This window comes from Dictyobacter formicarum (assembly GCF_016587435.1).
In genome coordinates this window covers 461,370-515,888 of sequence record NZ_BNJJ01000004.1, presented here as the reverse complement: position 1 = coordinate 515,888, position 54,519 = coordinate 461,370, and the positions used below count along the sequence as shown (strand labels likewise).

The following is a 54,519-nucleotide window of genomic DNA, read 5'->3' as shown; positions in this document are numbered from 1 at the left end:
CGAAGCTCGCACAATGCGGCAACTATTCCATCAAGGTACCTGGCTACAAACCTGCTATCAATGCCAATGCTGGCTTTGATATAGAAGACACACTACCGTAAGATGTTGTGTTCAGCTACTCATCACCCATGAGTGGAGTCAGGAGGTCTCAATGGCGGCGATCTCATCGTCAGAGAACGTCACAGTACGCAAAATGCTTCCGATTCTGAGTGCCAGTACCGTTGGCACGGCTATTGAATGGTATGATTTCTTCTTGTATGGATTTTTCTCGGCAACCATCTTCAACAAGCTATTTTTCCCGCTCCTCGATCCGGTTACCGGTGTCCTGGCATCCTTTACCACCTATTACATCGGCTTTATCGCTCGACCTATTGGAGGTGCCTTCTTTGGTTGGTTTGGTGACCGCATCGGGCGCAAATCTGTGCTGGTTACCACACTGCTCTTAATGGGCATCTCAACCTGTTTGATGGGCCTGGTGCCAACGTATGCTCAAGTCGGTATCCTGGCCCCGCTCCTGATCACCATCCTGCGTTTCCTGCAAGGCGCAGGCGTGGGCGGTGAATGGGGCGGCTCGGTCTTGCTCTCGCTTGAATATGGAGATAACCGTCGTCGTGGTTTCTGGACCAGCTGGCCGCAGACAGGTGTGCCACTGGGACTGGCGCTGGCCGCGATTGTGGTCATTATTACTCGCGCACTATTCACGGGAGCTTCCTTTACCGGTCTGGGCTGGCGTATTCCTTTCTTCCTGAGTGTAGTGCTGATCCTGGTCGGACTCGTTATTCGCTTACGTATCCTGGATACTCCTGCCTTTACTAAATTGAAGGAAGAGAATAGAATCGCGCGGGCCCCATTGGTCGATGCGTTCCGACATCACTGGAAAGATATTATCCTGACGGCCCTGCTGCGTTCAGGTGAGCAGGCTCCATTCTATCTGTTCACCACCTTCGTCCTTGGCTATGGCGTAACTTCGCTCAAGATACCGCTCAACTTGCTATATGTTGGCATTATTGTAGCGGCCGTCGTCTCTTTTATCTTTATGCCCACAGCCAGTTATGTCTCGGATATCATTGGACGCAAGCGCTGGTTCATGATTGGGACGGTGCTGATGGCTCTGTTTGCGTTTCCTTTCTTCCTCTTGCTGCAAACCAAAAATCCGGTAGCGGTTGTGTTCAGTATGGCCTTCGCCATTGGCATCTGTCACGCTTCAGTCTATGGTCCGCAGGCGGCCTTCATTTCCGAACACTTTGGCACAAAATTGCGCTATAGTGGAGCCTCGCTCGGCTATCAACTGGCCTCTTTGACCGCTGGCGGTCCCGCCCCGATCATTGCGACTCTGCTGGTCGCCCAATACCATTCGTATGTGCCCCTGGCACTGTATATCATCCTGATGGCGATCATTTCGTTTTTGTCAGCCGTGGCGCTCAAAGAATACGCCAATAAGGACGCGCAACTCGATCACGATGAAGTGCGTACCCCGGCCCGCGTTACAGCATCAGACGCCTGACAATGTACTAGAGAAGTGAGCCCAGGCGCTATACTCCTGGTAGAGAGTATAGCGCCTGGGCTAAAATATCTGCAGCCGATTTTCCCAACCTCAACCACTACACGGTTGTCTTTGGCGTCGATACAGGTCCAGCGGAAGCGATAGCCTCATTTATACAGGATTGACATTAAAGTTACACAAACTGGCTATCAGTGAAGCTATTCTTCTAGCCGCTCAATCTCTACCTCCAGAGTGTTGAACGGGAGAGATTCTTCTAGCAGCCTTGGCTCAACTGGCAGGAGAGTGTGAGCAGCATCGGGACTATGGGGCGCACCTTCAGGCATATGCTCCCAGAACAAATTTCGTTGAACGGCTAGAGCCTCGGCACTCTGTCCAGCCAGCGCTAACTGAACAGGAGGATCGGTCGCAGGTATGGGGATATCGCCCCCAAATACCTCCAGGTGCTCATTTACCCTGCGTAGCGCCTTCCAGAAGGCCAGCATCTGTCGCCAGATTGGCTGGATGTCAGTTGCCAGTACACTCACCAGCAAGATGAAGAGCGGCAAGAACTTGCTCAACACCATCCATTCCCAGGCAGTGGCTCCTGGAATCATACCCAGGTTCCCTAAGTTTTGTACATCCACATGGAAAAGGTTAAGCAATACAAAGCAACTGGGCAGGCAGGTCAAAAGGACACAAAACATGGTCCGCCTGGTTTGGAACTCGGAACAGGTTACCATACAAACAGCCAGGATATAGGCCAGCGTGCTCCATTGATATTCAAACACCTGCTCATAGAAACAGAGGAAATAGGCCATATAGAACAGAACAGCCTTTGGCAAGGCAATCCTTTTAAGCGTCCCTAAAAAGACGACCACAAGCAGCACGCTATCTTGAATAGCGCGATATATAATATCTGGCCATTGCGTCATGTAGTGTAAGAGGGCGGACAAAGTAATAATTTGATTCGGACCCAGGGTTCCAGACAGGCTAAGGTTGTTGATCAGGTTATCAGTGTAGTAGTTACCAGTCCCGCGATAGAGAAAGATCAGGGTAAAAAACACAAAACAGCCGACGCCAATCAGCGCAAGCTTCCAGCGTCCTTTAAAGATCAACGTCGGGACCAACAAAATTCCGATTGGCTTCACGAGCATCCCTAGCCAGTAGAAGACACCAGCCCACACACCCGATCTTTTCTTGACCAGCAGGATCAGCAATAAAAAAAGAAAGACGTTCAGGACGAAGTGAAATTGCCAGGCAGCCAGTTCTAGATAGCTACTAAAGTTGGCCAGGATGATGAAGGCCGCAAATCCGACATACTTATGCTGGCGAAAGTTCCAGACAAAATAGGCTACCAGTAGCAGCGTCAGGATAGCCTTGAACCATAACCAGATATATGGCGACTGCTCCGGGCTAAAGAGTGCCAGCAACGAGCCCAGTGTGAGTGTGAACAGGGGATGATAGACATTGGAGTTGGCATAGTTCGGTTGAGCGTACTGCGCGCCGTCCGGCAGTGCGGCCCCGGTCAGACTTCCTCCGTGCCAGAAAGCCCAGGCTCCATTGGGCAACTGGTAAAAATCGATGCCCTTCGCTCCTTCGTGCAGCGCGGCGCCGCTAAAAAAGATATTCAACCAGCCAGTCCACACTATAGAGATCAGAAAAAGCAAGTAAACGCATAAACCCAGATAGACCAGGCCGTATGTTTTAAGCTGGTGCCGTATCTCTTCCATTTGCACTCCACCATGATATGTATTGGCAACAAAATCTCTGTTATAAACTATCGGCTCTCAGGTCAGGGTTAGTTATAGAAACCAATATAAAGCATATTATAGCTCAGTTATTTTAACAGAAGAGACAGTAAATGTACAGCCAGAAGGTAAATGGGCTACCTGTAACAGGAGGGATACTGTCATGCTCCCTCCTCTCGTTATTAGAACTGTTTCTCAGGCATATAGGCTGTGATGATAGGCATAGTGTACATGTCTGCCATTTCCAGGCTGCGCCAGGCATGTATCATGCTCAAACGCGAGCTTTCCACGCACAAATACCTGCTGGATCTTCCCTTTGACTTTTGTGCCAGCAAACGGCGTCCAGCCGCATTTCGACACTATCTTCTCATTGGTTATCTCATAGACTTGTTGTGGATCGATCAGTACGATATCCGCGTCTTTACCCACTTCCAGCGCACCTTTGTCCTTTAAACCAAAAATGCGTGCCGGATTCACGACGCAGCGTTTGATAATCTCGCCTGGTTCAACTTTACCCTCCTGGGCGGCATTGAATAGCAGGGGCAGCATCGTCTGGACGCCAGTCATGCCCGAAGGGGCTTTCTGATATGGCTGCATTTTTTCTTCTTTCGTGTGCGGAGCATGGTCTGTACCAATGGTGTCGATGACATCAAAATAGCGCCATAATGCTGCCTGGTCGCTCTTGCTGCGCAACGGAGGATTGACCTTGCCGAAGTTGCCCAGTCGCTGCTGGTCATCTTCGGTCAGGAAGAGATGCAGGGGGGTTACCTCACATGTGACGCGTACACCCTTGTTCCTGGCCTCCTGAATAAGCTCTAATTCCCGCTGCGTCGTGGTGTGGGCGATATGTAGTGCACGACCAACCTTTTCGGCGATGGCTAAAGCACGACTTAACGCGATCTGTGCGCTCAAAGGAGGTCGCGCCCGGTTATGTTCAGTGCTCCCCTGTGCGCCAAAATAGATCAGCGACTGCTCGTCCTCTGCATGCACAACGATTGGCTTATCCAATGGAAAGGTCGAGAAGTGTCGATAGATGGGCGAGAACTCCGTGACCAGCAAAGAACCAGTTGAGGAGCCCATATACAGTTTCATGGCGGCAACCTGATCGGCCACTGCGGCCGCTTCCTCGATATTAGTGTCGGTCGCCCCGAAATAAAAACCATAATCGACGACCGCCTTCTGCGCGGCCAGAGCCTTCTTCTCCTGCAGATGCTCGCGACTATTGGTTGGCGGCTGGGTATTCGGCATGTCCAGTATAGTAGTAACGCCGCCCGCCAGCGCGGCCTGCGTGCCGCTCAGGAAGTCCTCTTTGTGCGTACCACCGGGATCGCGGAAATGGACATGCGAGTCAATAAAACCTGGCAGCACCATCATTCCCTCGGCATCAATTATCTGCTCACCTGGTTCGGGCGTTAGCTGCTCGGCCAGTTCACTGATCTTCTCATCGCGCGTCCGCACATCCAGTCGCACCGGCCCATCAACCAGTATCACAACACCATTCCTGATTAACATATCTATGCTCTCCTCATTTAATATATCGCTACTCCGCATGTTTACGAACGCCAGAATCCCATGGGTATCAGATTTCATTGATTGGTGCAAAAATCGCGCCGAGCGCGATTTTTGCACCAATCAATGAAAAAGGGTGCGGGCGCGAATGCGCCCGCCCGCAAGCGGACGCTGGCGTACTTATAACAGGTCTATTCCCAAAATACTGAATTACTATTATACTGGAAACGTTAATTTACTGCGTACTCAGGTTGAAAGATAGGGAATCAATGCTATTTAAAGCCCTCATTCGTCCGGCCCTGTTTCGTGCCTCTGTCAGCGATCCTGAAATCGCCCACCACTGGTTAATGAATAGAATGGCCACGCTTTCTCACAGTCAAACCGCCCTCAAAATTATTGAGGCCGCCAATGCATATAAATCACCGGTGCTTGAACGCGATGTCTTTGGCGTCCATTTTCCTAATCCTGTCGGGCTCGCCGGTGGCTTTGATAAAAATGGCATCGCGCTCCCGGCCCTGGCCGCGCTTGGTTTTGGCTTTATTGAAGCGGGCACCGTGACCCGCTACGCCCAACCAGGCAATGCGCGACCACGTATTTTTCGGCTCTCGGAGGATAATGCCCTCATTAATCGCATGGGCTTCCCCAACGATGGTGCGGATGCTATTCACGCCCGTTTATCTACGCTGCCGAAGCCCGCGATACCGATCGGTTGGAGTATAGGTAAATCCAAGATCACGCCTCAAGAGGAAGCTATTGAAGATTACCTCTATTCGCTGCGCAAGCTGTATGCTTTTTCAGATTTCTTTACCATCAATGTCAGCTCTCCCAATACGCCTGGATTGCGCCAATTACAGGATAAAGAGCCGCTGGATCGGCTTTTGCAGGCTATCGTGCAGGAGACGGAAACCATCGCGCAAAAAACGAGCAGTCCAGCCAAAGCGGTGCTGGTAAAGATCGCTCCCGACCTGACCGAAAGCCAGCTAGATGATGTGATCGAGGTCTGTCTCAACCGCAATATACGTGGCATTATTGCGACAAATACCACCCTGGCACGTACCGATCTACGCCAAAACTCATCCGAAAGCGGCGGGCTCAGCGGCCGCCCACTACACAGACGCTCATTAGAAGTGATCCGCTACCTCAGCAGGCATCTGGAAAACAAGATCCCCATTGTAGGAGTCGGCGGTATTTTCGGACCCGACGATGCCAGACGAACCCTGGATGCCGGTGCCAGCCTGATTCAAATCTATACCAGCTTTATTTACGAAGGCCCCACCATCATCAAACGCATTAATCAACACCTTGCGCACTCTTGACGCAAAAATAGAATGACCAGCTGCTTGAGTGGAGTGCTGAGCCTCAAGGCCAGAAGCTCAAAACGTTGAGTGGTGGAATAGAGCAACAGATTCTTATAAAATCAGTCAGAAAGCGAGAACGTATGATAACATCTTCTTTTCTCATTCGACCACCCCACTCTCCAGATGAACTTACAGATCATATACAAGGATATGTTGAAGTAGCCCAGTCTTTTTCTCCTGACCCTTTACCAAAGGATACAGTGGATCGGCTGCTACGCAAACTCATTTCTCTCCCTGGCTATCGTAAAGAGCAGGTACGCAGCGCGTATCACAACGATGAACACCTTGGGGGTTACAGGATCTATGAGCGTCTGTTGCGTGTGGGAACCGCTCGGCTTGCCACTGGCTGTATCGGAGGGGTCTACACACGTGCCGAAGCTCGCAATCAAGGTGTAGCAACTGCGCTGATGCACGATGCGATTGCGTACGCGCAAGCTCATGAGTATCCCTTGCTGCTACTCGATGGCATTCCGAAATTTTATCACCGTTATGGCTACTGCGATGTGTATGACCTGTCCACATTAGAATTCGATCGTCAAGCCATCCTGGCGTTGGCGGAGAGTCCCTACTCAGTGCGTCAAGCGACACTGGAAGACGCGACAAGTTTGCTCACGCTCTATGAGCGCCATCTGGGCATCTACACCGGAAGTTTTGAAAGGTCAATTGAGCAGCAGATCCATTGGATGCAGCACATTAAGCTGGAACACCTGTTGGTGGCAACTGATCCTGCCGACCAGGTGAGAGGATATCTCTTCCTGGCTGCTACTCAAGCAAGAGGCCCTTTCTTCTTAGCCGGCACTCAGGTATGGGAACTGGCAGTTGATGATTGGCCGGCTGCTGCTGCTTTGCTTCAATACCATGTACGATCAGGAAAAGAAGAGAGCGATCAAACAGCATCAGAGATTATTCGTTATAGCATACCGCCCACGTCCCCTGTGGTGCAGTGGCTGGGTGAAAATCTGGAGGTCATTGACATTTCCACCTGGGACATGCCAGTCTTTGGTTGGGCTATGCGAGAACAGACCTTTCGTCATCAGAACGCGGGCTGGATGGCCCGTCTGGTGAACTTATCTGCTTTGGCACGAGCAATGCTGCCAGAATGGCAGGCTCGCTGGCAGCAGTCGTTAGCCCACTGGTCAGGTGATATTTCTCTGCTGATAGGCGACGAAGCGTTCACACTGCATATCGTTGGTGAGGATCTTCAGCTGTTAAATGAGCCAGGTAATACCGAGCATACCTTTATATTAACCCCACAAGCTTTTACACAGGCAATTTTTGGTTATTGTCCCATTACAAGAGCGATACAGCTACGCGAGCACCAACTGACTAGCGATCTCGTCACTGTGCTCACAATCCTCTTTCCCACCGGACGGACCTGGATACCTACTTCAGATTGGTTTTAAGATGAGGTGACCACATTCATATCGAGCATTCGAGCACAGAGAAGCAATCGGACACATGATGCGAACATATGGGGGTGCACCTGTGTGCCATTCATTCGTTCCCGGGACGCTTCGAGCGGCGCCCGAACCGCTTGGCGGCCCATTGAGCTTTCTCTATACTACGCTCAACGTAATAATACGTTTTATGATATAGAGAGGAGCTCTACATGCTTTCGCGTTTACCTTTGCGGCCAGGACTGAAGCGGCTGATCAGGATTTTCCTGTCTCTTCTGCTCATTCTGATCGTTATCATTGTCTCGGGGGTTGCGTTTATCGAGATTCAGCGCCATCGGACGGTGGCGCTGCCCGCGCCGAGCGGTCCGTTTGCCGTTGGGCGCATGGAATATGATTGGACCGATCGGTCGCGTGTCGATCCATTCGCACCTCACGCGGGGCAAAAAAGAGAGCTGGTCGTCTGGAGTTGGTATCCAGCCGCGCATACGTCGGGCTCGCAGTCCGCGCCATATCTGCCGGCGAAATGGGGGCAGGCCAACGACAACCAGATCATGCAAAGCAACGATTCCATTCAGACCCATAGCATCGATCATGCACCGCTATCCAGCAGCTCAGAACGCTATCCTGTGCTTATCTTTGAGCCGGGCATGGGTAAGATTCCCACCCAGTACACCACTTTGCTTGAGGATCTGGCCAGCCACGGCTACATCATTTTCGCCATCAACCCAACCTATAGCGCTGACGTGGTGGCCTTCCCGGATGGTCGCGTGGCGGAGGCAACCAATGCCGGAAAAGTCGAGGACGGTGCGAACCTGCAAGTGGCAGGTGATCGGATCATTCAGGTGTGGGCGCAGGACGTGATCTTTACCATGAATCAGCTTGATACGTTGAATGCGCAGCCTGGAAATATATTCAGCCAGCACCTCGATCTCACGCGGCTGGGCCTGTTTGGACATTCCTTCGGGGGTGCTACGGCCGCCCAGGTCTGCCATATGGATGCGCGCTGCAAGGCTGGCATAGACATCGATGGCGCCCTGTTCGGCAGCGTCGCGCAGTCGGGAGTCACCCAGCCGTTCATGGTCATGCAGCACGATCCAGGCGCCTGCTCCGATGCCGACTGTCGTTCGTTTCAGAACAAGGTTCATACGATCCTGCGCACGGTCCCAAAGGACTCGAGCTATGACCTCAGCGTCAAAAACACCGAGCACTTCAACTTCTCAGACTACGCCGTCTACTTCTCGCCGCTGCGCCTCTTCGGCCTGCTCGGCTCCATCGACGGCCAGCGCGGCATACAGATCACCCGCACCTATGTGCGCACCTTCTTCGATACCTATCTGAACAATAAGCCCTCTCCGCTCCTGCGGGAACCGACCAACGCCTATCCAGAGGTACAATTCTCTGCTCCTTGAGAACTCAAGTTTCAACAATTCACACATCCTGGTTCGTTCTCAGACCGCTCCACATTGCTCGATTACCTGGGGGCATGAGGCGACCAGGATGCAGATTATCTGGGAAGTACTCGACTCAAATGTTAGAAAGACGCTGCTGCCACCGCAGCGACAAAGAGCACCAGGCAAACGGGCGTGTAGACTATAAGATTGAGCTTGTAGAACAGTTCGCTCCTGGATACAGCCAGCCGTAGCACCCACACAATGCCTGCTAGACCACGCAGAAGGAACCCAACGGCAACCACCAGGATGCCAGATTGGAGCAACAAATCCGGAATGAGCAGTCCAAACATCCCCAGATGATGAACCCGAGCTAGCACGATCAGCGCGCCACAAAATAGCAGACAGGCGAGTGGAACCAGAACTGCTGGTCTGAAAGATCGCGTTTTGTTTATGTTGAGTACCGCCTGTGCCAGGGAAAGCTTATTCCGTGCAGGCCAGAGTTGACCTGTAGCCCAGTATGCATGCAGTAAACCATCTACAACAAGCACTGATGCTACGAGTATTCCTGCGAGTTCTTTTACATATTGACTCATTATTTTCTCCCTTTCCCTATGCTGCTAAAAAGCTCAAGAGCAACTGATTCACTTTTTCAGGCTGATCGTCATAAACGAGATGCCCGGCATGATCGAGCACGACAATGCTGGCCTGAGGATCCAATCGGTGCCAGCGCTGAACATAGCTGGATGAGTCCTCAATCGTATCTTGTTTGCCCCAGATGACCAAGGTTGGTGTCTTCATCTTTGGAATGAGTTGGTCGGTCACGCTCCAATGAAGGTTGCGTTCCAGCACCCACTGTGAGACCAGGTTGCGATGAAACGTCAGTTGAGGATAGAGTTCCTGAGCCATGTCTGCTGTAACCTTTGACTTATCGAACAGGAGTCCCTCTAACAACTGCTTCGCCGCATCAGCGCTTGTCGGCATAGAGAGTTTCATTGTGGCTTCGCCCCATACGGACCACTTTGCGAGTTCGTAAAACCAGGGATCGGGCAGATCTAAGCCTGCATTATCCATGCCTACATATTTGATTACCCTCTCAGGGTGCTTCTCAGTAAAGTACAGAGCCATTCCGCCGCCCCAGGAATTACCGCCAAATACTGCCCTGGAAATGTGCAGCGTATTCATAAACATCAGCAATGACCGGTCAATCGAGTCCAGCGTGTAGATGGTAGTAAAGTCGGGATTTTTTGTGGTCGGAGTTGTATACCCATCGCCCGGCGGATCGATCACATAGACCGAGTAATGTGGTGCCAGAGCGGCAACGATATTACGGAATTCATAGATCCAGGCGCCACCACCGGGCATGAATACGACTGGTTCTCCGCTCCCTTCGTGCAGATAGTGCAAACGAAAGTTACCTGCATCAATGTAGTGATCAAGGTGCTGCTCCTGGATCTGTGCCAGGTAGGCAGGTGTATGGGCGTGATCCTCCTGGGGCATGTAGACATAAGCAACAGACAACAAGACGATGAAACAAAGTGATAACAAAGTAACAAAACTATACGTTGTTCGACGTAGCCACTTGTGCTTTAACCAGAAGCGTTTCATATGATTCTCTTTTTCTCGTTATTATATATTCGCTGAACATACAGCGAATCAAACAGCCAAAAAAACAATGTTCATTGCCAGAAAAGGATGAGCTAGCTTACATTGGGACGGTCATGGCTGTCTCCAAGCAGCAGATGGACAATATGCTGCTTATATCGAGCACGGAAGTCGGGATCATGGACATTGACACCTAATGGCCTGAGGAACGTTTCCGCGTGGGCCATTGGGAACCAGCAGAGAGCGGTGAGATCAATGAGAAATTGCTCTGCATTGCCTTGCCACCCTAAATCCTCTTGCAAAGCCTGTACAGCCTCGCGCAAGAGTTGGAGTTGAGCGGGAAGAGACCCCAGATCGCGGGTTCCATGTAAGGCTTCCCACTCGGTCAAGCGAACAAAAGTCGGATGGGTCGTCAAGTCATCAAACAGGCGCTCAATGACCACGCGCAGAATCTCTTGCGCATTGACATCAGGAGCATGTGCCTGTTCATGGATAAACGTGATCAGATCTTGCGAACGCGTAAATGTCCGTTCAAGAACGGCGCGATAGAGTCCCTCCTTCGAGCCAAAAAAGTAGTTCGGCAATCCACGTGTAATTCCTGCCAGATCACAGATTTCCTGGAGGCTTGCCGCATCATACCCTTTTTCAGCAAACACTGTTTCAGCAGCGTCCAAAATCGCTTGTTTGCTGGCTGCGGCAGCTTCTGTTCTTCGGGTGCTCTTTCCCCGATCGTTCATGGTTGTCTCCTCCGCTCTCTAAATAGCACCACATATTTTAGCATGCGAATATTCATTCGCTATACGTATAGTTAATATAGCAAGAACAGAGAGGCAAAGTCAAGAGGAGAAGGATGATCTTTTTCCTCTCTGCCATCTACACTATCGGATTGGCGTGCTGAAACAGCTTATTCGGTAATTGCGATCACTCGCAGCGGGCTACCCGAGCCTTTGAGAATTTTGAGGGGGGCGGCAATCACAATCGCCCCCGTGGGTGGGAGTTGATCCAGATTGGTGAGGCTGGTAAGTCCGAAACGGCCAGATCCATGTAAGAAGGTATGCATAGGAAATGGTGGATCAAAGCCGCCGGCCTGCCCGGCATCGGTGCCAACGGTCTCAACTCCCAGCCCCAAAATATCTCGCTCATTGATTAAGAACTGGATACATTCTTGTTGCAGGCTGGGAGAATGTGCTCCGTCAGCCTGAATGTTTAAGAAGGCTTCTCGTCCCTGGCGCTGGCTCCAACCTGTATATAGCAGTACCCAGGCGCCTGCTGGGATCTGACCATGCTGGTTCTCCCACCGCAACACGTCTTCTTTCGAGAGCAAAAAATCCGGCGCTTGAGCCACTTCAGCGGTGACGTTGATCACGCAGGCAGGACCAATAAATTTGCGGGCGGGGATGGTATCAGTAGAGTTATTGGGCAGATCTTTGCCCGTAATCCAGTGAATCGGCGCATCAAAGTGCGTGCCCGTATGCTCTCCCATGTTAAGCACGTTCCAATACCATGCAGGACCTCGCTCATCATAATGCGATATCTCTGTCAGGGTTACGCCGGGAGAGGGCGCGAACATCGGTGGCAAATCAATGACTGGCGTTTCAGGTTCCAGCAATGAGGTTAAGTCTACCACTTTGAGCTGACCGGTCTGTAGTTCTTCCAGAAATTGCGCCAGGATTCGCTTCGGGGCAGTGCTCATGAGTTGCTCCTTTTTTATATGCACGACAGCTTATGACAGTATGATTGATCAGGGGTTGCTTAGCGAGAGAGAGCCATTTCCGCCAGCTTGCGCTTAAACTGAAAGCGATTTTCCAGCAGTGGCAAGTCCATCTGAAATGATTTGGGACCCACAGCCTCGACTTTAGACACGATGGTGGTCATTGCCCCAGTCGACAGCGCCTGCTGAACGGCGTCTTTCAGGCTCTCTGGTGTATCGGCCTCTTTGACCACTGGTATACCAGAAGCGCGAGCGATACCGGCCAGGTCGGTGCCGGTCGCGGTCGCCGTGGGAAATCCCCCCACCGAGAGCAGGCTCTCATTATCAAAGACGATATGCAGCAGATTAGCGGGCTTGTAGCGCGCCATAGTACTGAGGGTCCCCAGATTCATAAGCAGTGAGCCATCACCATCCATTACGATAACCTTGTGTCGGGGCATGGCCAGTGCGATCCCTAATCCCATCGAGGACGCCAGCCCCATCGCGTGCTCCAGATAGAAGAAGTTGTGGCGATGTCCCAGATTGTACAGTTCGACGGCCACCGCACCCATGATGGTGACAACGATATGTTCTTGAATGTCGGGATAAATAGTTTTTAAGGCATCCGCTCGGAGCATACTCATTCCTCCCACATCAATTCACGCGACAATAAAATAGCGACTGGATGCAGGGCTGCATGGGCCAGCGTCTGCGCATCTTTGATGCGACGATCAATGTCCACCGCATTGTTCAGATGCCAGATAGGGATGTTCAGGGAACGCAATATTGGTTCGGTCACCAGGCCACCCTGTGTTTGCCAGGCGTCCTTTTCGCCCATGTGACCTCGATAACTTATCAGCATCACCAGGGGGATTTTATACAAGAGGGCCAGCGAAACAATCGGGTTGATGGCGGCCAGGAAGCCATGATTCTGCATCAACAGGGCGCTATTCACACCGGCCAGGTGGGCGCCAGCTGAGATACCAATGGCCTCTTCTTCTTTGGCAATGCGCACCAACTGCATGTCTGGGTCTTCATCAGCCATGCGGATGAGATGCACCAGCCATGTCTCTGGCAGCGCTGAAATAATTTTCACATCACACGCTTTGAGGGCATTATAGATTAGTTTGGAATTGGAGACGGAAACAGGCAAGCTAGCCTCCTATCAATAAAAGCTAAAGTAATGCCATGACTGGCTCCAGCAACCAGCGCAATTGTGCCATTGCTTGTTTCATGTGTGGTCATCAGTCCATCCTGCTCAATTCGCTTGAAAATAGCGGTTAGCTATTGCAAGCGCCATATGAGCGAGCAATTCGATATTGAATTATCCGCTCATATAGTTTACAACTAGTATAATATATTTTCTCTACTGCTGTCGCCCTCTATTGTCACTATTGACCTGGCTGATGGATAATCTGTGACAGGGCTGTTTTCACCAGGCTGGATGGGATGGCAAAGCCAACGCCATTGGCAGGTGTATTTGACTCAGTATTGATGGCGGCCAATGTTGGAATGCCAATCAATTCACCCTGTTCATTAATCAGGGCCCCACCACTATTACCCGGATTAATGGCGGCATCGGTTTGAATCGCATTGTTGATGGTTACGTTGGTTGACTCGGTGACGCTACGGTTCAGGGCGCTGATAATACCACTGGTGACAGTTTCTGTGATGCCTAGCGGATTACCAACAGCCAGGACATTCTGTCCCACCGTCAATTTAGTTGAGTCGCCGATTGTGGCAACAACCATCTTAGTAAAAGGTTGCACATGCACCACAGCCAGGTCATCAGCGGCGGCAGTACCGACCAGTTGGGCCGCCATCGATCGTCCATCATTGAGAACAACCTTGATCGCCTGAGCGCCATCTACCACGTGGTTATTTGTAATAATATCGCCATTTTTATCAATGATCACACCTGAGCCAATCTGCTGTCCTTGCGAAGTGGTAACATCCAGTTCGACTACCGAGGGCTTGATCTTCTCAATTGCAGCTTCTTGCTGTGTCTGGGGCAACGTCGAACTGACCGTTGCGTTCGATGAGCTTGAGCTCGTCGTAGTGTGAGTGGTAGCAGTAGCAGTTGTAGCTGAACCACTACCAGCGTACTGCCAGCCAGCAAACAGGCCAAGACCGAAGATGAGCAGTAGCGCAATAGTCAGCAAGAATATCGCTCCGGTGCGTAGCCCCGAAGGCTTTTTATTCTTAGGCGGCTGCGAAACCGGCCTCTGTGGCGAGTCTCCTCCCTGCCCATAGTAGGGTCCCTGCGGTGCGCCTCCTCCCTGCTGCTCATAATAAGAAGAAGTATGATCTAATACAGCAGGCACTGGTGAAGATTCTGGTCGAGGCACATACGGTGTATGAGTTGGAGCATATTCATTTTCATCCCTAAACATAGTTCTTAACCTTCTGCTTTTTTCTCTAGCACGATTTATCATCACTTTTAGGTACACATTCTTTGTAGTTTCTCTATTCCTAAGATAGAACAGAATAATCAAATAAATTCTAGACAAATGTAAAATGAATGTAAGAAACTACTATTGCTCCATTTTGGGTGCCACTGTAGAGAATACGGAGGGAAACACCGTGCAATAGTTTCCCTCCATAGAATACAACCAAACGTTAGTCTACATCTACACGTCTACACGTTCTTATGACCCGGATTTTTTCTGTCGCTCCATTTCTCTCAGTTCGATACGGCGAATTTTTCCCGAAATGGTCTTGGGGAGTGTATCCACGAATTCAATTTCGCGTGGATATTTATACGGGGCAGTCACACGCTTGACATGCTCTTGTAATTCAGTGGCTAGCGCGGGCGTTGGCTGATAGCCTGGAGCCAGAATCACATACGCTTTCACTATCTCGCCACGCATGGCATCGGGACTGGCAATCACAGCCGACTCGGCAACAGCGGGATGCTCTTTGAGGGCACTCTCAACTTCAAAGGGTCCAATGCGATAACCGGCTGAGATAATCACGTCGTCGGCCCTGCCAACAAACCATAGGTAGCCATCTTCGTCTTTATAAGCGCGATCGCCCGTGATATACCAATCGCCACGAATACTGGCTGCGGTAGCCTCGGGATTATGCCAGTATTCCTGGAACATCCATTTGGGCCGTTCGGGCTTGATGCGTACCGCGATATCTCCTTCCTGGTTCGACGGCAATTCCTGTCCCTCGTGGTCGATAACGCTGACATCGAAACCAGGAGATGGCTTGCCCATCGAACCGGGCTTGACTGCAAGTGAAGGGAAGTTGGCGCACAGGAGCACTGTCTCGGTCTGCCCATAGCCATCGCGAATCGTCAGGCCGGTGTTTTGTTCCCACATACGTATGACTTCAGGATTCAATGGCTCGCCAGCGCCGACACAATGGCGCAAAGCTTTCGGCGCGTGTGTCTTGAGATAGGCGATCGGCTCATCCAGTACAAGCATGCGATAGACGGTTGGGGGAGCGCAGAGTGTCGAAATAGGATAAGTATGCAGCATATCCAGCGTTTCATTGGCATTGAATTTTCCACGCGCATCCTGAATAAACATAGCCGCGCCCATCACCCACGGTCCAAACAGATTGCTCCAGGCTGCTTTGGCCCATCCTGGGTCCCCAACGTTCCAATGGAGGTCATCCTCACCCAGATCTAACCAATATTTGCCAGTAATGGTATGACCAATGGGATAGCTGGCATGCGTATGGAGAACCATCTTGGGATAGCCAACAGTCCCGGATGTAAAATACACCATACAAGGATCATCGCTCCGTGTCTTGGGGCCACGATACTCAGGCTCAGCCTGTGAAATAATGGTATGGTAATCAGTCCATTCGGACTTTAAAGGAACTCCTGGCTTCTCGTCTTTCTCATCTACCAGAATCGTGTGCTTTACCGTCATACAACTATCTCGCACCTGATCAAACTTCTGGGCTCCTTCACGATCCGTGATAATCCCTTGCACATCCGCAACTTCAGTCCGATATTGAATATCTGTGGGTGTCAATAGCGTCGTACAGGGAATCACAATCGCACCAAGCTTGATCAAACCAAGCACGGTTTCCCACCACTCAGGCAGGCGTGGCAACATCACCATGACACAATCCCCCTTCTGGATATTCAGGCCAGCAAACACGTTGGCTGCACGACTGGAAAGCTCAGCAAATTGAGCAAAGGAGATCAGCCGTTCCTGCATGTTCTTACCAACCCAGAACATAGCCAGTTTGGTGGGATTTTGCGCCCATTTTCCAATCACATCCGTTGAGAAGTTGAAATATTCGGGAACATCCAAAGAGAAGTTGCGGCACTCAGCCTCATAGTCGGTCATATTAGGAATCTTAGAGGTAGCCATGAACAACGCTCCTTAATAACTATGACACCCAGCATTATACAACAGCGTAAAAATGCACTCGTTGCTTGTATGATATCATGTTCACGAACCAATCGTTATTCATCATGCCACTCATATACACAAATATAACATGTCCATCTATGACTCTGATGTGGAAAAAGCTTTTGTTGAAGGACTTGAGAAGCGTGATGATGTCAAGTTTTATCTAAAACTGCCAAGGTGGTTTATGGTGCTTGCTCCTGTCGGAAACTATAATCCTGGCTGGGCAGTTGTCATCGAAGAACGAGACGCCTATGGGCAATCAACGGATAAACCTTTGCTTTATTTGATCTGCGAGACTAAGGGTACAACACATCTTGATGACCTACGTCCTGATGAACGGCGGAAAATAGCATGTGGTTACACTAGCCGCTTAGATCGTCTATTTTCCCAGCATGCTACAATATATCGTCTATATCCTCTGATCGAGCTTTAATGGTTTCATCGTCTTTTCTATAGATAATGATGTGGGCAACCGGCCACGTGGCGGGGGCTTTGACCCCACCGTCAATAATATGGTTCTTGACGCCCGCATATACCAACAGTTCAGCTTCACGCAAACGGGCAATCGCTGCACTCATTTCAAATTCTGCCTGTATATGGCGCTTTGGTTCAATATAGTCCCATGCATCGATATAGTCGGAAGTATCTTGAAAGAAAGCGCCAATCAGCTCAGCTTCCTCACGTGATCGAGGCTCAGGGTTATCATGGTGGGCGGCGAGGGTATGGACTACCATCTCCATTAATTCCTTGCCAGTATCAATTCGTTTGAGCATAACTGGCTTATCTGCTTCTGGGTTGCGGATTTTGATTGCAGGAGGAGTAGATGAGATGCGATCTTTTACCCATTGCTCATGTTCCTGTTTCAGTTCGAGTAAACGTTGTTCAGTAAAATAGTTAGTTTGCTCATCAATCATCTTGTGGTCTGAAAGACATAACAGAAGTAGATTGGTATAACTATCTACTTCTTTGCGTGGCATCGGGCGGAAGCGTGGCCCATTTGGTTGTTCACTCACAATGTGAGCTTCTTCTCCCACTACTACATCCTTATCGCCGTCTTTTGCATCGACTGTTAAATGACTCTTGCAAAGGGTACATACACCACCAGCACGCGCCCAAAGCAATTTACGATCACGATCTGCCAAAGGCATAATTCTTACCCTTATAGGCAAACAGATAATCCCGTCGCTCAGTCTCTACCTACTGTTCAGGGACATCCTCTAGTAGTACAGTTGCAGGCACGCCCAGCGCTTTGGCGATCCGGTTAATCGTATCCGTCGTCACGATCCGGTATGGATTTTTATAAATGTCTTGTATGACATGGTAGCTGACCTGTGAAATCTGTGACAGCTTGTTCATTGACATCTTTTTCTCAGTAGCTACCTCTTTGACTCTTAGCCGCAGCACGTGTAAGCACCTCTGTCTTTTATGCGTATCATACCAGCAGAATAGACCGCTGAGAACCTATCGGATAGGTACGACCCCCTTGTATATAACATTATAGTTATATCTTTAAAGTTATAACTATAATGTTGGAAAAATCGGCTAAATTCTGGTATTATTGAGGTTGTAATCCTGACTCTGTAAACGAAGGGGGGACTGAGACCTAACATCAAAGCACCCAGTATACACGGGTTCCCGCTTCTTCTGACTCTGGCGGGAACCTTTCTTACTCGCGATGAGGTGATTTATGAACTTTGCCGTACCTTGTAGCTTCCACCTGTTTACATTTTTCTTTGGCGTGGTCTGCGCGAACTGGTACTTCAAACATCGGTATATCAACCCCTTAGAATGGCGTCTACGTCGGCTGGAGCGTGCCGTGCAACCGCCACGAACTACCGGCGCGCACCGTACCCGACAACACCACGCCCGCACCGCGCGTCTCTGGAGGCTACGCAAAACGTCCGCCGTACCGCACGTTAGGAGTAAACCTCATGACCGACCTTGAATTGCCGTTTGACATTACCGACCCAGATATGAAGCGCGGGTTTGAAAACGGCCAAGACCGCCGCTACGAAGATACGCGGCCGATCACAGATTATGGTTTTGTTGACTTCATAGAAGAATTCCTGCATCTCGGCGGCAACAAACGTTTGAAATACAATATTGGCTTTTTACTTGGCTTATATATCAAACGGTAATTTATGGAGGACAGGGTGACGACCCTGCCTTTACGCTATCTGATTTTACAGTGTAGAATGGAGTACTTCTGTTACTTCGCTACTTTCCTGCAAGAGGTGGAACATATGCGAACCTTACGAAAATATATTCCCCGTGACGACTTCGATATGCCCAAAGGGATTGACCAATTACGTGATACCGCCGTTCTTATCCGCCAGTCCGACCACCGCGCCGAAGCCGACCACGTTTTTTCGCGCGAAAGCCAACTGAAGCTGACCAGCTACGCCCAACGCTTACGCGGCGATACGGCCGATGACCATATTCGCGTGTATGACGAAGGCGCGGGCGTATCAGGACAGAAGCGCATCGACCAGCGCAAAGAATTGAACCGCCTCTACCATGACATCAAAAACGGCTTGGTAGGTTCCCTCGTCATTGTCCACGAGGACCGCCTGTTTCGCGACGAATACCACACCAACGATACGACGTTCATACAACTGCTGGCAGAGCATGACGTGCTGCTATTTGTCCGCACTGACCACAGGCGGTACGATTGCACGAAACCGAGCGACCGCAACTCCTTGCTGGAGAAGATGATAGCCAGCCGCAACTACCTTGATGACCACGTGTTAGGACGGATGAACGGCAACCAAGAAGCTAAAGCCCTGCAAGGCTTATTTGACGGCCGCAACTTGGCGATGGGGTATGTCACCCAAGGCAAAAAGAAGCAGCAGACTATTCTGGTGTACGAGCCGTGGGCGAAGGTAGTGCGCTGGATGTTTGAACGCTTCCGCGAACTGGATAGTCTCGCCAAACTGACGCGCGAGATCGATGCCATGCCGTACCTGTTCCCTGACCCTTCAGCCGATGACTTTTTACGCTATACCTTCAAAATTTCCATGACTAAAGTTCCAGGCGGCTTTAAGCCCATCTGCCGCGAGTCGGTTAAATACATCCTCACCAACCCTTCCTATATCGGTGCATGGCTCTACGATAATACCATCGTCAAAGGCGACAATCATCCAGCGATAGTTGACCGCGACTTGTTTATGTGGGCATACCAAAAGCTGACTGGACGTAACTTGAACGGCGAGCCGCTGACCAATCAGCCGCACCGCAGCATCCACGACGATGGCGCGCAAGCCGTCCTCAAGTACCTGCTCAGAGATAAAGACGGCATCCTCTATGTCAGCCAGCGCGAGCACCCCGAATACCACCGCCAGACGCTAACCAGTAAAACCAACGGCACCATGTTCCGGCAGATCACCTTTTCTATGCGCGCCCATCTGCTCGATGATCTGTTCCTTACCCGCGTCAAAGAACTGGCGCGCACCGATAAGCACCTGGCTTGGCACATCGAAACCAGTGTTGACGAGCTTGAGCAGCAACACACCGAAACCGTTATCTCAATTGACGACCAATTGAAACAGGTACGACTAGAGATACAGAAGACTCTAGCCTTTTTACACGATGAAATCCTGACCCTCACCCCGAAAGAAAAAAGGAAGTACAACACCAAGCTTGCCAGTTTACGCGCCAGCGAACAGGAGCTACTAGCCGCCCAGAGCCAGACAACCCATGCGAGCCTGAAGGCTGATTTTGCCGAGCTACAGGAAGTGCTGCTGGACATCCCTGGCAAGCTCGACAGTTGCACCATGGCCGAAAAACAGAAGCTTGCCCGCCTTATCACCGAAAGCGTCACCATTGAGGAAGTCAGTGTCCACTGGCTGCGGTTTACCGTTGTCTGGCGTGGCCCGCTGGCCGACCGGCCGGATGTCTGCCTGATTTGGCGGCAGCGTGGCAAACGCAGCGAGGGCTGGACGCAGGAGGAGGACGACTACATACGGGAGTACTACCCAAGGGGTGATAAGTGGACGATGCTGGAACAGTTGCCACGGCGCACCTGGAACATGATTTACCAGCGGGCTATGGAGCTGGACGTGACGCGCGTAGTGCGCCGCCAGGAGTCCATACCGGAGAATGTCACAATTGACGATTTGAATGTTATCCCTGACCGAGAGCTAGCGCTCACTATTGTTGCGGAAGCCGCCAAACGGCGCTCGAAACAAGACTTCCAGGCATCGGCCGTGTGGCTATATTCGGCTGGACTGAATGCTATGGAGGAGGACGCGAAACATTGGAAACAGGTTAGCGGTAGTTTGCCCAACCAAGCTCGCTGACGTTCCAGTGCAGGTCATCTTCATACAGGTCCAGCCAGTACTTGCCGGTGATGGTGTCGAGAGGATAGCTGGTATGGGTGTGCAGAACCATCTTGGGATAGCCAACGGTGCCGGAGGTAAAATAGATCAGGCATGGATCGTCTCTGTTGATCTCTGCCGCCACATAGTCAGGGCTGGTATTTGTGAGCGCGCTACGATAATCGACCCACTCAGCATTTGATACTGTCTTGTTCTGATCGTTGACCAGCACCAGGTGCTTCAATGTGGGACAGGCAGCGCGTACCTGGTCAACCTTGACCATTCCTTCGCTATCGGTGATCATTCCCTGCACTTCAGCAATGTGAGCTCGATATTGGATATCGCCGGCCGTCAGCAGGGTAGTACAGGGGATAGCAATAGCGCCAATTTTCATCAAGCCCAGAATACATTCCCACCACTCTGGCAGGCGTGGCAGCATAACCAGTACGCGATCGCCTTTTTGTATCCCTTGCTGCGTAAAAAGCTGTGCAGCCTGGCTGGAACGCGTCGCAAAATACTGAAAAGTCAGTCGCTTCTCCTCGCCCTGCGGTCCCACCCACAACATTGCCAGCTTGTCAGGGTCCTGCGCCCATTTCCCAATCACATCGACGGCAAAATTAAAATGCTCCGGCACATCAATGTGAAAACGGCGCCTCTCGACCTCATAATCGAGCATATGTGGCACTTTAGATTTAGATTCAGATTCAGATGTAGCCATTTTTCTACAGCCTCCTCAGGCAACGATACCAAACAATACAAACAACAGCGTTTACAATTGCTTCTTACAATATGCCTTTCATTTGGATGAGCGAAGCTAGCCGTGATTAAGCGGCGTTTACAAATGCTTTTTATAGCATACCATGAAGATGCGGCGAACTTGTATCCTGTACCATTTAAAGATCCCACCGCACATACTTGAAGTCTCCATCTTTTGGATGAAGACAAGCACTTTCGCGTGCCCTATACTCACAATACAAAGGCTTATAGACACAAGGAGGCGATTGCCATGATTGATGCTTTCAACATTGTTCAGCGTCGGCAAGCCTGGTGGATTGTGCTACTTGAAGGGATTGCGGCCTTCTTACTTGGTCTGTATCTCATCATCTCGCCTTTTAAAGCCATCATTCTTGTTGCTACAGCGATTGGTTACTATCTGCTGGTGATGGGTATACTGGCACTGGTAGATGCATTCTCCCACGAGGGCCCTTCAAGAGGGTGGAAAGCTGTTTCCGGGATCGCAGGTATTATCGGAGGTATTCTGGTCATTATAAAGCCGCTTTTGGGCGCCACGCTCATACCTTCTATTCTGATCCTCTATCTGGCCATTTTGTGTCTGCTCCATGGCGTAACGCAGGTAATTAGTGGAGCACGAGGAGGCGGTCCAGAAGCCGTCGGTGTCGGAATTCTCAGTATCGTTCTGAGCGTGATCCTCTTTATCGTTTTCCCTCTGTTACTGGCTGCTCTACCGTTCTTACTGGGAATTTGCGGTATCATCGGAGGAATTTTGCTGACGGCAATGGCCTTCAGGATACGACCGCAACAGCTACAGACACAACAACAATATCGCACACCTCAAACCCGAACGTAAGCAGCGTTTTCACTGGATGGTGGGTGTGTCATCAGCGGTGAAAGATCCACGCTCCGGCCGGGGACAGCAGTTCCCCGGTCTTTCTGCGTAAGAAATACATTTGCTCATAAAGAGCATTTAGAGCGGCACACATAATAATATTACTGATCCGGCTTATATCTGTGATGCATCTTTCTCGGTAGCATAAAGCCAGCTTGAACGGGCACGAGCAAGCAGGGTATCGCCGCGCCAGACCTGCTGATAACGCGTAAAAGATTGTCCCGTGGCCGGGAAATCATCAAACCAGGTTTTGATCTCCAATGTCTCGCCCAGACGCGCACTCTCTAAATATTCGATATCATACTGCCTGGCCGTCAAAATAGCCGTCTCCGGCGTGATACCAGTCCTGATGTAAATTTCCCAGGCGGCATTATCCAGTATCTCGACATAGGCCGCGTTGTTCATATGTTGCATGAGATCTGTATCTGAAAAACGTACGCGATAGGTAGTTGTCTCAGGTGCGGCCTGTGGTGCCGGCGGAAAAGGAGTCTCAGGACTGGGAGCCAGCGGACCGTCGGGTAACCAGATAGCGGCCGTACCTTCAGGCATCCGCGTCGGCCTGCCACGCTTATCGACATATACCCATAACGAATGCGCGCTGATAACGGGTTGATCATGACTGGAGCCGGCAATGCGCGCTTCATAACCACGCTGCGCAGTAATGCGCGAGAACCCCATGCCATACGTCTGCATTTCTAAGCGCGTATGCATCTGCACCGGGGCCGCGAAATCGATCACGGTTCGCTTAATGATCCAGTAGCCATCTCCTGGTAATTGAATATCCTCGGCATCCAATGCGGCGATATCTTGCATGTAGCGTAAAAACGCGGTGGGAGTCAGGTGTCCATAACAATCACCTTCATCATAGCGAGCTGTATACGTATGACAGAATTGTCGTCTCATTATTGCTCCTTCACTAGCTTTCCTTGATTATAAGCCACAAGCTCTGGCTTCCGCTACACACGGATAGCCAATGCTCCGTTTTTTAGTGAAGTATTTCCATCCTTTGGATGATCCATTTTGAGATAAAATATACCTATACTACTAATAAAACTGAATAGCTAGCGGCCAGCAGTCGTACCAGAAGGAGCATAGCAATGACTAAAAGAAAGCGCCCGGCACCACCATATTATATGCAACCGACATATCCACCCAAATTTCCAGGGGAGAACCTCCAGCGGCTGGCTCAGATGCTGAAAAATCAGCACATGCCACTTCTGAACGCTTATCACAGCTAGAAAAGCTAGGTGAGCTGTATGCCGCTGGCGTGCTCAGCGATCAGGAATTCGAACGCGAGAAACAGCGCATCCTCGAACAACCATAAAAACTTTTAAGCTGATCCTGGAAATTGCCTATAAATAAAGGGTCATTTTTTTTTGCGCGCTTAGATGTAAATCGAACAAAAATTACAATGAACTTCATTAGATCATATGATAAGATAAAAAATGAAATGTATTGTCCCTCGCGACCGCTCGCTCCTCGCGCCCCCCCATCAACAGACAACCTTCCCAACGCGCGTCCCAAAAAATATGATCTCGTACGGAGGAGAGGAAGATTCGCGTCGCCTGAACGTAGCTGTCCACGACCAGTATCAAAAACAGCTATCCTTCTGATAAAATAAGAAGGCAGTGTTTGCTGCAGGCAAAAGGGCTAGAGCATGTGCCTCCTATTTATAGAAAAACTCTGGCAATTATTATCTTGCCCATCTGATCCTATAGTGATAATGTAATCACAACTTCCAGAAAGGACTGGCAAAGCAATGACTTCCCTTAAAAAAAGTGTTTCGGCCGAGGCACTTCCTGATGAATCAGACAAAACTACTTATCAAGCACCTATAACTATTGCGGATATCTGGCAGGCGCAACAATATTTAAAACCATTTATTGAACATACGCCGCTTGTGCGCTCACGCTCATTGAGCGAGACGATGCAGGCTGATATCTATCTAAAATTTGAACAAATGCAGCGTGGTGGCTCTTTCAAGGTACGTGGAGCCACCTATAAGCTTTCTCGCCTCACGGATGCACAACGCCAGGCAGGCGTGATTACAGCTTCCGCCGGCAACCATGCCCAGGGCGTTGCTATTGCGGCCGCACAATTGCATACTCCCTGCACAATAGTGGTGCCAGAAAATGCGCCGCTGACCAAGGTAACGGCCACGCAGAGCCTTGGTGCGCATGTTATTCTCTCTGGCGCAACCTATGATGATGCTGTGCAGCATGCCTTGAAATTGCAGCAAGAGTCGGGAGCAATCTATGTGCCCGCCTTCGATGATATAGATGTAGTCACTGGCCAGGGCACACTGGGACTGGAAATGCTGGCCGAGGTACCAGAAGCTGATATTATAGTTGTGCCGATCGGTGGCGGTGGACTTATTTCGGGCATTGCGCTGGCCGTCCGTGCCCTGAAGCCCTCGATTACAATTATTGGCGTCGAGGCGGCGGGCGCCGCCAGTATGCGAGCATCATTGAATGCCGGTACCTTGCAAACACTGCCCGCGATCGCTACCATTGCTGACGGCATCGCCATCAAGCAGCCTGGCAAGATCACATTCCCGATTATTCAGCAATTAGTGGATGATGTGGTAGTGGTCGACGATGAACAAATCATCGATGCAGCCCTCCTTTTGATGGAACGGCACAAAATCCTGGTCGAGGGAGCAGGCGCGACCGGAGTAGCGGCCCTCCTCAGTGGCGGCATACCAGTGAAAAATAAGCACGTTGTGGTGCCTTTAACTGGTGGCAACCTGGATATTAACCTACTGGGCCGCTTTACCGAACATGCTCTGGTAAATGCCAATCGTTATTTTGCCATCCACGTCAGCCTGGCCGATCGCCCCGGTGAACTGGCCCATATGCTGAATATTGTAGCTGGCATGCGCGTCAATATCATCGACGTCCACTATCAGCGTGTCTCCAGCCAGATGCCTTTTATGCAACATGAGGCAATGATCACAGTCGAAACACGTAACCGGGCCCAATGTGAAGAATTGTTGCAGAGCCTGCAAGCTGCAGGCTACACCGTTGAAGAGGCCCGGGCTCTCCGTTGATCTGCCACCGTTGTGCTGCTCAAGACACCTCCCAATGAAGTGACAAAGATAAAGAAGAGTCTCCTCACCACGTGAAGGGACTCTTCTTGCTAGCGACACCAACAAATAAGGAGCAGGCAGGGGCAGTTTTTCTGCGGCGGCGTCGGAGTCTCGGTTGGTGTCGGACCCGGTTGGGGTGAAGGCGTCACACCAGACGCGGGCGTTGCCGTACCAGTCGGGGTCGCGGTTGCCGTACCAGTCGCGGTTGCAGTCGCGGTCGGCGTCGGCGTATCAGTTGGCGGTACAGCTGTGAGATGCGGCAGATCGGTGGTAATTGCCAGGTGAAAGCCACTGGCAGCAAAGGTATCTGCATTTATCGAGTGATCCACCGTTAAGGTCACATTCCTCATCTCCAATCGACTTACAGTACCGCCCGCAGCAAGCACAAGCAAGTCGGTTTTATTGACGAAACTTTTGAGCCCGGTATCCACATCCTTAAACAGACCAGTTTTAATCGCCACGCCCGTCGCCGTTACCGTACCAGTCGACGAAAGCAGGAGCGCCGTACTATAGAATGGATGGCTCAAACTAAATCCGTCCATGGTAGCCGCGCTAAAGGTAAGAGTGGGATACAGAGGATCGGACAATAAGTTCAAGTGCGCGTTCGTTCCTATGATTTCGGTCGCTTCCAATGTATAGTTACCCGCAGCCTCGAAACCTCTCGTTGTACCGTGTACAGTATCGCGTACGGTGGTACCAGAATTTGAGAAAGCGCTCAGCGTGTTTTGCGCTGTAGACGGTTGCGCGTAGACTGCAACAGGATTTATAGTCAGGATTGATCCCCCGACGATCAGGCCAAGTATCAGGATAGGGATACACAGGCGTATAACACGGTGTCGCACAGAGTACACGTCATCTACTCTCCTTCTATTCTTGAAGCGAAATCGCCCCTCTATCAGCAGAAGACAATCCCGCTGAAAAGTGTAGCTCATCTAATGATGAGCATGCGTCCAGACCGAGGTACCGGGGAGCCTATCTGCGCAAACGGATAGGCCCCGGCATAATCTGGAGTATCCTTTTACTTGACCGTGAGCGACAACCCTGGCAGTGTCATACTATTAGCAATCATATAAGGCGCATTAATAGTGATATTGTTCAATGTAACGGACTGGGCATCAATCTCAAAGGCATTGCCGTTGGCGTTACTGCTCACTGCCTGTCCTCCGAAGGTTGCCGACTCGGAAGAGAGACCCGCCACGTCAGTCGTGAGACCGGTAGTAGAGACCGGAGTATTCTGTCCTGCCTTCAGGGTAACCGTAACGTTGCCAATTACCGGCAGGGCAACGGTTTTCGTAATCACCAGATTCGAGAGCGTGCCGTCCAGCTGGTTCACGGCGACGGGAGACGTATTATCGGCCTGGGATATTCCTGGATAGAGACGAAATCTCGTCGTCTTGATCGACGATGACGTCACCGTTACCGGTACAGGTACCGCTGCCGCCATAGCAATAGCCCCTTTGCTGATAAGGGTAGTGATACCGCTGAGCAACAACAGTGCGACCAGCATCACTGACCAAAATATCGAGCGGTTGACCTTTCCAATAGCAGGCTGCTGTTCAGGTGGATTCTGATCTTCGTTGGGAAGATTCAGCTCGTTCAGGTTTTCTCCGATGAAATGTTCCTGTTCCATAATCTTTTACACCCGCATTCAAAAATAAAGTTAACGTTAGTTAATATTTGCCCTTACGCAGGGCGATTAAGAGTCACCCGGTTGGCTCTCTCAGTTGTGTTACACAACCATTGTTGTTGTATAGCACTACATCGCGGACAACGTGTTTACAGGATAGCGTTCAAATGAGCATTAGCGTGTTCGCAGAAAAGGTCGCTTGATGGACGATGGAAGTTTGTAGTGAGGACGAGGACGACTCTGGGAACGAGAAACAGGCTGCCAGGCAATTCCCATCGCCCCACCGATAATGCCCAGGAGCATACCAATACCAAAACCTCCAGCGGCAACGAGCAGCGACACCAGCGAGAGGACAACGGCGATTGACCCGGCAACAAGCGCATTGGAAGGGACCAGTAACTGGATAATGCCCATAGCCAGGATCAGGCCACCTACCAGTATGCCAGCCCAGATATTGCTACCCGGCAAGAGCGCAAATGGCAACAATGCCACAGGACCCCAGAGCACCAGCAGGCCCGCGATTATGATGAGAATCGCTCCCGCGAATGGACGTGTTTTGCGCCAAAGACGAAATTGTGACCATTGCCGCCAGTCGTCCTTCTGGTCAGCATTCTTCTTTAGCCGCGCAAACCATTGAAGACGGTGATGCACCCACACACGTGCCGTTGCCAGGCGCTGCAGCGTCCACTGTGTGCGCGTTTTAAAAATATAAATATTTGTGCCTGCTGTTGCTTCTTCAACACTGGCTTCCCTGGCCTGAACCTCAACGATAGTTGGATCATCTTGATTAGCCATCGCAAGAGCCTCCTTTGCTTAACACTGAGATCCTATTTCTCTTTCATAGCAGGCTATAAGGCTTGATACTTATTTACCGCTATTGTCCAATGGTGCACACCAAAATACATGTATAGCCTACCAATAAGAGCATACCCAAATAAATACAGGAGATAGATATCCAGCCATCCATATATAACTGACTGACTCTCAATCAATAAACTTACATACAAAAAATAAATGATGCCATTGCGCTTGTCAAGTGCGGGAGAAAAAATAGCAAAAATGGTGGCAAATCAGAGAAAAGTTAATATCGGTAGTGGTAGCGGAAGCGCGAGTTTATGGCTCATCTGAACGGCGTTGCTTTCAGCAGGCAACCTCAAACCAGACCAAGTGCCTGGCGAACAAATTGCGCTGTTCCTGCAATATATTTTTCTACCGGCAGCGTCGAATGGTAGACGTAACATTGCAGGGTAGCATAGTAAACAGTTCCCACAATAAGCTCCGCCGCTATATCAGGATCAATGGAACTAGTGATGGTTCCACGCGACTGCTCATGGTGCAGCAAGTCGGCAATAAAGCGATGATAGGGCGCAAAGGCAAACTCATTCTCCGAGGCAGAATCAACGAGACGCGACAGAACCAGCACATCTCGGTAATTGCTCAGGATGCCGAATATCGCCTCGATGCTTCTCTCTATCTTCCGATCAAGGGATTCGGATGCCATGAATACGCTGGCCAGCGCCGCCTGGACCTCCTCCTGCATCTCTATCGTGAGAGCCTTAACAATCGATGATTTGGAGGGAAAATACCAGTAGAACGTTCCCTGGGCAACACCGGCTTTGGCTACAATTGCCGAAACGGTAGTAGCTTCATAGCCTTTCTCGGCCATAATTTCTCGTGAGACTTTTAAAAGTTCGGCGCGCCGGTCTACTTTTGGGGATTTCGCATTCTGGTGCATACATTCTTTATCCTGGCTATATAAAAGTTTTTTTTAAATAGTTTTGTCTAGCATAACATATTAGAACCACAAAGTACATTATTCAAACAGAGAATTTCAGGGCAAGTATAAATTTGCAGGCACAGAGAACAAAATTATGCACGCGAAGACAATAAATGGGTTCAAAGGAGTATGATGGTAGGCCTGGCTCTTTATTGTGGACAATTAGAGGTACTTGATCAGTACATACAATTTATTCATGATAATCCTGAGGCCGCATCTATTAATCTAGGGTATCACTTAGTCTATTATGGAGATCAATCTCAAGAATTAGGCTACTACGAGCCGGCGATAAAAGACGAAGAAAGAACTATCACAGAGCAAGTCGAGAGACTACCACAAGAAATAGCAACAAATATTCTCTCCTTTTTTGATGATTATGAAGAGCGGCGCTCACCAGAAGGCATCCTGGCACATGACGCAGATCTACTAGAATGCATCGTTCAAGCAAGAGAATACCAGGTGCAAGGTTATCCCAATACTCAAGATTGGATCACTAACTGCTATGCAGGATTACAAACGGATGTCGCAAAAAATCTTGCTGAAGCATGCCTACATGTAGAGCCTAAAGAGTGGTGGCAGGGGCTGAAGATACAATAGCAAGCTAGAAACTTGAGATGAGCGCCAAGGCTCTTCCATGGAGTCACGGTCAAGTCAATCGATTGAAACTACTCAAACACTCAATGTATGGTCGAGCACGTTTTGATTTGTTACGGCAACGTGTCCTTCTCGGTAATCATCGAAGGTGATACCGTTGGCGAACCTGAAAATTTAAGCAACAAATTGTAATGCAGCAAATCGAGATACACGCGTCTTCGCAATGGATTTCTCATCCAGCCAATCCAAGACTCGTACAACATTGATCGCAGTCGCACACAATAGTTGCTGGAAATGCGTTTTCTCCATGCCTCGGTAACGACTACGCCGCATGCCAAACGCTCGGACGCCCTGTGAATGGGTTCCTTCGATCCCAGGTCTCGCCCGATAGGTTTCCCAAAATGCCTCATCCCTTTGGCGTTTTCTGCCTGCTTGTAATGCGTGATGATGCTCTTGCGTCGAACCATTTCGATTCGACGCGGAACCGTCGTACAATGAAGTTTCATTGGACAGGGGGGTACAATCTTTCGTAGCGAACTTGATGTTGATCACCTCGCCAGTGTGCCAGTCGAAGAGACAAATATGGTCAACATTGTCCATGACAAGCCAGCGACGATCGGGGGGGCAATCCATACTCATCATCGGGCATCCAGTGTGAGAAACGATAGCGGTTCGAGCTGGCAAGAGGTCATCCCAACGGCGCTATTCTATCACGCAAGGGCTTTGAGGGTGGGAATCTGACAGCTAGGGCTGCTGCAACGCAAAGAATTCGCCATCTGGAGTGCAGCTAATCCCACCAAAGGTGTGCATCCGGCCACCTGGATCATACAAGTGTTCAAAGAAGATTGCCGGGACCGTAGAAACCTGAGTCAGTAGGGTCGCCGGATTGGTGGTGAGCGACCAGCGGGTGAGCGTGGTTTCGCTGGCCGTGAGGGCTTCGCGTCGCGTGGAATGAAGATATAAAAGCATCAGATGTTCTTTTTTCTATATATCACATAACCCCAAAAATACTGAGCATTTTAACAGCTCCATCAATATCAAAATGGGAAATCACCGTCGCTGATTTCCTTGAGATCTTCATCATCTGGACCTGTTGGTAATAACTTCATTTTTTACAATAAATATCAAGATATTCCTGGCACTCAGCTTCCTGCAAACCAAAACGCTCTTGGAGTGCGGAAATCACTAATGATCTTATGGAATGTGATGTATTCAGACAAATAATGCTCGATACATCCATAAGGTTCGTATGCGTCTGTTCTTTGAAATGCCCTAGGGTAAGCAAAACAATAAGCTTTGCTCTCATATCATCATCAATATCAATGCCAGTGAGTCCCCCAAGGACATGAAATTGGCCCAATTTATAAGCGAGAGTGCCCAGATAATCATCAAACATTTCTACCATAAATTTATCATCTTTATCATTACTCGAGGTCAGTCTTTGCTCTTCTAGCATCTGATACATTTTCCAGGCATAAATAAACGCGTATCTCAATGTTGGAATAACGTGTGGATTTCTCCATTGCTCGAGAGCATACAAAAAATGACCATATCTTTCGAATATCCAAAAAAGATGTGATGTATCAAACTTCTCAGCCAGAAGATCGACTTGCAGAAGCTGAGACAACACCGAAAATGCAAGTGCACGATGACTATCCCACAAACTCCAGGCACTCATAAACCGCTCCGCAAATGAGCCTTGGTGTAAATAGGGTTCGAGAAAAGGAAGTGATTCATCACTCTCGGCATACCCAATCGCAGCGAGCGCAATACGCTTCTCTCTCTCATCATGTGTGTGAGTAACGATATGCTGCAACGTTGGAATAGTAAGCTTCCCCCAACGGGAAACCCAATTACGAAATGATTGTTCGGACTCATCACCTCTAGATGGACCAATTGTGTCGGCCATGAATGCAAGTTCCATATATTCTCTTTCACTACGCATGATGTACAACTCCTTCTCCCTCAAAATAAGCACTAGTATTTCTTTGGGTTTTAAATTTAATCAAAACACATCTACTAAAAAGGTTTAGGTTTGAAACTCTCCTTAGGTAACGCGATGTGCAAATTTTTTAAGCAACCAAACGATCAACAGGAGGCCATCTCAGGATTTATTTGTCACAGTGTGGGTTGTTCAAAGTTGCCACATTGATCAGTGCTCATTCTGAACCCTGACCCAATGATAAAAAGTACTTAAAAACCGCCGTATTGCAAAAAATGTAGCGATCACCAACTCTGTACAAAAGTTTTCTCTTCATGGTATCGTCAAGGAAGGCCATATAGCGCCAGGGAAGACACTTTGCACGCCAGAGGCAGAAACGAAGAATGAAGTGCTCAATAGAAACATCTCCACCCAATGACAATCCAGCAGATATCCCATAAAGCCACCCCAAACGCAACCCGCTCCATATACCCACAAACCCATGTAATAGCCATCCCCATAGACATAACAATAAAACACTGCACAAACAGAATCCTATTGAGTACTGAATGGCTTGACGAAATTCATCGTCAGGACGATAAGAGAGGCGCCTATCTGGAAGACTAACCACCACGACAAAAATGACTGGAAGACTGAGCGCAATAAAGAACCAGGAGATCCATCCAAGAGAGAGATCGCTCAACAACTTCTGAAACTGCCCGGCCCACCCGAAGCCAACAAGCAACCAAAGGGAGCTAATATTTTGCCTGGCATTCTCAGCAATTATTAAGCGCCATACAACAAACACAATGACGGCAAGGACTAACCATACCAGCAAAGCAATAATGGCAGAGATATCGCGCCAGTCAAAAATAGCCAGACTATACGTAAGTCCTGCAGCGCAGAGCACAAAAATTCCCATAAAAATACGATACATATGGACCCATCGACCTGCTGGCAACCAGGATCGCTGGATCTGTTTGAACCGAAACGCTGTTTGTTGGTGCCCATACAATTGACGAGCTAAAAACGCCAGCCAGCGCAACTGGTCGGGAAGCGTATATCGATTATTTTTTTCAGGCACCTGTAATCGAGATCGTATATAAGCATTCAGAAGCGTATGTTTTTTCTCAGCCAAGCTCGCCATCGAAAAATCCAGGTGCAATGAGTCCTGATCTACATGCGCCAATATATATAGCCAAAGTGGCCCTCTCACTACATCGTGTAACACATCATCTGTAGAAAGAGTCGCCTTTATCTCATCTTGTCGAGCAGGCAGAGCGGTTAAATACGCATCGATCTGCTCATCTGTCAATGGCCGAATTTCTACGGCAGAGAGATGTGGCAGGGTTACTTTCAAGTGTCTATATTCTATAGCACAACAACATACGACCATCTGTACCTGATTATGTGTGTTCTGATAGGAGTTAAGAGCTTGAACGCAAGCTTCACGCACATCTTCTTCCACTTCTTCTAACCCATCAAGCAGGAGCAGAAGTTGGCCAGGCTCAAATGGTTTCACCTTGTACTGACTCGCTAACTCTTCAGACACCCATTGCTCAAGTGGTAACCTTTTCCTAGACCACGACGAAAGGTTCAAGGGAAGTGGAATAGGAAAATGCACATCTTGTTCGGCATATACAAGTAAGTCACGTAGCAATTCAAGCAATAATGTCGTTTTTCCCGAACCAGGCTCTCCTAAAATCAGCAATCTACCGCCACTATTATGATATATATCAATGATATGCGCGTTAGATGAAAGAGTCATTGCTCCTTCCTGATCATACTGATCTGGCTCGCCACCCTGCTGTTGCTGTAGTAACAGTTGAATATATGGCACATCTGCTAATGAAGGCTCTAGAACCCCCTGAATCCAAGAAGTACGTATACGCTCAATGATCTGCTGACGTTTCCTCATATTTCGTCTCTCTAATATCGCTTTCACTGATCAACTCCAAATTATTAAATCTTTCCATCACCTGGATCCCTTTTGTGCGGTGATTACACTATATACATCGATAACACGACATACTATATCATATGGAAGACTCCCACTAATCTGTGCTTGATGTGGATCCCCACGCAGCAGACGCCGTTCCACTTCTACCACGCGACAGACTTCAATCAGTCGGCTGCCTTATCGGCGTTGGATTTCCAGTTCCTAGTTTATCTGTTCTGGAAGTGCTTGCAGAGTCGAAAGAGGGTACAGGTAAAAATCCCCTTGCGCAGCAAGACGCGCGCGGGTCTGCCACGCGGCCATTTTGCAATCTCCCATATAGAGCAATCCCTGCCGTTAGAGCCCCTCACGCACACGAGCAATGATGGGCAGATACACACGATCATCGGCGTGCTCGCTCGAGAGCACTTCTGTGGTCAGCGGCAGCCCCAGCGGGTCCAAACTGGTACATGAACATTGACAAATTAATAGGGAGGATGCAGACCGGTGTAGCGGAGCAGGTCAGCGGACCCGTTGGCAAACTGCTCAAAGTAGCAATCATCTCCTGGCGTAAAGTCTTCAAGGCGTTGGCCAGGCAGTGCAAGTGCAACTTCTCCTGTTTGGCCTTGCGCCAGAGCTTCTCAATGGGATTACACCACGAGGCTGAGGTGGGAAGCGTGACCAATTGAATCGGCAGTTTGCGCTCCCGCCATTTCTTGAGGGCACGCAAACTTGGCTCGGTAGGCCAGTGCTTGGCTCGTTTGAACGGAAACGGACTCTCTTGCGGCTCTAAGGCGACCAGCACGTCGGGATGAAAATGGATAAAGGAATTGTCTTGCACCATCCAGATGCGCGTGGCATGCGGATAGGCCTACACCACCTGTTCGTAGAACTTCACCAACGTGCTCACCCCCACCTTGCTAGCTTCAGGAAAGGCATCCTGACCATGCTCCCTCAGCGGCTGTTTCCAACTATGAAGGTATTGTCCGAGATACCCAACATATGCAACCTAAATTTGACAGTAAATTATTTGAACAATTACGAATAAAAGCGTATGATTATGGGTATCTAGTCGGGCTTCTTGAGCATAAGAGTTAGTTACCTGTCTTGTTTACACTCCTTAAATTAGGGGTAAGTGTCCTGGCAGGACACTTGCACTCTTTTGCTATGTAAAATCGTTTATCTTATAAGGAGGTGAGAAACGTTTTGTCTGCGCCATCAAACCCTGATTTCGAACAATATAGACAACGCCTGATGCACCGCCGCCGCTATTACCCCATTTATGGTCTTTTAATGGTAATTACGGGTGGATTAGGCGCGCTTGGGCTGGCTTCGCTCTACATTGATAATCCTCTATCTATTCTGGCCTATAATCAGCCAGGAGGGCTCTTGCATGTGTTCCTGTTGCTGGCTTTTCTCGCGTTCATCATTGGCGGTATTATCTGCATTTCTTATGCCTTCAAGGCGCCTGCACTGGCTGACATTCAACGCTATCGCCAGACAGAACGGCACCGCTTGTTCCTGCAGGCCTATGGACATGTCACCCCCTGGTGGAGTCGGCTGGTCATTCGAATCCTGATCACGCTGCTCGGGCTGCTCTTTTGTACCGGAGGCGTCCTCGTTACGGCTCAGTTCGGACTCGGTGCTCTGGATGGCTGGATCTATCTGCTGGTCGGTGCCTTTTTGATCAGTCTGGTCTGCTACTTCATCCCACGAGAACTGCGCAAACTGCCCGCGCTCAGCGCCGAACAATTAGCCCAGAACTGGATTGCTGGCGAAGCCACAACAGGTGAGGATATCATCCTGGAGAATACCGCCCTACAAAAGGAAGAAGAGCGCGATTAAGCTTCAACGATCACTGGAGCATTTATGACGACTCACTTCAATCATCTAAAACAATAGATCAGGAGAAGAATACTGGTTTGGAGGGAGCCACAAAGATGCCAGTCAAACAGATTCTGCTAGCGATTGATAAACAGACAGCCATTGAAGTATTTATTACTGGTGAACAACAGCCAGTTCTTTGCACCACGCATCCTTTTGCACCGGCAACAGGAAATACATTCTCCACATTGAATACTAATTCATACTTACAGGCCTTGCGCCGGGCAGCAGGCACGCTGGTGGTCGTCAATCCAAGGGGCATGGGACAATCATCGCCATTAAAGTCACCGGAGGATGCAACCCTCTCATGCCTGGTTGAAGACCTGGAAAAAGTACGTATACACTTGAACATACCACGATGGAACTTTATTGGAGGCTCATCTGGTGGGGACGTTGGACTGCTCTATGCCCTGAGCCATCCTGAGGCGCTACAAAGTTTGATTGTCTGCAGCACCACCGCTAACGGACCCCGGATGCTGGAGGATGAGCAATCTATCGCCAGTCCCAACCACCCTATGTGGGCTCAGGATATCGCCACATTTAAAGCAGAAGCCGCAAAAAGTGGCGATCAACGAACTGGCTACCATTGGCATAATCGCCGACCTGGTGTATGGATCTATCTCAAAGATAACGAACCGCTCATGGTCGCTCCGCTCGTTGGCACACAACTAACCAGGCAGCAGGCCGCCGAGGCAATGTTTGCGACCTCCTCGATAGCAGAGCAACTACATTCTATTACGGTTCCCACACTGGTGCTGTGTGGAAAAAATGATCCTATTATTCCATGCCATCATTGTGAAATGCTGGCAGACATACCACACGCCCAACTGGTTACCTTTGAACAAAGCGGACACGACATTGCGGATGATGAGCCGGACCTTTTCTGCTCTACCATCCAGCGCTTCTGTAGTTTGACTCATAAACCCACCAAAAAGGGGTGATATGCGTTAATGAAAAAGGAAACGCAGAAAGAATCGAAAACGGGAGTTCGTCATTTCTTTGAGCCAGGGCCAGCGTGTTGGGAGACATCCCTGGCAATGTTCAGAAATGCCTTAACGAAAGGCGAGGAATTCTCTCGTTTCCAGACAACGGCATACTCGACCGAAGTCTCCGGATCAATGAGTGGCCGATAGGCTACTTCATCCGTGCGTAATCCGCTCATGCAGGCCGAAACCAACGAGACCCCCACTCCTGCCGCAACTAATCCGATCACGGCCTGCTCGGATGCCGCTTCCTGGACAACGTTGGGGCTAAAACCAGCTTCCCGACACATCGCCATGATTTGATTGTGGATCAACGATCGTTGTGTGCGCTCATACATCACAAATGGTTCCGAAGCCAGGGCTCGCAGCGGAATCTGTGCCTGTCTTCCAAGCGGATGGTTTTTCGGAATGGCAACCGTCGCCTGCTCACGCAGGACTGTCTCATAGATCAGTTCAGGATCGTGCATTCCTTGTATAGCAAGACCAACATCGAAAGCACCCTCTAAAAGCTGCTCTTCAAGATCAGGGGAACATAACTCACGCAATGTGACTTGTACATCGGGAAAGCGCTCGCGAAAGAGGTGCACGGCCGGGGGCACCAGATTGTAGAGGGCCATGCTCGCATAGCCAATCACTAACGACCCCGTTTCTCCTCGCTCCACGCGCCTGGCTGTTTCAACTCCCTGGCGCAGGTGAGCAAGCGCGGCGTAGACCTCTGTGAGCAAGGCGCGCCCCGCATCAGTCAATTCGACCCGGCGCGTTGTGCGCCGAAAAAGCGTCACCCCAAGTTCTTCTTCTAGTTGTTTGATTTGAAAACTCAGAGGCTGTTGAGCCATGTGTAATCGCTCGGCAGCACGAGCAAAGTGTAATTCTTCGGCGACGGCGACAAAATAGCGCAGGTGACGAAGCTCCATGTGAGATTTCCCTCCACCTTTAAAGTAAAGGTGCGAACGGTCCCGCTTTCGTTCCTGTCATTATGTATCACACAAGTGTTAATGAGACAAGAATAAGTGTTGGACAAGGGATAGTATATCCTGTATGGTGTATTTCAACAAGAGGGAGACATCTGTTCCCTCCGTAGACACTAGAAGAGGCACAAATAAATATGGAGAAGATATAAATATGCAAGAAATCGAACTCTCAACAGGGATCATCGAGTATGAGGACACAGATGGCAGCGGTCCCATTATCGTCCTGCAGCACGGGTTGCTTATGGATGACTCATTGTGGCGTCACGTCGTTCGCGAACTGCGCACCGACTACCGCTGTGTGGTGCCGACGCTGCCTGTCGGCAGTCATCGGCAGCCCATGCGGGCAGACGCCGATCTCTCGTTCCACGGCCTTGCGAAGCTTCAGGCCGAGTTTCTGGAGGCCCTGGACCTGCGTGAGGTAACCCTGGTTGGCAACGACCTGGGAGTTTTCCAGGCCACGGCAGGCGAATATCCTGAGCGTCTGGCACGGCTGGTGATCACCTCATGTGAAGCCTTCGAGAACATCCCATCCGGACTGCCCGGGCACACGATAACGTTTGCTGCCAGATTGCCGGGAGGTCTGAACTTCCTCGCCCAGCCCCTGCGTCTCCGCGCATTGCGCCGCCTGCCGTTGGCCTTTGGATTGATGACGAAGCGACCAATCCCTCACGAGATCACCGACGCCTGGTTGCGCCCACTGTTGAGCAAACAAGAGATCCGCCGCGATCTCCTGAAGTATCTGCGTCACTCCAACAAGAGCGACCTGCTCACTGCGGCTGAGCGTCTGCGCTCTTTTGATCGTCCAGCCCTCGTCGTCTGGGCCAAAGAGGATCGTCTGATGCCCCCTGAACACGGACGGCGGCTAGCCGCACTCCTACCCAATGCACGGTTGAAGGAGATCACTGATAGCTTTACGCTCATCCCTCTTGACCAACCTGACACACTCGCGCACACCATCCGTCAGTTCATCCAGGACACACCATGAGCTTGCTCCGCCTCCAAATTCCCCATTTGCAAGAAAGCAAATGGGGACGGACGCACCTAGGAGGCAAGCTCCGATCTATGAGGTTACGGTCGTGCTTTCGCGCACGATGAGCTGACAGGGCACTTCAACGCGTTCAGGAGGTCCGGTACGTGTGCCATCGATACGCCCCAACAGGAAGGTCGTCGCAAGGTAGCCGATTTTCTCTTTGTCGGGTGAGATGGTGGTAAGTGAGGGGATGGAATAGCGGCTATCTTCAATATCATCAAAACCGACAACAGCGATATCTTCAGGCACACGATATCCCGCTTCATGAATGGCTCGCATCACTCCCAGGGCCAGGTGGTCGTTAAAGCAAAAAATGCCATCCGGCGGCGTATCGAGGGCCAGCAACTGCCGCAGCGCTTTAGCTCCATTGTTGCGATTGAAGAGAGGCAACCCTCGGACGATAAGATGAGGATCAACAGGTAAACCGGCCTCGGTTAACGCTTCGGTATAACCTCGCAGACGCAGGCGTGACGTCTCGGTCTCATGCGAGTCGGATTCCTGCACACCAATAGCGGCGATATGCTTGCGGCCCAGGCCGATCAGGTGTTGCGTGGCCGTACGCGCAGTCGCAATATTGTCATATGTCACGTGATCATAGGGGACCTCGTAAATGCGATCACCCAACAACACGATAGGGATCGATCCAGCGCGGGGAGCCAGGTCCTCTGGCTCTGAGGCAAAGGGACTCAAAATAACGCCGTCAATCAGGTGCGGCGTAAGCCCTTGCAAAACCTGGCGCTCGCTCTCTCTTCCTTTTGTGCGATCAATTAAGACGGTATAGGAGCGTTCACGGCCTGCCTTAATAATTGCTTCACCGATCTCAGAAAAATAGACATTGCTCAAATCTGGTATCGCATAGGCAATAATACCGGAACTCCCCTTGCGTAGATACCTGGCTGAGAGGTTTGGTTGATAGTGTAGTTCCTCGAGGGCTTTTTTGACCCGCTCACGCATCTCAGGGGTAACATACGGATAGTTATTCACCACATTCGAGACGGTTCGGATTGAGACTCCAGCCCTGAGCGCGACATCCTTTAGTGTAACAGCCAAAGATCACCACCATCATTCTAATCAAATGTGCACCTATTGTAGCAGAGATCAAACAGGTCGGAAAGCCGAAACAGGTGCAAGATACGGCGGCTTTGCAACGTTATCCTCACTATAACATCAAGGCGATTTTTCCGTCAACAAAAGCCAGAATTAAGGCATGCATAACATTGACAAACGTGATTTTTATATGTTATGTTTCTTGCAACGTTGCAAAGCAATCATCTGCAGATGCTTGAACACCCATTATTTGTGACAAGGTTGTGACAAAACGCAAGGAGGAAGCATTTGGCACTCATAAAAATTGATGCGGCCCGTCGCATTGGAAGCGTTGATAAAAATATTTATGGTGGCTTCGTCGAACATCTTGGTCGCTGTATTTACGGTGGTATCTATGAGGAGGGCTCACCTCTCAGCGATGAGCATGGCTTCCGCAAAGATGTCATGGAAGCGGTCCAGGCTCTCCATCTTCCTATTTTACGCTGGCCCGGCGGCAATTTCGTGAGCGGCTATCACTGGACCGACGGTATTGGTCCAGTTGATCGGCGTCCACGCCAGCTGGAGCTGGCCTGGCATTCGGTGGAAAGCAATCGCTTTGGCACCGATGAGTTTATGCGCTACTGCGAGGTGATGAACATTGAGCCTTACATCTGTGTGAACATGGGCACGGGCACAATGGACGAGGCACGCTCCTGGGTCGAATATTGTAATGGCACTGGCGATACCTACTGGGCTAATCTGCGCCGCCAGAATGGTCATCCTGAACCCTATAATGTCAAATATTGGGGATTGGGCAATGAAATGTATGGTTCCTGGCAGATTGGCCGCTTGAGCGCGGAAGATTATGTCAAAAAGGCGCGCGAGTTTGCCAAAGTGATGAAGTGGACAGATCCCAGCATTCAGTTGGTTGGCTGCGGTGAAACAGGTTGGACGGAATGGGACCAGACGGTGATCGCTGGTTTAGCGCCACTGATTGATTACTATAGCCTTCATCTCTATACTGGCAGCGATGATTACTACAGCAATGTGCTGGCTCCGGCGCTGGTCGATTTTGCCCTGGAAAGCTGTCGGGCCACTATCGATCGTGTACGATTCAACCAGCAGATCAGCCATCCTATCCATATTGCGTATGACGAGTGGAATGTCTGGTTTCGGCAACGCAGCGCAGAAAGCGCCCTTGAAGAGCGCTATAATCTGGCCGATGCCCTGGCGGTCTCTTCTTACCTCAATAGTTTTGTCCGCCATAGCGATACCGTCAAAATGGCCAACCTGGCCCAGCTCGTCAATGTGATCGCTCCTATTTTTACCAGCAAAGAAGGCTTGTTCCTGCAGACCATCTATCATCCACTCCGTCTCTATGCGGAACAGATGCAAGAGGTAACGCTGGATGTCCATGTCGATTGCAAGCAATTAACGTTGACAGCAGACCAGGAGCGCTCACGCGGGTCGAACTCTATTGCTGCGCTTGGACCCTTTAAGGCCTTAGACGTGACAGTTACCAGCGATCCAGATGGCCATGAGCTGGCAATCGCCGTTGTGAACCGTGATCTGGAGCAGGACCATACCACCACGATCCAGTTTGCCGATCCTGCAACCATTACCAGGGGCCAGGTGTATGAGGTCAACGCAACTGATCCATCCAGCACCAATTCTTTCGAGCAACCGGACGCCGTTATTGTACAGGAGCGCCAGCTAGAGCTTGAGGGCGGAAACCTCACGTATACCTTTCCAGCCCACTCGCTCACCATCCTACGTTTACATATGGAATAATGTATCCACCCGATGTGGAAGAGGCTCAAGGAGTTCAAGCCTTCCAGCTTCTACTCCTTCCTCTCCACATTTAAGGAAACAGCCATCATCCAACGCGGTATCTTTCTTACAGTCCTCCTATTAACCATACGAGCATAACAACCTGGCTGGTACATCATCACCGCTCTGCAACGTTGCAAGGGCAGCGTTGTGGTAGCATAGCTGGCCTCGATTATCTCTTACAGTTCACTGTAGCGCTGTAGTAGCAATGTTTGCGATATTTTTCAGGAGGAAGCTCCATGACAACAGAACCTCATTCATTATCTGGCGTGCGGCATGACAAAGCCACGGATATGACGCGGCGCCAATTTTTGCAACGCACCACAGCTCTAGGACTTGGCAGCACAGCGGCACTGGCTCTGCTCAATGCCTGCGGCACTCCCACAGTGAATGCCGGACAACTAAGTGCCAACATTACGTATTGGAACCTTTTTGGCGGCGGCGACGGCGTACGTATGGTGCAAATGGAGGATAGCTTTAGCAAGAGTCACCCAAATATTAAGCTTGAATCGGTGACGCTTGCCTGGGGTGCTCCGTACTATACGAAATTGGCTATGGCGGCTGCCGGTGGTCGCCCTCCCGATGTGGCCATCTCGCATATGACGCGTGTTCCCATCTATGCTGCCCAGGATCTACTGGACCCCTTTGATCTGAATGAACTGGCAAAGGTTGGGATTACTGAGGATAAATTCCTGCCAAATATCTGGGAACGCGCCCACTACAATAGCAAACTCTATACCATTCCTCTCGATACCCATCCCTTTGTGATGTACTATAACGTCGATATCTGTCAAAAAGCTGGTCTGCTCGATGGAGCTGGCAATCTCAAGCCGCTGGAGGGCACTACCGCTATCATTGATGCGTTTAAACGTGCCCAACAGGTGACAGGTAGCGCAGGTGTGGCATTTGAGGTCCAGGGTGTGACCCCCTGGCGTATCTTCTATTCTCTGTATTCTCAATTAGGTGGACAGGCGCTTTCGGCCGATGGCAAAAAGCTGGTTATCGATGATAATAAGGCTGAGCAAGCGCTTTCCTTTATGGCCGATCTGACCACTAAAAGTAAGGTCGCTCCCCCGACAATTGACTATGCTGGTGCCGTGGCGCTCTTTGGCAGTGGTAAGGCTGCCTTCCATTGGAATGGTGAATGGGAGGTTTCGACATTTATCAATCAAAAGAGCTTGAAATTCAACATGGTACCTTTCCCCAAAGTGTTTGATCAATACCATGCACAGGCCGATTCCCATGCTTTTATCTTACCCCGTCAAAGCGCGGTCGATCCAAACAGTCGGGCGGCAGTACTTGAGTTTATCAGCTATATGCTCAAGACAAGTCTCACCTGGGCCCAGGGTGGACATATTCCTGCTTATCTGCCAGTTACAAATGACAGTCAATACAAGCAACTCAAGCCACAATCGAACTATGCTAGCGTGGCCGCTGAGGTCTCGGTTGATCCTATTGCCTGGTTCAGTGGTTCCGGATCAGAACTGGAAAATCAGGCTGGAGCCGCTTTCCAGCAAGTGTTAGCGGGACAATTTACGACTAAGCAGGGTCTGGATCAGTTTAAGAAGGCGCTCCAAAAATTGTTGAGTCTTCCCGCCCCTGTGTAGTACAGCACATCTTTTACGAGCTGACATTGTTGTCAAAGAGAGGAGCTGATATGGCAGACGTATCGCTTAAAGAAGGCTTGAATGTACCCGCTCAACAACAACGCGTAGCAGAAGCTAGAAGACGTAACCGCTGGCGTACCAATCTGGTGGGCCTGGGCTTTGTACTACCGTTTTTGATTGTTTATGCGATCTTTGTGATCTGGCCCATTATTTTTGGCTTCCGTATGAGCTTTTTCAACTGGACTATCGGCAAGGGCGGTACGCAATTTCTTGGCATTGCGAACTACCAGGAGCTATTCGGCGATGCCGCTGTGTGGAGTTCGCTCTGGAATACTATTCTCTTCACCATTATCAGCACGCCGCTTCTGGTTGTTATCGCGCTCATTCTGGCTCTACTGGTCAATCGAGCGATTCCTGCACAGGGATTGTTCCGCACCATTTTCTTTGCTCCTTTTGTGCTGCCGGTGTCGGTAGTTACTATTATCTGGGGCTGGCTCTATCAACCTGGTTTTGGCTTGATCAACGGCGCCCTGACATCCCTCGGTTTGCAAGAGGTTCCCTGGCTGAGTGATACACATATTGCGATGCTCTCTGTGGTCATTTTGACGGTCTGGTGGACTGTGGGCTTTAATTTCGTACTCTACCTGGCTGGCATGCAACAGATTTCGCGCGAGCTCTATGAGGCCGCCAATATCGATGGGGCCGGTAGTTGGGCTCGTATTCGCTGGATTACTATCCCATTGCTCAATCGTTTCACGGCCCTGATCGTTATCCTGCAGGTCATTGCTTCACTGCAACTGTTTACCCAGACATACCTGTTGACGGCTGGCGGTCCTAACTATTCAACCCGCTCCATCATTCAGTATATCTATGAATCTGGCTTCACCTCGTTCCGCATGGGTTATGCCTCGGCCATATCCTATGTCTTCTTTATCATCATTTTGCTGGTCTCAGTTATTCAATTCGTTTTGTATAGCCGTGAGCAGAAGGAGAAGTAAGATGGCCGCACAACAGATACAGGTTAAAGCTCCTGGAAAAGAGAACAGCCGACCTGGCAATCGCCGGGGAAAAGTAGCCTACTGGGCAGCCTTTGCTTTGCTGGTCCTGCTGGCGCTGATCTGGCTGATTCCACTGGCCTGGGCGATTGATACAGCAATTAAACCAGAGAGTGAAACCACAGCAGTCCCTGTCTCCTGGTTCGCCTCCCATTTTACATTGGATGCGTTTGTTACGACGCTGGCAACCAGCAATTTGCCGCGCTGGACATTTAATAGCGCATTGACCTCGATCGCGGTCAGTGTGTTGACGGTCATCCTGGCCAGTCTGGCAGCATTCGGCATCTCGCGGGTCCGCTTCCAGGGCCGTAACCTGGTCTTCTGGATTATTCTGGCGGGCATTATGGTTCCCGGTCAGATCTTGATCGTGCCGTTGTTTACCCAGATGCAGGTATTCAATATGGTGGATACCTATTGGGGCATCATTTTGCCTCAGATTGCTTCGCCAGTTGCTGTCTTTATCTTCAAACAATATTTTGATGGCATTCCACATGAATTGGAGGAGGCAGCCATTCTAGATGGCGCTAGTCGCCTGCACGTTTACTGGCGCATCTGGATGCCGCTTGCCAGGCCAGCGATTGCCGCCGTTGCCATTTTCACTTTTGTTACCTCGTGGAATAACTTTATCTGGCCATTCATCGTCATCACAGGCAACAACATGATGACCCTGCCGGTTGGGCTGGCCACTGTCCAGACTTCATTCGGTATTCGCTATGCACAGATCATGGCGACAGCCGTCATCGGTAGCATCCCGGTTTTGATCGTTTTCTTGTTTTTCCAGAAACAAATTGTCGAAGGTATTGCTGGTACAGGATTGAAAGGTTAATACCGTAGGTTCGGGCCTTGCGCTCGATTGGCGGCCTTGTATCCCCGCTTTTGGGCACATTGTGACATCACCCCTTCCTCCATGCGGTGCCCAAAAGCGGGTCTTCATCTTTTCTCGTCGCTTTTGCGAAGCGGATGTTCCCTTAGGTTCAGGGCTCTCAGGATATTTGAGATTGCCCGGCTTTTTCGATGGCCGTAGCGGCTTCTACATCGCGCTGCAACCAACGGGCTCCTACGATGCCAACGATACCAGCAATGACCAACGCTGGAGCACAGGTGATCAGGATAGCCTGTCCCAGTTCTCCACCTGCCATGTTGTGCAAAAAATGTTGCCCGTGGGTGGGATCGAAATTGGTGGCCATGACGCCGATAATAGCGGGGGCAAAGGCATCACCAAGCAGGTGTGCAATCAGCACGGTGACCGCGATGGCTGAGGAACGCAGCCAGGAGGGTACGACATCTTGAGTGGCGGCTGTGCCGGGCCCTCCGTAGATGGAAAATAAAATCACGGTAATGAAGAGGAAGATGGTGAAGAGGGTGAAATCACGGGCCAGTACGGCGGCAATAAAGGTTGGCGCACTGATCAGAAAACTGAGCCCGCAGATCAACACGCGCGCCCCGGCAAAGCGTCGACCCAGGCGATCAGAAATATAACCGCCTGATAGATTGCCAATGATGCCAGCAATGACAATTACGCTACCTGAATAAATGCCCGTAAACTGCTGGCTCAGATGAAAGGTGTCTCCCTGTTGTAGATATAATGGAAGGTAGGTCACATTAACGCTGAGCACAAAGAAGGCAAAGATCTGGACCACAGTCAGAACCAGCAGGGTTTTGATGTGCAGCAGTTGCCAGCATTGCTTGAGGATCGATTCCTTCACAATAGCCATGTGCGCCGGTAGCGCGGGCTGCTCTTTCTCGATGGATGGGAGACGTCCCTCTTCTTCAAGCATGGCTTCTTCATCGGCCTGATTGCGACGCGGCTCGCGAATACGCCAGACCAGGATAGCCATCAGGAGTCCTGGCAACGATGCCACCAGAAAGGCCTGGCGCCATAATCCCATACCACCCAGTAGACCTCCGATGGCAAAACCAGCGAAGATACCGATATACTGTGCGACCCCCACAGACTCATGATCCGCGCACGCTTCTCACGGCGATAGAAATCACTGAGCAATGCGGTGCCCGATGGATAGTAGCCTGCCTCACCCACTCCCAATACCATACGCGCCAAAAAGAGCATGATGAAACTCGAGACCAGTGAGGTCCAGGCCGTTGCCACGCTCCAGATCGCGACACACAAAGCAGCAATGTTCTTGCGCGGCGCGCGATCAGCCCATAAACCCAGCGGAATCGTACCAAGGGTATACACCACAAAGAAAGCCGAGGCGATGAAGCCAACCTGACCTAGAGATAGACTTAAATCTTTGGCAATAGCATTTGAGGCACCAGTAAAGATATTGCGATCCAGATAGTTCAATAGATTGATAGTGAAGAAAATCGAAAATACATAGCGTGGATAGCGAGAGCGTGTACCTGTTGAAGTAACAGATACATCCTGGGAAGACACGATCTTTTTCATATCTACCTCCCTGTAGGAATATCATAATACATTGATATCTAAAAAGAATTTGCTATCTCTACCATATCATAATAATAGGTCGGTTGTATATAAGGTAAATTATGGCTCATATCACGCGGCTCTCTCAGTCCTGCATAGTAACATGTAAAAGAGGCACCTTCGTCACTGAAGGTGCCTCTTTCTCGAGGAGAATAGATGGATGTGTATGGATGGATGCTAGGGCTGTGAAAGCGCGGCAGCCTGAGCAGGTGTAAGGGCGTTGACATTGGCCACGAAGTTCTTGGGAGAACCCAAACCTGTGACATAGTCATATCCTGGACGTGCAGTGCAGTAGAAACCACATCTGCCGTTTGTGCCCGAAGTGATGTCTTTGAATGAGTTGGGCTGGCTCTTTGCCAGGCCATACAGCAAGTCATTGGTGATCGGTTTATTGACCAGGGCGGCAATACCGGTCCAGATTGGCGCTGCCACGCTGGTTCCGGTCTCTTGCTGCCATTTGCCCAGTTCATAGGTGGCGACGGGAGTACCAGCAACAGCAGAAACATCTGGATTGCCACGGAGACCATTGGCTTGCGGAATACCGTATTTTTGCTGATATGCAGGCTCAGCATACATGTTAGAGAGCCCACCACCTGAACCATCCCAGGCTGTTTCAGTGGTACCGTTAACGACCGTGCCGCCAACCGCGATCACACCGGGATAGATCGATGGAGGAGTAATCTGGCCGTAGCCGTCGTCGCCGGAGGCACCAAACAGGGCAACATGGTTGGGATTGTTATTATACAGAGCCGCAAATTGCTTGCCTGTACCATCAAAGCCATAGCTCATGTTGATCGCTTTGAGTCCTGGTGTGTTGATGATTTCGGATGGTCCCTTAGCAATAGAAGTATTATCGGAATTCATATAATACAGCAGAATTTTTGCCTGGGGGGCTATCGCATGCATGATCTCGACATCCAGAAGACCTTCTGCAGGATCACTACCCTTAGCAATAGGCTGTCCACCCTGGTTACGGATGGTTAGACAGCCACTGGCAACGGTACACGCTGGCAGGCCAAAATGCCGGCTATATGCGTTGAGGTCCGATTCCATAGTTGGGATAGCGCCATCAATTACTTCAGCAATCAGTTGCCCTTTACCACCGTTGAGACCCGGTAAATTATACAGTTTCCATAAATCTTGCGGAGTCAGACCACCAGGGGAAACTGCCGCCTTCTTCAGACGACTAAGAGCAGCCGTATCTAGCGTGGTATGGGTACGTGGTCTGGGTCCCAGTGGTCCGTTTGGAGCTTGCAGGGCACTACTGTTATTGACGCGAAGGATCGTTGCGGGCACCAATAGAACAAGCAACAGCAACGTGAAAAACAAAATATTGGCGGTCTTTTTTCTTGTCATCGTTCCTACCATAGACATTCGTTGATAATGGCTGAGCAATGGAGTACTCTCTCCACTCTCATCCAAATACTTTTCCTTACGTGAATTCAACATGACAACCTCTTGTCCGTATTAATCGATTCCCATCTATACAACTGACAGCAATCCTACGCCGGGCATGAGTATGAGGAACCAGGAACTGCCTGCAAGTGCATACGCATTGATGCCTTGCACTCACGATAAGCTAGTTCAAAGACGCCTGCCTATTCCTCGGGCGGAGTCGAAAGAACCTCTGCTTGCTTACTGCTGGGACTAGCATAGCATGAATTACATTGACACATCCTGATATTCAATAAAACATAGCCATATTGGGCTACTAAACTATAAGAAATAGATCAGCAATTCGTAGAGGCGTTTTCGAGCGGCGAGGCCTGAAGTGCCCGCGAGGGCACACCTACGGGATTGTGTTATACTGATGGATGTTCGCCACAAGCGGGTTCATAACGCCGTCCAATGCAACAGCTTAATATCCGATTTCACCTATTCGGCCTTACCTCTCTCCATTAGTGAGGAGGCATATAAATTGTCATTATCTGCATATCCATTGAAAGGAAGCTCTATTATGCCAGAGGCTGTAGCATCCCCTCTTACGGGTTGGGCAAACTTTTACGTCATCATAGGCTCCGCTGCTGCGGCGTTGACTGGATTAATGTTCGTGGTGGTCACCTTGATCGCGGGGTTGCGGACGCACAGGGGCAGTGTAACAATTGGGGCCTTCGGCACGCCGAACGTTGTGCATTTCTGTGCCGCGCTTCTCATCGCCGTAACGCTCAACGCTCCGTGGCAGGTGCTCTGGAATGCGGGCCTTATACTCGGCCTCTGCGGTGTGGGAGGGGTCGCATACATTGTCATCGTTATACGCCGGACACTCCGTCAGGATGACTATAAGCCGGTCATGGAAGATTGGCTGTGGCATATGGTCATTCCGCTCATCTCCTACACAGCACTCATCGTGGAGGCACTGCTACTCTCCAGCCATCCGGTACCAACGCTATTTGGCATCGGCGCAGTTACGATACTGCTCCTGTTCATCGGCATCCACAATGCATGGGATAGTCTTATCTATATCGCCTTCGAGCGCTATCCGGTGGAAAACGAACCTCAGGAATAATATCATCACCTATTTAATACTATATGCAGCTTTTCCCATTTCTTATGCGGACACATTCTTAGCGCTGAGAAGCCGCCTCTTCACCGCCCAAGAATAAGGCATTATTACGATTGACAGCGCCTTATTCTTGGGCTATATTACTATTAATTAATAAACAGATATTCTGTCTATTAATAGAGAGAGGAGAATCTATGGCCCGCATTGTCAACACCCATACCAATGCGGCCAGACGCAATGCTATTCTCGTAATGTGACATTTATAGCAGAAGAAAAGCTTTATTACCCCACAAGAGGAGGGGGGATAGTGTCATGACTGCAATGATCGAAGTAAACAGCCTGACCAAGCGCTATGGTAATAAACGCGGTATTAATGATGTTTCCTTCCAGGTGGAAGAGGGTGAGGCCTTTGGTTTTCTCGGTCCCAATGGCGCGGGCAAGACGACGACGATTCGCTTGCTAATGGCGCTGTTGCGCGCTAACTCAGGCACGGCCCGTATCGCTGGACTGGATGTCTGGCAACAATCGGTAGAGATCAAGCGGTTAGTCGGCTATCTGCCTGGCGAGCTTTCGCTGGATCCTAGCCTGACTGGCGGGCAGATTTTGGCGTACTTTGGACATTTACGCGGCGGCGTCGACCAGGCGTATCTCAAGCAGTTGATCGCACGGATGGAATTTGATCCCAGCCGTAAGTTCCGCCATTATTCCACTGGCAATAAGCGCAAAATTGGTATCATTCAGGCCTTTATGCATCGTCCCCGCCTGCTCATTCTAGATGAACCAACCAGTGGCCTGGATCCGTTGAACCAGCAAGAGTTTGAGCGCATGGTTAAAGAAGTGCGTGATGACGGGCGCACGGTTTTCCTTTCTTCGCATGTCCTGACCGAGGTAGAGCAAACCTGCAAACGAGTGGCAATCATCCGTGAGGGTCAGCTGGTACGGGTTGGATTGGTAGAGGATTTGAAGGACATTAAGCGCCATGAAATTACGATTACCTTTGCCAATGTTGTGCCTGTTGAGGAGTTCAAAGAACTGAACGGGGTAGAGCAGGTAGAAACGCTGGCCGATGGTCATGCCGTGCGACTCTTTGTGCAGGGTCAGGCGGACGCGGTGATCAAAGCGGCGGCCAGGTATCCCGTTATGAGTTTGACCAGCCACGAACCCAGTCTGGAAGACATCTTTATGCGCTACTACGAAGGCGACGGCGTAGTCAACAGGGAGGCCAGTCATGTGGTTCACTAGTATCTATCTCAAGACTTTGCGCGAGGCGCGCATCGCCATTCTGGGCTGGGGTGTGGGCATTGGCCTGCTTATATACGCGGTCCTCTCTGCCTATCCTTCACTGGTGGAAACACCACAGGCGCGTGCCTCGCTTGTCAGCCTGGCTAGCTCGTATAACTGGCTGGCTGAGCCAGTAGCGGTAGATACACCGGGCGGCTATGCGACCTTTAAATATGGTTTTACGATCCTGATCATAGCAATCTGGCCGCTCATTGCCTGCAGTCGCCTGTTGCGCGGCGAAGAGGAACGCGGCTCTATGGATGCCCTGCTATCGTTACCACGTGGACGCTGGCGTGTCGCGCTGGAAAAGCTGGCGGCCATCTGGACCGCTTTGCTGGGGATGGGGCTGCTGATCGGCCTGCTGTCCTTCGCGGGTGGTCAGCATGTCAACGCGGGCTTTAGCCTGGCCGATGGCTTGTTCTTTGGCCTGGACGTGGTGCTGGTTGCTGGCGTCTTTGGATCTATCGCGCTACTGCTCTCGCAGTTTGCGCAGGAACGTGGCACGGCCTCTGGGGTGACCGGGGCCTTATTGCTGATCTTTATCGTGATAGATATGCTTCATCGTGTCATCCCCAACACTGAATGGATCAGCCGTTTTTCGCCCGTCTACTACTATAACCTGAGCAAACCTCTCATCCCTTCGTATGGTACCAATTATGGCGCGCTAGTAGTTCTTCTAGCCTTGAGCCTTGTGTTGAGCGGGGCGGCGCTAAGCCTCTTTGCGCTGCGCGATGTCGGAGGAACGGTGCCATTGCCACGCTGGCTACGCTTGCCCGAGAGAAGCGTGCGACCAGAACAGGCTCTACCGGTGAATGCCTGGTCTCTGCGCTCTGTCTACACACGCAGCCTGGGGATGATCCTGGTTCCAGCCTTATGGTGGACGCTGGGTATCGCTGGATTTGCTGCATGGGTAGTCGTAATCGTCAAACAAACCGAGGATAAGCTATCCTCGATTTACCAGAGCTCGCCGCTGCTGAAAGATCTGATCACAAAAGTTGGTGGTAACGATGTCGCTACTAATGCTGCCTTGCTCAGCACCCTCTTCATTCTGTTACCTCTACTCATCATGACCTTTGCTGTTACCCAGGCCAACCGCTGGTCCGCGGATGAAGAGGATGGTCTGCATGAAATGGTGCTGGCAACGCCACAAGCGCGCCTGACAGTCTTGCTGGCACGCTTCGGAGCACTTACTACCGCTACTGTGTTCATGGGCCTGGTGACGCTGGCCGCTACGTCCTTGTCTTCGCTTGCTTCTGGTCTGACGCTTGATAACGGTAATCTGGCCGCTGCGACTCTGTCGATTATTCCGCTCGGATTGCTGATTGCCGCTCTTGGCTATCTGCTGGCCGGCTGGCTGCGAACAGCTGTGGACACTGGCCTTTTAAGCTTCTTGCTGGTAATCTGGTTCTTCATTACCTTTGTGGGGCCAGAGTTGAATTGGCCTGAAACGACACTAAAGCTATCTGCCTTCTATTATTATGGTGCTCCGTTGATCCACGGCTTGCCACTTGGGGATACTCTGGGCGTGCTAGCGGTGACCGTCATTGCGCTGGCGCTCGCTTCAATACGCTTTATGCGCAAGGACATCGGACGCTAACGGGGATGGCGGGATCGCTCGTCAAAGGAGAAATCGGGCGCAAGGCCCGAACCTATTGGGATCATGTTTTTTGAATGTTCCATCGCATGGACCATCGAAACACATCAAAAATAATGGCACCCATAGGTTCGGGCCTTTCGCCCGATTTCTCGCTCACGCGTGAAAATGTTCAAGAAATGATGTCATGTTTCCGCTCATCAGCCAGCAGGACAACAAAAAAAGGTTCTATTGGTGTGACAACTGTGATAGATTATTACTATCTTGCATTCATATATTTCTGATGTTCTCGATAGGAGAAGGATGATGTCCCAGATCGCTATTGTCGGTGCAGGAATTGCGGGACTCAATGCTGCTCTGACTCTGCAAGACGCGGGGCTTGCGTGTGACGTTTATGAAGCCTCCAACCGCGTCGGTGGTCGTATGCATTCCGATGCCTCCACCTGGGCCGATGGGATGGTCAGCGAATGGTGTGGCGAATTCATCGATGGTGAACATGATGCCATACATCAACTGATCAAACGCTTTGCTCTTCCGACGATCGATCTAGGGCAGACGGGCAAAGACCGCACGCAAAACATTATGTATTTCTTTAATCGCTATTATAGTTCGAGGGAACTGACGGGGGATTTTCAGGCGCTTGCCCCTCTCTTGCAACAACAGGTGCAGGAAGCTGGTTTTCCTACTACCCACGCTCATTTTACTGAAACGGGATTCAGACTCGACCACCTGAGTGTGTATGAGTGGATTGAAAAGTATGTCGATGGTGGACATGATACTCCGATAGGGCATCTGCTAAATGCTGCCTGCACAGGTTTCTATGGCCTGGATACAAATGTGCAGAGCTCTCTTAATCTGGTCTACATGTTCGGCCCGCGCGACCAGACAGCGGCATCGGCTACGCCCAGGCCAGCGCAGGACACCAGCAAAATTGTGGGTGGCAATGAACGATTACCGCAGGCGATTGCCCATAGCCTACCCAAAGGATGCATCCACTTACAGCATCAACTGCTGTCAATCGAACGCAAGGGCGATTCATCGCTTACCTTGACGTTCACCACGGCTGATGGTCACAAGGAAGTGCATTGCGACCATGCGATCCTCACACTGCCATTCAGCACACTACGCCATATAGATTACCAGCGAGCCGGGTTTGATTCCTTGAAGCAAACCGCGATCGAAGAGCTTAGCTATGGTACCATCTCCAAGCTCTTCTTACAATTTGACCAGCCTTACTGGTACGAGGATGGTCCCTGGCCCCAACTTCACAGTGGCTTTGTCATCACAGACCTGGATATTCAGACGTTCTGGGATACATCCCTTGGTCAGACAGGCTCCAGTGGTTTGCTCGTCAATTATACAAGTGGGCACCGAGGGGCCTCCTATACACCACAGGCGCCCTATTCTACCACAGAGGATTCGCAGATCATCCAGCTCTATGCTCAGCACTGCTTGCAACAATTGGAGCGCGTCTTCCCCGGTATCACCCTTCACTACACCGGAAAGGCAGCGTTGAGCTATCCAACCGGCGATCCTCATCTGTTGGGTAGCTACGCCTGCTGGCGTATCGGACAATATACCAGCTTTGCCGGCTATGAGGGCGTGCGCCAGGGGCCCATTCACTTCGCGGGCGAACATTGCTCGGTCGAGTTCCAGGGCTATATGGAAGGCGGAGCCAGGGAAGGTGCACGCGCAGCGCGCGAAATAATGCAGGATTTCAGTTAGTAGAAATAATATATAATGCGGAGCAGGTGCCTGGCACCTGCTCCGCATTATATATTATTTCTACTGTAAAACTCTTTAAAGTTTTTTAGTGTGTCAGGGCATCTGACATATCGGCTTCTTCTGAAGCTGCCCATTGTTCACTATAGGCTGCTTTGCTGGCTAGCTCGGTCAATAAGTAGTTGGCTAGCTCGCGTATAGAGGTTCCTTGTAATAAGAGCACGACCGGAACGGTGATCTCGGTATCGGCCTCGATCTGATTTTTCAATTCGACCGCCATCAGTGAGTCAATCCCCAGAGTATGTAGCTGTCGCTGGCTGTCGAGTCTGGCAATGGGAATACGTAAGATGCGCGCGATGTGCTCACGCAGATAGCTCTGCACGAGTTGCTCACGCTCATCTAACGTCTGCGCCTGAAGTGCGCTGACGGCCAGTTTCTTCTGGGCATAGGCGCTCTCAACGATCTCAACTGTATCCTCCCTGTCCGCCAGCAGTCGAGCAAACATGGCAGAGTTACTGACAGATGGATAGAACTGCTGCCATTGGGCGACATCAAAGGGCATTGCACCCACCTGGGCTTTGTCGTTCCACAACAATAATTCGAGTGCGGCCAGGCCCTGCTGTGGAGAGATGTTTTTTATTCCTCGCTGCGCCAGGCGAGCACCACGGTTGGCCTGGGCGGCCGCCAGTCCCACCTCGGACCAGGCACCCCAGTTGATGCTTAGAGCGGCCAGACCTTGTGCCCGACGATAATGGGCCAGCGCATCCAGGAAAGCATTGGCCGCTGAGTAATTTCCCTGCCCGGGCAAACCAATCAGTGATGCCGTCGAAGAGAAGCAGACAAAGAAGTCCAGCGGCAGATCAGCAGTGAGGCTATGGAGATTCCAGGCGCCCAGCATCTTTGGTGCCATAACTTCTTGCAGACGTTCGATGCTGGTTTGCAATAAGATGCCATCTTTTAAGATGGCTGCCGCATGTAGAATACCTCGCAACGGCGGCATGCTGACCTTGACCTGGTTCAACACATTGGCTACTTGCTGCCGATCGGTGATATCGGCCTGCGCGACGACGACGTCGACATCTTGCCTCTTCAGCTCAGCCAGAATTTTCTGGGCACTCTCGGAGGGAGAACTTCTACCCACCAGCAC

Annotated in this window: 50 protein-coding genes and 2 pseudogenes (1 of these 52 cut by a window edge); 23 read left to right on the top strand and 29 right to left on the bottom strand. The window is 50.5% G+C overall.

Annotated elements, in window-relative coordinates:
• Window positions 1-151: 151 nt before the first annotated feature.
• Window positions 152-1,504, top strand: a complete 1,353-nt coding sequence (locus JMI88_RS09785) for an MFS transporter (RefSeq protein WP_201361618.1) — start codon at window positions 152-154, stop codon at window positions 1,502-1,504.
• A gap of 197 nt (window positions 1,505-1,701) precedes the next feature.
• On the opposite strand, the gene JMI88_RS09780 is transcribed toward JMI88_RS09785, so the two are convergent.
• Both JMI88_RS09780 and JMI88_RS09775 read right to left on the bottom strand, forming a co-directional pair.
• Window positions 1,702-3,213, bottom strand: coding sequence for a glycosyltransferase family 87 protein (locus JMI88_RS09780; RefSeq protein ID WP_201361617.1), 1,512 nt, complete (start codon window positions 3,211-3,213; stop codon window positions 1,702-1,704).
• Window positions 3,214-3,426: 213 nt separating this feature from the next.
• Window positions 3,427-4,743 (bottom strand): dihydroorotase, encoded by a 1,317-nt coding sequence (locus JMI88_RS09775; protein ID WP_201361616.1) that lies wholly within the window; start codon window positions 4,741-4,743, stop codon window positions 3,427-3,429.
• 266 nt (window positions 4,744-5,009) lie between these two features.
• On the opposite strand from JMI88_RS09775, the gene JMI88_RS09770 reads away from it, so the two are divergent.
• The 3 genes from JMI88_RS09770 to JMI88_RS09760 all read left to right on the top strand — a co-directional run bounded on the left by JMI88_RS09770 (window position 5,010) and on the right by JMI88_RS09760 (window position 8,904).
• The gene (locus tag JMI88_RS09770) at window positions 5,010-6,056 is read left to right on the top strand and encodes a quinone-dependent dihydroorotate dehydrogenase (RefSeq protein WP_201361615.1); all 1,047 of its coding nucleotides are present in this window, start codon (window positions 5,010-5,012) and stop codon (window positions 6,054-6,056) included.
• 122 nt (window positions 6,057-6,178) lie between these two features.
• Entirely contained in the window at window positions 6,179-7,501 is a 1,323-nt protein-coding gene (locus tag JMI88_RS09765) for a GNAT family N-acetyltransferase (RefSeq protein ID WP_201361614.1), read from the top strand.
• 206 nt (window positions 7,502-7,707) lie between these two features.
• Window positions 7,708-8,904 carry an alpha/beta hydrolase family protein gene (locus tag JMI88_RS09760; RefSeq protein ID WP_201361613.1) on the top strand — a complete coding sequence of 399 codons (1,197 nt, stop codon included), beginning with the start codon at window positions 7,708-7,710 and terminating at the stop codon, window positions 8,902-8,904.
• A 122-nt stretch (window positions 8,905-9,026) separates the two neighbouring features.
• Here the strand turns inward: JMI88_RS09760 and JMI88_RS09755 are convergent, their stop codons facing one another.
• From JMI88_RS09755 to JMI88_RS09720, 8 genes are all read right to left on the bottom strand, one after another.
• A complete protein-coding gene (locus JMI88_RS09755; protein ID WP_201361612.1) occupies window positions 9,027-9,479 on the bottom strand; it encodes a DUF3995 domain-containing protein in 453 nt (150 codons plus the stop codon).
• 16 nt (window positions 9,480-9,495) lie between these two features.
• On the bottom strand, window positions 9,496-10,491 hold the full coding sequence (locus tag JMI88_RS09750) for an alpha/beta fold hydrolase (RefSeq protein ID WP_201361611.1): 996 nt from the start codon (window positions 10,489-10,491) through the stop codon (window positions 9,496-9,498).
• Window positions 10,492-10,583: 92 nt separating this feature from the next.
• Window positions 10,584-11,225, bottom strand: a complete 642-nt coding sequence (locus JMI88_RS09745) for a TetR/AcrR family transcriptional regulator (RefSeq protein WP_201361610.1) — start codon at window positions 11,223-11,225, stop codon at window positions 10,584-10,586.
• Window positions 11,226-11,392: 167 nt separating this feature from the next.
• Window positions 11,393-12,181, bottom strand: coding sequence for a cyclase family protein (locus JMI88_RS09740; RefSeq protein ID WP_201361609.1), 789 nt, complete (start codon window positions 12,179-12,181; stop codon window positions 11,393-11,395).
• A 59-nt stretch (window positions 12,182-12,240) separates the two neighbouring features.
• Window positions 12,241-12,816: a thiamine pyrophosphate-dependent enzyme gene (locus JMI88_RS09735; protein WP_201361608.1), complete on the bottom strand. Its 576-nt coding sequence runs from the start codon at window positions 12,814-12,816 to the stop codon at window positions 12,241-12,243.
• Window positions 12,817-12,818: 2 nt separating this feature from the next.
• Window positions 12,819-13,331, bottom strand: a complete 513-nt coding sequence (locus JMI88_RS09730) for a thiamine pyrophosphate-binding protein (RefSeq protein ID WP_201361607.1) — start codon at window positions 13,329-13,331, stop codon at window positions 12,819-12,821.
• 238 nt (window positions 13,332-13,569) lie between these two features.
• A complete protein-coding gene (locus JMI88_RS09725; protein WP_201361606.1) occupies window positions 13,570-14,571 on the bottom strand; it encodes a S1C family serine protease in 1,002 nt (333 codons plus the stop codon).
• Window positions 14,572-14,826: 255 nt separating this feature from the next.
• The gene (locus JMI88_RS09720; RefSeq protein WP_201361605.1) at window positions 14,827-16,512 is read right to left on the bottom strand and encodes an AMP-binding protein; all 1,686 of its coding nucleotides are present in this window, start codon (window positions 16,510-16,512) and stop codon (window positions 14,827-14,829) included.
• 130 nt (window positions 16,513-16,642) lie between these two features.
• Between JMI88_RS09720 and JMI88_RS40625 the strand changes: the two genes are divergently transcribed.
• Window positions 16,643-16,987 (top strand): restriction endonuclease, encoded by a 345-nt coding sequence (locus tag JMI88_RS40625; protein WP_373323796.1) that lies wholly within the window; start codon window positions 16,643-16,645, stop codon window positions 16,985-16,987.
• Here JMI88_RS40625 and JMI88_RS09715 read toward each other — a convergent pair.
• The gene (locus JMI88_RS09715) at window positions 16,950-17,702 is read right to left on the bottom strand and encodes a hypothetical protein (RefSeq protein ID WP_201361604.1); all 753 of its coding nucleotides are present in this window, start codon (window positions 17,700-17,702) and stop codon (window positions 16,950-16,952) included. The two genes, JMI88_RS40625 and JMI88_RS09715, sit on opposite strands and share 38 nt — an antisense overlap.
• A gap of 49 nt (window positions 17,703-17,751) precedes the next feature.
• A complete protein-coding gene (locus JMI88_RS09710; RefSeq protein WP_268905981.1) occupies window positions 17,752-17,958 on the bottom strand; it encodes a helix-turn-helix domain-containing protein in 207 nt (68 codons plus the stop codon).
• A 527-nt stretch (window positions 17,959-18,485) separates the two neighbouring features.
• Between JMI88_RS09710 and JMI88_RS09705 the strand changes: the two genes are divergently transcribed.
• Together JMI88_RS09705 and JMI88_RS09700 are read left to right on the top strand one after the other, a co-directional pair.
• Window positions 18,486-18,692 (top strand): hypothetical protein, encoded by a 207-nt coding sequence (locus tag JMI88_RS09705; RefSeq protein WP_201361602.1) that lies wholly within the window; start codon window positions 18,486-18,488, stop codon window positions 18,690-18,692.
• A 105-nt stretch (window positions 18,693-18,797) separates the two neighbouring features.
• Entirely contained in the window at window positions 18,798-20,852 is a 2,055-nt protein-coding gene (locus JMI88_RS09700) for a recombinase family protein (RefSeq protein WP_201361601.1), read from the top strand.
• Here the strand turns inward: JMI88_RS09700 and JMI88_RS09695 are convergent.
• Window positions 20,821-21,588: an AMP-binding protein gene (locus JMI88_RS09695; RefSeq protein WP_201361600.1), complete on the bottom strand. Its 768-nt coding sequence runs from the start codon at window positions 21,586-21,588 to the stop codon at window positions 20,821-20,823. The genes JMI88_RS09700 and JMI88_RS09695 overlap by 32 nt on opposite strands.
• Window positions 21,589-21,876: 288 nt before the next feature.
• On the opposite strand from JMI88_RS09695, the gene JMI88_RS09690 reads away from it, so the two are divergent.
• Window positions 21,877-22,458, top strand: a complete 582-nt coding sequence (locus JMI88_RS09690; protein ID WP_201361599.1) for a DUF308 domain-containing protein — start codon at window positions 21,877-21,879, stop codon at window positions 22,456-22,458.
• Between the two features lie 153 nt (window positions 22,459-22,611).
• Here the strand turns inward: JMI88_RS09690 and JMI88_RS09685 are convergent, their stop codons facing one another.
• Window positions 22,612-23,400 (bottom strand): acyl-[acyl-carrier-protein] thioesterase, encoded by a 789-nt coding sequence (locus tag JMI88_RS09685; RefSeq protein WP_201361598.1) that lies wholly within the window; start codon window positions 23,398-23,400, stop codon window positions 22,612-22,614.
• A 194-nt stretch (window positions 23,401-23,594) separates the two neighbouring features.
• On the opposite strand from JMI88_RS09685, the gene JMI88_RS39335 reads away from it, so the two are divergent.
• The 3 genes from JMI88_RS39335 to ilvA all read left to right on the top strand — a co-directional run bounded on the left by JMI88_RS39335 (window position 23,595) and on the right by ilvA (window position 25,546).
• Complete coding sequence (locus tag JMI88_RS39335; protein ID WP_236022883.1) at window positions 23,595-23,735, top strand: hypothetical protein; 141 nt, start codon at window positions 23,595-23,597, stop codon at window positions 23,733-23,735.
• A 29-nt stretch (window positions 23,736-23,764) separates the two neighbouring features.
• Entirely contained in the window at window positions 23,765-23,821 is a 57-nt protein-coding gene (locus tag JMI88_RS40620; protein WP_373323803.1) for a hypothetical protein, read from the top strand.
• A 435-nt stretch (window positions 23,822-24,256) separates the two neighbouring features.
• Window positions 24,257-25,546 carry a threonine ammonia-lyase gene (gene ilvA / locus JMI88_RS09675; protein WP_201361597.1) on the top strand — a complete coding sequence of 430 codons (1,290 nt, stop codon included), beginning with the start codon at window positions 24,257-24,259 and terminating at the stop codon, window positions 25,544-25,546.
• Between the two features lie 89 nt (window positions 25,547-25,635).
• On the opposite strand, the gene JMI88_RS09670 is transcribed toward ilvA, so the two are convergent.
• The 4 genes from JMI88_RS09670 to JMI88_RS09655 all read right to left on the bottom strand — a co-directional run bounded on the left by JMI88_RS09670 (window position 25,636) and on the right by JMI88_RS09655 (window position 28,947).
• Window positions 25,636-26,436, bottom strand: a complete 801-nt coding sequence (locus JMI88_RS09670) for a hypothetical protein (RefSeq protein WP_201361596.1) — start codon at window positions 26,434-26,436, stop codon at window positions 25,636-25,638.
• Window positions 26,437-26,603: 167 nt separating this feature from the next.
• Entirely contained in the window at window positions 26,604-27,215 is a 612-nt protein-coding gene (locus JMI88_RS09665; protein ID WP_201361595.1) for a DUF6230 family protein, read from the bottom strand.
• A 171-nt stretch (window positions 27,216-27,386) separates the two neighbouring features.
• Entirely contained in the window at window positions 27,387-28,007 is a 621-nt protein-coding gene (locus tag JMI88_RS09660) for a DUF6114 domain-containing protein (protein WP_201361594.1), read from the bottom strand.
• A 358-nt stretch (window positions 28,008-28,365) separates the two neighbouring features.
• Window positions 28,366-28,947, bottom strand: coding sequence for a TetR/AcrR family transcriptional regulator (locus JMI88_RS09655; protein ID WP_201361593.1), 582 nt, complete (start codon window positions 28,945-28,947; stop codon window positions 28,366-28,368).
• Window positions 28,948-29,118: 171 nt separating this feature from the next.
• Here JMI88_RS09655 and JMI88_RS09650 point away from each other — a divergent pair, with 171 nt between their 5' ends.
• Complete coding sequence (locus JMI88_RS09650) at window positions 29,119-29,586, top strand: HD domain-containing protein (protein WP_201361592.1); 468 nt, start codon at window positions 29,119-29,121, stop codon at window positions 29,584-29,586.
• 171 nt (window positions 29,587-29,757) lie between these two features.
• On the opposite strand, the gene JMI88_RS09645 is transcribed toward JMI88_RS09650, so the two are convergent.
• The 6 genes and pseudogenes from JMI88_RS09645 to JMI88_RS09625 form a co-directional block, all read right to left on the bottom strand.
• Complete coding sequence (locus tag JMI88_RS09645) at window positions 29,758-30,225, bottom strand: transposase (protein WP_201361591.1); 468 nt, start codon at window positions 30,223-30,225, stop codon at window positions 29,758-29,760.
• A 102-nt stretch (window positions 30,226-30,327) separates the two neighbouring features.
• The gene (locus tag JMI88_RS09640) at window positions 30,328-30,552 is read right to left on the bottom strand and encodes a hypothetical protein (protein WP_201361590.1); all 225 of its coding nucleotides are present in this window, start codon (window positions 30,550-30,552) and stop codon (window positions 30,328-30,330) included.
• A gap of 136 nt (window positions 30,553-30,688) precedes the next feature.
• Window positions 30,689-31,528 carry a hypothetical protein gene (locus JMI88_RS09635; protein WP_201361589.1) on the bottom strand — a complete coding sequence of 280 codons (840 nt, stop codon included), beginning with the start codon at window positions 31,526-31,528 and terminating at the stop codon, window positions 30,689-30,691.
• 214 nt (window positions 31,529-31,742) lie between these two features.
• Complete coding sequence (locus tag JMI88_RS09630; protein ID WP_201361588.1) at window positions 31,743-33,422, bottom strand: NACHT domain-containing protein; 1,680 nt, start codon at window positions 33,420-33,422, stop codon at window positions 31,743-31,745.
• Between the two features lie 222 nt (window positions 33,423-33,644).
• Window positions 33,645-33,905 (bottom strand): annotated as a pseudogene (locus JMI88_RS41135) (IS1634 family transposase); the annotation flags it as partial.
• The gene (locus JMI88_RS09625; protein ID WP_201361587.1) at window positions 33,844-34,284 is read right to left on the bottom strand and encodes a hypothetical protein; all 441 of its coding nucleotides are present in this window, start codon (window positions 34,282-34,284) and stop codon (window positions 33,844-33,846) included. The gene JMI88_RS09625 and the pseudogene JMI88_RS41135, both read right to left, overlap by 62 nt.
• A gap of 362 nt (window positions 34,285-34,646) precedes the next feature.
• Here JMI88_RS09625 and JMI88_RS09620 point away from each other — a divergent pair, with 362 nt between their 5' ends.
• Together JMI88_RS09620 and JMI88_RS09615 are read left to right on the top strand one after the other, a co-directional pair.
• The gene (locus tag JMI88_RS09620; protein ID WP_201361586.1) at window positions 34,647-35,285 is read left to right on the top strand and encodes a hypothetical protein; all 639 of its coding nucleotides are present in this window, start codon (window positions 34,647-34,649) and stop codon (window positions 35,283-35,285) included.
• Window positions 35,286-35,380: 95 nt separating this feature from the next.
• A complete protein-coding gene (locus JMI88_RS09615; RefSeq protein WP_201361585.1) occupies window positions 35,381-36,265 on the top strand; it encodes an alpha/beta fold hydrolase in 885 nt (294 codons plus the stop codon).
• Window positions 36,266-36,315: 50 nt separating this feature from the next.
• Here JMI88_RS09615 and JMI88_RS09610 read toward each other — a convergent pair whose 3' ends face one another.
• Window positions 36,316-37,221: a LysR substrate-binding domain-containing protein gene (locus tag JMI88_RS09610; RefSeq protein WP_201361584.1), complete on the bottom strand. Its 906-nt coding sequence runs from the start codon at window positions 37,219-37,221 to the stop codon at window positions 36,316-36,318.
• A gap of 208 nt (window positions 37,222-37,429) precedes the next feature.
• Here JMI88_RS09610 and JMI88_RS09605 point away from each other — a divergent pair, with 208 nt between their 5' ends.
• Entirely contained in the window at window positions 37,430-38,263 is an 834-nt protein-coding gene (locus JMI88_RS09605; protein ID WP_201361583.1) for an alpha/beta fold hydrolase, read from the top strand.
• Between the two features lie 75 nt (window positions 38,264-38,338).
• Here the strand turns inward: JMI88_RS09605 and JMI88_RS09600 are convergent, their stop codons facing one another.
• On the bottom strand, window positions 38,339-39,358 hold the full coding sequence (locus tag JMI88_RS09600) for a LacI family DNA-binding transcriptional regulator (protein WP_201361582.1): 1,020 nt from the start codon (window positions 39,356-39,358) through the stop codon (window positions 38,339-38,341).
• A 285-nt stretch (window positions 39,359-39,643) separates the two neighbouring features.
• Here JMI88_RS09600 and JMI88_RS09595 point away from each other — a divergent pair, with 285 nt between their 5' ends.
• From JMI88_RS09595 to JMI88_RS09580, 4 genes are all read left to right on the top strand, one after another.
• Window positions 39,644-41,125 (top strand): alpha-N-arabinofuranosidase, encoded by a 1,482-nt coding sequence (locus tag JMI88_RS09595; RefSeq protein ID WP_201361581.1) that lies wholly within the window; start codon window positions 39,644-39,646, stop codon window positions 41,123-41,125.
• Between the two features lie 278 nt (window positions 41,126-41,403).
• Window positions 41,404-42,771, top strand: coding sequence for an extracellular solute-binding protein (locus tag JMI88_RS09590; protein WP_201361580.1), 1,368 nt, complete (start codon window positions 41,404-41,406; stop codon window positions 42,769-42,771).
• A 50-nt stretch (window positions 42,772-42,821) separates the two neighbouring features.
• Window positions 42,822-43,769 (top strand): carbohydrate ABC transporter permease, encoded by a 948-nt coding sequence (locus tag JMI88_RS09585; protein ID WP_201361579.1) that lies wholly within the window; start codon window positions 42,822-42,824, stop codon window positions 43,767-43,769.
• Window position 43,770: 1 nt separating this feature from the next.
• Window positions 43,771-44,652 carry a carbohydrate ABC transporter permease gene (locus JMI88_RS09580; RefSeq protein ID WP_201361578.1) on the top strand — a complete coding sequence of 294 codons (882 nt, stop codon included), beginning with the start codon at window positions 43,771-43,773 and terminating at the stop codon, window positions 44,650-44,652.
• A 157-nt stretch (window positions 44,653-44,809) separates the two neighbouring features.
• On the opposite strand, the pseudogene JMI88_RS09575 reads toward JMI88_RS09580, so the two are convergent.
• Window positions 44,810-46,233: pseudogene (locus JMI88_RS09575) on the bottom strand (spinster family MFS transporter).
• 216 nt (window positions 46,234-46,449) lie between these two features.
• Entirely contained in the window at window positions 46,450-47,694 is a 1,245-nt protein-coding gene (locus JMI88_RS09565) for a S53 family peptidase (RefSeq protein WP_201361575.1), read from the bottom strand.
• A gap of 496 nt (window positions 47,695-48,190) precedes the next feature.
• Between JMI88_RS09565 and JMI88_RS09560 the strand changes: the two genes are divergently transcribed.
• The 4 genes from JMI88_RS09560 to JMI88_RS09545 all read left to right on the top strand — a co-directional run bounded on the left by JMI88_RS09560 (window position 48,191) and on the right by JMI88_RS09545 (window position 53,375).
• Window positions 48,191-48,778 carry a hypothetical protein gene (locus tag JMI88_RS09560; RefSeq protein ID WP_201361574.1) on the top strand — a complete coding sequence of 196 codons (588 nt, stop codon included), beginning with the start codon at window positions 48,191-48,193 and terminating at the stop codon, window positions 48,776-48,778.
• A gap of 309 nt (window positions 48,779-49,087) precedes the next feature.
• Window positions 49,088-50,017, top strand: coding sequence for an ABC transporter ATP-binding protein (locus JMI88_RS09555; protein ID WP_201361573.1), 930 nt, complete (start codon window positions 49,088-49,090; stop codon window positions 50,015-50,017).
• Window positions 50,004-51,653, top strand: a complete 1,650-nt coding sequence (locus JMI88_RS09550; RefSeq protein ID WP_201361572.1) for an efflux permease Rv1217c-related protein — start codon at window positions 50,004-50,006, stop codon at window positions 51,651-51,653. Before JMI88_RS09555 ends, JMI88_RS09550 begins: the two co-directional genes overlap by 14 nt.
• Before the next feature lie 300 nt (window positions 51,654-51,953).
• Window positions 51,954-53,375 carry a flavin monoamine oxidase family protein gene (locus tag JMI88_RS09545; RefSeq protein ID WP_201361571.1) on the top strand — a complete coding sequence of 474 codons (1,422 nt, stop codon included), beginning with the start codon at window positions 51,954-51,956 and terminating at the stop codon, window positions 53,373-53,375.
• Between the two features lie 85 nt (window positions 53,376-53,460).
• Here the strand turns inward: JMI88_RS09545 and JMI88_RS09540 are convergent, their stop codons facing one another.
• Window positions 53,461-54,519, bottom strand: partial view of a type I polyketide synthase gene (locus JMI88_RS09540; RefSeq protein WP_201361570.1) — the end only. 5,562 nt of this gene lie beyond the right edge of the window; 1,059 of the gene's 6,621 nt are visible here — the last part of the coding sequence; the start codon falls outside the window, past its right edge; the stop codon is at window positions 53,461-53,463.

Coding starts and splice junctions, on each gene's coding strand:
- JMI88_RS09580 (WP_201361578.1), top strand. CDS start 43,771: ATGGCCGCACAACAGATACAGGTTAAAGCTCCTGGAAAAGAGAACAGC.
- JMI88_RS09765 (WP_201361614.1), top strand. CDS start 6,179: ATGATAACATCTTCTTTTCTCATTCGACCACCCCACTCTCCAGATGAA.
- JMI88_RS09550 (WP_201361572.1), top strand. CDS start 50,004: ATGTGGTTCACTAGTATCTATCTCAAGACTTTGCGCGAGGCGCGCATC.
- JMI88_RS09690 (WP_201361599.1), top strand. CDS start 21,877: ATGATTGATGCTTTCAACATTGTTCAGCGTCGGCAAGCCTGGTGGATT.
- JMI88_RS09700 (WP_201361601.1), top strand. CDS start 18,798: ATGCGAACCTTACGAAAATATATTCCCCGTGACGACTTCGATATGCCC.
- JMI88_RS09750 (WP_201361611.1), bottom strand. CDS start 10,491: ATGAAACGCTTCTGGTTAAAGCACAAGTGGCTACGTCGAACAACGTAT.
- JMI88_RS09720 (WP_201361605.1), bottom strand. CDS start 16,512: ATGGCTACCTCTAAGATTCCTAATATGACCGACTATGAGGCTGAGTGC.
- JMI88_RS09590 (WP_201361580.1), top strand. CDS start 41,404: ATGACAACAGAACCTCATTCATTATCTGGCGTGCGGCATGACAAAGCC.
- JMI88_RS09770 (WP_201361615.1), top strand. CDS start 5,010: ATGCTATTTAAAGCCCTCATTCGTCCGGCCCTGTTTCGTGCCTCTGTC.
- JMI88_RS09780 (WP_201361617.1), bottom strand. CDS start 3,213: ATGGAAGAGATACGGCACCAGCTTAAAACATACGGCCTGGTCTATCTG.
- JMI88_RS09785 (WP_201361618.1), top strand. CDS start 152: ATGGCGGCGATCTCATCGTCAGAGAACGTCACAGTACGCAAAATGCTT.
- JMI88_RS09655 (WP_201361593.1), bottom strand. CDS start 28,947: ATGCACCAGAATGCGAAATCCCCAAAAGTAGACCGGCGCGCCGAACTT.
- JMI88_RS39335 (WP_236022883.1), top strand. CDS start 23,595: ATGACTAAAAGAAAGCGCCCGGCACCACCATATTATATGCAACCGACA.
- JMI88_RS09775 (WP_201361616.1), bottom strand. CDS start 4,743: ATGTTAATCAGGAATGGTGTTGTGATACTGGTTGATGGGCCGGTGCGA.
- JMI88_RS09640 (WP_201361590.1), bottom strand. CDS start 30,552: ATGCTTTTATATCTTCATTCCACGCGACGCGAAGCCCTCACGGCCAGC.
- JMI88_RS09555 (WP_201361573.1), top strand. CDS start 49,088: ATGACTGCAATGATCGAAGTAAACAGCCTGACCAAGCGCTATGGTAAT.
- JMI88_RS09605 (WP_201361583.1), top strand. CDS start 37,430: ATGCAAGAAATCGAACTCTCAACAGGGATCATCGAGTATGAGGACACA.
- JMI88_RS09745 (WP_201361610.1), bottom strand. CDS start 11,225: ATGAACGATCGGGGAAAGAGCACCCGAAGAACAGAAGCTGCCGCAGCC.
- JMI88_RS09715 (WP_201361604.1), bottom strand. CDS start 17,702: ATGCCTTTGGCAGATCGTGATCGTAAATTGCTTTGGGCGCGTGCTGGT.
- JMI88_RS09635 (WP_201361589.1), bottom strand. CDS start 31,528: ATGCGTAGTGAAAGAGAATATATGGAACTTGCATTCATGGCCGACACA.
- JMI88_RS09630 (WP_201361588.1), bottom strand. CDS start 33,422: ATGAGGAAACGTCAGCAGATCATTGAGCGTATACGTACTTCTTGGATT.
- JMI88_RS09615 (WP_201361585.1), top strand. CDS start 35,381: ATGCCAGTCAAACAGATTCTGCTAGCGATTGATAAACAGACAGCCATT.
- JMI88_RS09705 (WP_201361602.1), top strand. CDS start 18,486: ATGACCGACCTTGAATTGCCGTTTGACATTACCGACCCAGATATGAAG.
- JMI88_RS40625 (WP_373323796.1), top strand. CDS start 16,643: ATGTCCATCTATGACTCTGATGTGGAAAAAGCTTTTGTTGAAGGACTT.
- ilvA (WP_201361597.1), top strand. CDS start 24,257: ATGACTTCCCTTAAAAAAAGTGTTTCGGCCGAGGCACTTCCTGATGAA.
- JMI88_RS09695 (WP_201361600.1), bottom strand. CDS start 21,588: ATGGCTACATCTGAATCTGAATCTAAATCTAAAGTGCCACATATGCTC.
- JMI88_RS09585 (WP_201361579.1), top strand. CDS start 42,822: ATGGCAGACGTATCGCTTAAAGAAGGCTTGAATGTACCCGCTCAACAA.
- JMI88_RS09650 (WP_201361592.1), top strand. CDS start 29,119: ATGATGGTAGGCCTGGCTCTTTATTGTGGACAATTAGAGGTACTTGAT.
- JMI88_RS09685 (WP_201361598.1), bottom strand. CDS start 23,400: ATGAGACGACAATTCTGTCATACGTATACAGCTCGCTATGATGAAGGT.
- JMI88_RS09610 (WP_201361584.1), bottom strand. CDS start 37,221: ATGGAGCTTCGTCACCTGCGCTATTTTGTCGCCGTCGCCGAAGAATTA.
- JMI88_RS09625 (WP_201361587.1), bottom strand. CDS start 34,284: ATGGTGCAAGACAATTCCTTTATCCATTTTCATCCCGACGTGCTGGTC.
- JMI88_RS09740 (WP_201361609.1), bottom strand. CDS start 12,181: ATGAGCACTGCCCCGAAGCGAATCCTGGCGCAATTTCTGGAAGAACTA.
- JMI88_RS09760 (WP_201361613.1), top strand. CDS start 7,708: ATGCTTTCGCGTTTACCTTTGCGGCCAGGACTGAAGCGGCTGATCAGG.
- JMI88_RS09735 (WP_201361608.1), bottom strand. CDS start 12,816: ATGCTCCGAGCGGATGCCTTAAAAACTATTTATCCCGACATTCAAGAA.
- JMI88_RS09725 (WP_201361606.1), bottom strand. CDS start 14,571: ATGTTTAGGGATGAAAATGAATATGCTCCAACTCATACACCGTATGTG.
- JMI88_RS09755 (WP_201361612.1), bottom strand. CDS start 9,479: ATGAGTCAATATGTAAAAGAACTCGCAGGAATACTCGTAGCATCAGTG.
- JMI88_RS09665 (WP_201361595.1), bottom strand. CDS start 27,215: ATGGAACAGGAACATTTCATCGGAGAAAACCTGAACGAGCTGAATCTT.
- JMI88_RS09645 (WP_201361591.1), bottom strand. CDS start 30,225: ATGATGAGTATGGATTGCCCCCCCGATCGTCGCTGGCTTGTCATGGAC.
- JMI88_RS09660 (WP_201361594.1), bottom strand. CDS start 28,007: ATGGCTAATCAAGATGATCCAACTATCGTTGAGGTTCAGGCCAGGGAA.
- JMI88_RS09545 (WP_201361571.1), top strand. CDS start 51,954: ATGATGTCCCAGATCGCTATTGTCGGTGCAGGAATTGCGGGACTCAAT.